Source organism: Enterococcus sp. DIV0170 (genome assembly GCF_051710765.1).
Classification (GTDB): domain Bacteria; phylum Bacillota; class Bacilli; order Lactobacillales; family Enterococcaceae; genus Enterococcus_A; species Enterococcus_A raffinosus.
Genome location: NZ_JBIOLG010000001.1, coordinates 115,343 through 173,013 on the forward strand (window position 1 = coordinate 115,343; position 57,671 = coordinate 173,013).

General features: G+C 41.3%; 55 protein-coding genes and 1 other annotated feature (2 of these 56 running past the window's edge). Of the genes, 45 read left to right on the plus strand and 10 right to left on the minus strand.

Annotated elements, in window-relative coordinates; genetic code table 11:
- Together IGI50_RS00570 and IGI50_RS00575 are read left to right on the plus strand one after the other, a co-directional pair.
- A protein-coding gene (locus IGI50_RS00570) for a zinc ribbon domain-containing protein (RefSeq protein ID WP_438775737.1) crosses the window boundary here: on the plus strand, positions 1–206 show its end. 1,339 nt of this gene lie to the left of the window's left edge; only the last 206 of its 1,545 coding nucleotides appear in the window; the start codon falls outside the window, past its left edge; the stop codon is at positions 204–206.
- A 141-nt stretch (positions 207–347) separates the two neighbouring features.
- Positions 348–2,012 (plus strand): SWIM zinc finger family protein, encoded by a 1,665-nt coding sequence (locus IGI50_RS00575; protein WP_438775739.1) that lies wholly within the window; start codon positions 348–350, stop codon positions 2,010–2,012.
- Positions 2,013–2,095: 83 nt separating this feature from the next.
- Here the strand turns inward: IGI50_RS00575 and IGI50_RS00580 are convergent, their stop codons facing one another.
- Positions 2,096–3,103, minus strand: a complete 1,008-nt coding sequence (locus IGI50_RS00580; protein WP_218256333.1) for a thermonuclease family protein — start codon at positions 3,101–3,103, stop codon at positions 2,096–2,098.
- A 307-nt stretch (positions 3,104–3,410) separates the two neighbouring features.
- Here IGI50_RS00580 and IGI50_RS00585 point away from each other — a divergent pair, with 307 nt between their 5' ends.
- From IGI50_RS00585 to IGI50_RS00605, 5 genes are all read left to right on the plus strand, one after another.
- Positions 3,411–4,496 (plus strand): glycosyltransferase family 1 protein, encoded by a 1,086-nt coding sequence (locus tag IGI50_RS00585; RefSeq protein WP_438775740.1) that lies wholly within the window; start codon positions 3,411–3,413, stop codon positions 4,494–4,496.
- A 671-nt stretch (positions 4,497–5,167) separates the two neighbouring features.
- Positions 5,168–5,413, plus strand: a complete 246-nt coding sequence (locus IGI50_RS00590; protein ID WP_438775741.1) for a hypothetical protein — start codon at positions 5,168–5,170, stop codon at positions 5,411–5,413.
- A complete protein-coding gene (locus IGI50_RS00595; RefSeq protein WP_438775742.1) occupies positions 5,382–5,648 on the plus strand; it encodes a hypothetical protein in 267 nt (88 codons plus the stop codon). Before IGI50_RS00590 ends, IGI50_RS00595 begins: the two co-directional genes overlap by 32 nt.
- Before the next feature lie 10 nt (positions 5,649–5,658).
- Positions 5,659–6,483, plus strand: coding sequence for an SWIM zinc finger family protein (locus IGI50_RS00600; protein WP_438775743.1), 825 nt, complete (start codon positions 5,659–5,661; stop codon positions 6,481–6,483).
- Between the two features lie 495 nt (positions 6,484–6,978).
- Complete coding sequence (locus tag IGI50_RS00605; RefSeq protein ID WP_010747292.1) at positions 6,979–7,362, plus strand: MmcQ/YjbR family DNA-binding protein; 384 nt, start codon at positions 6,979–6,981, stop codon at positions 7,360–7,362.
- Positions 7,363–7,380: 18 nt separating this feature from the next.
- Here IGI50_RS00605 and IGI50_RS00610 read toward each other — a convergent pair whose 3' ends face one another.
- Positions 7,381–7,674 (minus strand): hypothetical protein, encoded by a 294-nt coding sequence (locus IGI50_RS00610; RefSeq protein WP_010747291.1) that lies wholly within the window; start codon positions 7,672–7,674, stop codon positions 7,381–7,383.
- Positions 7,675–7,865: 191 nt separating this feature from the next.
- Between IGI50_RS00610 and IGI50_RS00615 the strand changes: the two genes are divergently transcribed.
- Together IGI50_RS00615 and IGI50_RS00620 are read left to right on the plus strand one after the other, a co-directional pair.
- Positions 7,866–8,705, plus strand: a complete 840-nt coding sequence (locus IGI50_RS00615) for an aldo/keto reductase (protein ID WP_218257299.1) — start codon at positions 7,866–7,868, stop codon at positions 8,703–8,705.
- Between the two features lie 160 nt (positions 8,706–8,865).
- Positions 8,866–9,183, plus strand: a complete 318-nt coding sequence (locus tag IGI50_RS00620; protein ID WP_438775744.1) for a hypothetical protein — start codon at positions 8,866–8,868, stop codon at positions 9,181–9,183.
- A gap of 47 nt (positions 9,184–9,230) precedes the next feature.
- Here IGI50_RS00620 and IGI50_RS00625 read toward each other — a convergent pair whose 3' ends face one another.
- Genes IGI50_RS00625 through IGI50_RS00635 form a run of 3 tightly spaced genes read right to left on the minus strand, consistent with a single transcriptional unit; the run spans position 9,231 to position 11,075 of the window.
- Positions 9,231–9,875 carry an ABC-2 transporter permease gene (locus tag IGI50_RS00625; RefSeq protein WP_438775746.1) on the minus strand — a complete coding sequence of 215 codons (645 nt, stop codon included), beginning with the start codon at positions 9,873–9,875 and terminating at the stop codon, positions 9,231–9,233.
- Entirely contained in the window at positions 9,865–10,614 is a 750-nt protein-coding gene (locus IGI50_RS00630; protein ID WP_438777556.1) for an ABC transporter ATP-binding protein, read from the minus strand. The genes IGI50_RS00625 and IGI50_RS00630 overlap by 11 nt, the downstream gene beginning before the upstream one ends.
- On the minus strand, positions 10,611–11,075 hold the full coding sequence (locus IGI50_RS00635) for a helix-turn-helix domain-containing protein (RefSeq protein ID WP_218256343.1): 465 nt from the start codon (positions 11,073–11,075) through the stop codon (positions 10,611–10,613). The genes IGI50_RS00630 and IGI50_RS00635 overlap by 4 nt, the downstream gene beginning before the upstream one ends.
- A 183-nt stretch (positions 11,076–11,258) precedes the next feature.
- On the opposite strand from IGI50_RS00635, the gene IGI50_RS00640 reads away from it, so the two are divergent.
- The 3 genes from IGI50_RS00640 (at position 11,259) to IGI50_RS00650 (ending at position 14,561) form a co-directional block, all read left to right on the plus strand.
- Entirely contained in the window at positions 11,259–11,771 is a 513-nt protein-coding gene (locus IGI50_RS00640) for a hypothetical protein (protein ID WP_218256344.1), read from the plus strand.
- Positions 11,761–13,065: a glycosyltransferase family 2 protein gene (locus IGI50_RS00645; RefSeq protein WP_438775748.1), complete on the plus strand. Its 1,305-nt coding sequence runs from the start codon at positions 11,761–11,763 to the stop codon at positions 13,063–13,065. Before IGI50_RS00640 ends, IGI50_RS00645 begins: the two co-directional genes overlap by 11 nt.
- 173 nt (positions 13,066–13,238) lie before the next feature.
- Positions 13,239–14,561, plus strand: coding sequence for a C39 family peptidase (locus IGI50_RS00650; RefSeq protein ID WP_438775749.1), 1,323 nt, complete (start codon positions 13,239–13,241; stop codon positions 14,559–14,561).
- A 41-nt stretch (positions 14,562–14,602) separates the two neighbouring features.
- Here the strand turns inward: IGI50_RS00650 and IGI50_RS00655 are convergent, their stop codons facing one another.
- The gene (locus tag IGI50_RS00655; protein ID WP_010747282.1) at positions 14,603–14,818 is read right to left on the minus strand and encodes a zinc ribbon domain-containing protein; all 216 of its coding nucleotides are present in this window, start codon (positions 14,816–14,818) and stop codon (positions 14,603–14,605) included.
- Between the two features lie 201 nt (positions 14,819–15,019).
- Between IGI50_RS00655 and IGI50_RS00660 the strand changes: the two genes are divergently transcribed.
- The 15 genes from IGI50_RS00660 to IGI50_RS00730 all read left to right on the plus strand — a co-directional run bounded on the left by IGI50_RS00660 (position 15,020) and on the right by IGI50_RS00730 (position 30,680).
- Positions 15,020–16,315: a putative DNA modification/repair radical SAM protein gene (locus IGI50_RS00660; protein ID WP_218256347.1), complete on the plus strand. Its 1,296-nt coding sequence runs from the start codon at positions 15,020–15,022 to the stop codon at positions 16,313–16,315.
- 5 nt (positions 16,316–16,320) lie between these two features.
- Positions 16,321–17,067 carry a TIGR03915 family putative DNA repair protein gene (locus IGI50_RS00665; RefSeq protein WP_218256348.1) on the plus strand — a complete coding sequence of 249 codons (747 nt, stop codon included), beginning with the start codon at positions 16,321–16,323 and terminating at the stop codon, positions 17,065–17,067.
- Between the two features lie 123 nt (positions 17,068–17,190).
- Positions 17,191–18,147, plus strand: a complete 957-nt coding sequence (locus tag IGI50_RS00670) for a cation diffusion facilitator family transporter (RefSeq protein WP_010747279.1) — start codon at positions 17,191–17,193, stop codon at positions 18,145–18,147.
- 575 nt (positions 18,148–18,722) lie between these two features.
- Positions 18,723–20,522: a glycerophosphoryl diester phosphodiesterase membrane domain-containing protein gene (locus IGI50_RS00675; protein WP_438775751.1), complete on the plus strand. Its 1,800-nt coding sequence runs from the start codon at positions 18,723–18,725 to the stop codon at positions 20,520–20,522.
- Between the two features lie 190 nt (positions 20,523–20,712).
- Positions 20,713–21,219: a dUTP diphosphatase gene (locus tag IGI50_RS00680; RefSeq protein WP_218256351.1), complete on the plus strand. Its 507-nt coding sequence runs from the start codon at positions 20,713–20,715 to the stop codon at positions 21,217–21,219.
- Positions 21,220–21,249: 30 nt separating this feature from the next.
- Positions 21,250–22,623: a DNA repair protein RadA gene (gene radA / locus IGI50_RS00685; protein WP_010747276.1), complete on the plus strand. Its 1,374-nt coding sequence runs from the start codon at positions 21,250–21,252 to the stop codon at positions 22,621–22,623.
- 77 nt (positions 22,624–22,700) lie between these two features.
- Positions 22,701–23,855 carry a PIN/TRAM domain-containing protein gene (locus tag IGI50_RS00690; RefSeq protein ID WP_438775752.1) on the plus strand — a complete coding sequence of 385 codons (1,155 nt, stop codon included), beginning with the start codon at positions 22,701–22,703 and terminating at the stop codon, positions 23,853–23,855.
- A 97-nt stretch (positions 23,856–23,952) separates the two neighbouring features.
- Positions 23,953–25,410: a glutamate--tRNA ligase gene (gene gltX, locus IGI50_RS00695; RefSeq protein WP_438775753.1), complete on the plus strand. Its 1,458-nt coding sequence runs from the start codon at positions 23,953–23,955 to the stop codon at positions 25,408–25,410.
- Positions 25,407–25,604, plus strand: a binding site (T-box leader). (Overlaps the previous gene by 4 nt.)
- Before the next feature lie 405 nt (positions 25,605–26,009).
- Entirely contained in the window at positions 26,010–26,543 is a 534-nt protein-coding gene (epsC, locus tag IGI50_RS00700; RefSeq protein ID WP_010747273.1) for a serine O-acetyltransferase EpsC, read from the plus strand.
- Positions 26,536–27,945: a cysteine--tRNA ligase gene (gene cysS, locus IGI50_RS00705; RefSeq protein ID WP_438775755.1), complete on the plus strand. Its 1,410-nt coding sequence runs from the start codon at positions 26,536–26,538 to the stop codon at positions 27,943–27,945. The genes epsC and cysS overlap by 8 nt, the downstream gene beginning before the upstream one ends.
- Entirely contained in the window at positions 27,945–28,343 is a 399-nt protein-coding gene (locus tag IGI50_RS00710) for a Mini-ribonuclease 3 (RefSeq protein WP_010747271.1), read from the plus strand. The genes cysS and IGI50_RS00710 overlap by 1 nt, the downstream gene beginning before the upstream one ends.
- On the plus strand, positions 28,333–29,166 hold the full coding sequence (gene rlmB / locus IGI50_RS00715; protein ID WP_438775756.1) for a 23S rRNA (guanosine(2251)-2'-O)-methyltransferase RlmB: 834 nt from the start codon (positions 28,333–28,335) through the stop codon (positions 29,164–29,166). The genes IGI50_RS00710 and rlmB overlap by 11 nt, the downstream gene beginning before the upstream one ends.
- The gene (locus IGI50_RS00720; RefSeq protein WP_010747269.1) at positions 29,166–29,693 is read left to right on the plus strand and encodes an NYN domain-containing protein; all 528 of its coding nucleotides are present in this window, start codon (positions 29,166–29,168) and stop codon (positions 29,691–29,693) included. The genes rlmB and IGI50_RS00720 overlap by 1 nt, the downstream gene beginning before the upstream one ends.
- Positions 29,694–29,765: 72 nt before the next feature.
- Positions 29,766–30,323, plus strand: coding sequence for a sigma-70 family RNA polymerase sigma factor (locus IGI50_RS00725; protein WP_010747268.1), 558 nt, complete (start codon positions 29,766–29,768; stop codon positions 30,321–30,323).
- 111 nt (positions 30,324–30,434) lie between these two features.
- Positions 30,435–30,680, plus strand: a complete 246-nt coding sequence (locus IGI50_RS00730) for a Veg family protein (protein WP_010742697.1) — start codon at positions 30,435–30,437, stop codon at positions 30,678–30,680.
- A 28-nt stretch (positions 30,681–30,708) separates the two neighbouring features.
- Here the strand turns inward: IGI50_RS00730 and mscL are convergent, their stop codons facing one another.
- The gene (gene mscL / locus IGI50_RS00735; RefSeq protein ID WP_218256356.1) at positions 30,709–31,149 is read right to left on the minus strand and encodes a large conductance mechanosensitive channel protein MscL; all 441 of its coding nucleotides are present in this window, start codon (positions 31,147–31,149) and stop codon (positions 30,709–30,711) included.
- Between the two features lie 301 nt (positions 31,150–31,450).
- On the opposite strand from mscL, the gene yfmF reads away from it, so the two are divergent.
- The 9 genes from yfmF to mprF all read left to right on the plus strand — a co-directional run bounded on the left by yfmF (position 31,451) and on the right by mprF (position 43,756).
- Positions 31,451–32,713, plus strand: coding sequence for an EF-P 5-aminopentanol modification-associated protein YfmF (gene yfmF / locus IGI50_RS00740; protein WP_438775758.1), 1,263 nt, complete (start codon positions 31,451–31,453; stop codon positions 32,711–32,713).
- Positions 32,706–33,998, plus strand: coding sequence for an EF-P 5-aminopentanol modification-associated protein YfmH (gene yfmH, locus IGI50_RS00745; RefSeq protein WP_438775760.1), 1,293 nt, complete (start codon positions 32,706–32,708; stop codon positions 33,996–33,998). The genes yfmF and yfmH overlap by 8 nt, the downstream gene beginning before the upstream one ends.
- 1 nt (position 33,999) lies before the next feature.
- Positions 34,000–34,725: an elongation factor P 5-aminopentanone reductase gene (ymfI, locus tag IGI50_RS00750; RefSeq protein WP_010747264.1), complete on the plus strand. Its 726-nt coding sequence runs from the start codon at positions 34,000–34,002 to the stop codon at positions 34,723–34,725.
- A 428-nt stretch (positions 34,726–35,153) separates the two neighbouring features.
- Entirely contained in the window at positions 35,154–36,020 is an 867-nt protein-coding gene (locus IGI50_RS00755; protein WP_218256360.1) for a RodZ domain-containing protein, read from the plus strand.
- 34 nt (positions 36,021–36,054) lie between these two features.
- The gene (gene pgsA / locus IGI50_RS00760; RefSeq protein WP_010747262.1) at positions 36,055–36,636 is read left to right on the plus strand and encodes a CDP-diacylglycerol--glycerol-3-phosphate 3-phosphatidyltransferase; all 582 of its coding nucleotides are present in this window, start codon (positions 36,055–36,057) and stop codon (positions 36,634–36,636) included.
- Positions 36,637–36,816: 180 nt separating this feature from the next.
- Complete coding sequence (locus IGI50_RS00765) at positions 36,817–38,064, plus strand: competence/damage-inducible protein A (RefSeq protein ID WP_438775762.1); 1,248 nt, start codon at positions 36,817–36,819, stop codon at positions 38,062–38,064.
- Between the two features lie 123 nt (positions 38,065–38,187).
- On the plus strand, positions 38,188–39,237 hold the full coding sequence (recA, locus tag IGI50_RS00770; RefSeq protein WP_218256362.1) for a recombinase RecA: 1,050 nt from the start codon (positions 38,188–38,190) through the stop codon (positions 39,235–39,237).
- A gap of 243 nt (positions 39,238–39,480) precedes the next feature.
- A complete protein-coding gene (gene rny / locus IGI50_RS00775) occupies positions 39,481–41,037 on the plus strand; it encodes a ribonuclease Y (RefSeq protein ID WP_010747259.1) in 1,557 nt (518 codons plus the stop codon).
- A gap of 157 nt (positions 41,038–41,194) precedes the next feature.
- Positions 41,195–43,756: a bifunctional lysylphosphatidylglycerol flippase/synthetase MprF gene (gene mprF, locus IGI50_RS00780; protein ID WP_010747258.1), complete on the plus strand. Its 2,562-nt coding sequence runs from the start codon at positions 41,195–41,197 to the stop codon at positions 43,754–43,756.
- Between the two features lie 140 nt (positions 43,757–43,896).
- Here mprF and IGI50_RS00785 read toward each other — a convergent pair whose 3' ends face one another.
- A complete protein-coding gene (locus IGI50_RS00785) occupies positions 43,897–45,213 on the minus strand; it encodes an ISL3 family transposase (protein WP_438775764.1) in 1,317 nt (438 codons plus the stop codon).
- A gap of 137 nt (positions 45,214–45,350) precedes the next feature.
- Entirely contained in the window at positions 45,351–45,755 is a 405-nt protein-coding gene (locus tag IGI50_RS00790; protein WP_010747257.1) for an Hsp20/alpha crystallin family protein, read from the minus strand.
- Between the two features lie 199 nt (positions 45,756–45,954).
- Between IGI50_RS00790 and ispE the strand changes: the two genes are divergently transcribed.
- The 9 genes from ispE to IGI50_RS00835 all read left to right on the plus strand — a co-directional run bounded on the left by ispE (position 45,955) and on the right by IGI50_RS00835 (position 56,774).
- On the plus strand, positions 45,955–46,806 hold the full coding sequence (ispE, locus tag IGI50_RS00795; RefSeq protein ID WP_438775766.1) for a 4-(cytidine 5'-diphospho)-2-C-methyl-D-erythritol kinase: 852 nt from the start codon (positions 45,955–45,957) through the stop codon (positions 46,804–46,806).
- A gap of 243 nt (positions 46,807–47,049) precedes the next feature.
- Complete coding sequence (locus IGI50_RS00800; RefSeq protein ID WP_438775767.1) at positions 47,050–48,018, plus strand: metal ABC transporter substrate-binding protein; 969 nt, start codon at positions 47,050–47,052, stop codon at positions 48,016–48,018.
- A gap of 31 nt (positions 48,019–48,049) precedes the next feature.
- Positions 48,050–48,730 carry a metal ABC transporter ATP-binding protein gene (locus tag IGI50_RS00805; protein ID WP_010747254.1) on the plus strand — a complete coding sequence of 227 codons (681 nt, stop codon included), beginning with the start codon at positions 48,050–48,052 and terminating at the stop codon, positions 48,728–48,730.
- Positions 48,703–49,533, plus strand: coding sequence for a metal ABC transporter permease (locus IGI50_RS00810; RefSeq protein ID WP_222226248.1), 831 nt, complete (start codon positions 48,703–48,705; stop codon positions 49,531–49,533). Before IGI50_RS00805 ends, IGI50_RS00810 begins: the two co-directional genes overlap by 28 nt.
- 241 nt (positions 49,534–49,774) lie before the next feature.
- A complete protein-coding gene (gene purR / locus IGI50_RS00815) occupies positions 49,775–50,593 on the plus strand; it encodes a pur operon repressor (protein WP_010747252.1) in 819 nt (272 codons plus the stop codon).
- A gap of 443 nt (positions 50,594–51,036) precedes the next feature.
- Complete coding sequence (glmU, locus tag IGI50_RS00820) at positions 51,037–52,404, plus strand: bifunctional UDP-N-acetylglucosamine diphosphorylase/glucosamine-1-phosphate N-acetyltransferase GlmU (RefSeq protein WP_218256423.1); 1,368 nt, start codon at positions 51,037–51,039, stop codon at positions 52,402–52,404.
- 97 nt (positions 52,405–52,501) lie between these two features.
- The gene (locus IGI50_RS00825) at positions 52,502–53,476 is read left to right on the plus strand and encodes a ribose-phosphate diphosphokinase (protein ID WP_438775769.1); all 975 of its coding nucleotides are present in this window, start codon (positions 52,502–52,504) and stop codon (positions 53,474–53,476) included.
- Positions 53,477–53,621: 145 nt separating this feature from the next.
- Positions 53,622–56,048, plus strand: coding sequence for a hypothetical protein (locus IGI50_RS00830; RefSeq protein ID WP_438775771.1), 2,427 nt, complete (start codon positions 53,622–53,624; stop codon positions 56,046–56,048).
- 6 nt (positions 56,049–56,054) lie between these two features.
- A complete protein-coding gene (locus tag IGI50_RS00835) occupies positions 56,055–56,774 on the plus strand; it encodes an ABC transporter ATP-binding protein (RefSeq protein WP_438775772.1) in 720 nt (239 codons plus the stop codon).
- A 786-nt stretch (positions 56,775–57,560) separates the two neighbouring features.
- Here IGI50_RS00835 and IGI50_RS00840 read toward each other — a convergent pair.
- Positions 57,561–57,671, minus strand: partial view of a helix-turn-helix domain-containing protein gene (locus IGI50_RS00840; RefSeq protein ID WP_438775774.1) — the 3' end only. It continues 1,392 nt past the right edge of the window; 111 of the gene's 1,503 nt are visible here — the last part of the coding sequence; its start codon lies beyond the right edge, outside the window — the gene reads right to left on this strand; the stop codon is at positions 57,561–57,563.

The window sequence follows — 57,671 nt, forward strand, 5'->3', positions numbered from 1 at the left end:
CGGTCAGTCTGACAGGCAAAGACGTCTATACGGTCCGATACCTGATCTATTATGACACGGTTTACACCGACGACACGGAGGACGTGAGTCAGGTTTTCCGCTATAAAAAGGCCACCTTACGTTATAACGAAGACGATGCAACCTTTCAAATCGATAATCTTGGAGGCGCGGAGAACTTCGAGACAGTGGACAGTGGCGATGCTTAAGCTTTTTCAATGTCAATACACGAAAAAGAGGCTTTCAATTTAAGAAGCCTCTTTTTTCGTGCTAGAGGAAAATAGCATCAAAAGTATTCGTGCTTTTTATTCAGATTTATTTTAGACTGATGGTAAAGGAGTGTGAGCTAAATGATGTGGCAAGATCTTTTCCCTGTGCGCATCCTTGAACGGGGATATGAGTATTTTATGGCGGGAGCAGTCGATGATTTTGAGGTTCGTGAAGCAATAGTCAATGCGGTCGTTGAAGGTTCAGAGCATTACGTAGTAACGATAGAATATACAGAAGATCAAATCACTGAACTGCATTGCGATTGTCCCTATGCGGCTGAGGGAAATAATTGTAAACATATGGTGGCTGTTTTGTTCATGTGTGAGGAACGAAATGTTTTTCATGGGCAGAATTCAGCTCAACGTTCAGATACAGCAGAGGAATTAGAAAAAATTGTGATGACGGCAGATGAAACAATGATTCGCTCTTTTTTATTGTCCGCAATCGTTAACGATGAAAAATTAGCCCATCAATTTGCTCGAGAATTTTTGTCTAATTATTCAGCGGAAAGTGTCCGCTATATTATAAATCAAATCGCTGATATTTTTGATACCTATGAAGACTATAGTGGGTTTATTGATTATCATAACGCTTTTACCTTTGGCGGGGATATTTTAGGGCTCTTAACAGATGAAGTCGATCCGCTGATTGAAGCGAACGACTATTCAGCTGCTTTTGAGGTTCTCGGCTATTTGGTTAATCGAGTCGACACTGTTGAAATGGATGATTCTGGTGGAGAGATCACCATGATCCTGTCAGAATGCTTTGAAAGATGGCAAACGATTTTAGCAGAGGTGAAACTAAACAAAAAGAAACGGATGTTTGATTGGTTCACTAAGAAACTAGCGGTTTCTGATGATGAGTACTCAAAGGAATATGTTGAGGAAATTATTCGCGTTGGGTTTCCTGAAGCTAGCTTTGTAGAGGTTAAGCTGCGGTTCGCTAAAAAAATGATTGAAGAAGCAGAGGCGATGGAAGGCTGGCGAAGGGAGTTTCAGTTATCTGAGTGGGCTGTTTTCCTTATAGAAATGATGGAACAAGAGGGAAAATCTGAAGTAGAGGTAAGGAAACAGTATACTCGCTACTGGGCGTTTAGCGAAGTTCGTAAAAAATATATCGCAAACGCACTCGCTCGAAAGGACTATTCAACGGCCATCAAGACATTGGAAGAAAGCATTAAGTTGGATAATTCTTATCCAGGGTTAGTCAGTGAATATAGCCATGTGCTGAAAGCAATCTATAATACCTTAGGCGATAAGGATCGCTATCTTGACCAATTGTGGCAGCTTTTGCTAACCGATGACCCAGGGAATATCGAAATTTTCCGTGAATTAAAGGCAAATTATACAAAAGAAGAATGGCCAGCTGCTAGGCAACGAATTTATTCAGCGTTAGAAGGAAAAGACTTTATGGATCGTCTCTATTTAGAAGAAAAAGATTATGAGCGATTAATGACGTATGTTGAAGATTCCTTTGAATTGTATAAGGCACGCGAGCATTTTGACTTATTGAAAGACAGATTTCCTGAAAGAATGCTAGATAAATATGAGAAAGAATTACGGCAATTAGCAGCCCCTGTATCGAATCGTCAAAAGTATCGTGCGATCGCTAATCTAATGAAGGGGATGACGAAGATTTCTGGCGGAAATCTTCGAGGAAAGCGGCTGATGCAGGAATTCAAGACGAATTATCCGAGAAGAAAAGCGATGCTGGATGAACTAAGTAAGCTAAAATCTCTGTATTAATCAGAAAAAAGGAGAAACGGCCAAATCCGATGGAGTCTATCGGATTTGGCCGTTTATTAATGTTTTTTATTAATAGATCGCTTTTAATAACACTTGGCACAAGGCGTTAACCCGCGGGCTTGTGCTTCTTCTAGTGTGGCAGGCGAGTAAGTGCCATTGCCGCATTTATGGGTGTGGTATTTACTACCGGTTGGAGTGACATAGACGGTCTGCCCCTGTGCGGCTTCCGCCGCTTGTGCTTGCTGCTGGGCTTGCGCTTCTGCCTCTGCTTGCGCCTGTGCGGCTGCTTGTTGAGCAGCTGCCTCTTGGGCAAGACGTTCCTCCTCGGCTTTCTTGGCTGCTTCGGCTTCCTCAGCGAGTCGTTTCTGTTCCGCTTTTCTAGCCGCTTCCGCTTGTTCTGCGGCTTGCTTTTCCGCCGCTTCTTTTGCAGCCTGTTCCTTTTGCAGCCGTTCTTCTTCCGCTTTTTTTGCCGCTAACGCTTCTGACTGAGCCTTTTTATACTCATCTGCCGCGGCTTGACTGTACCCTTTATCACCTTGAGCATAATTTTCGATGCTCCAGATGTTTCGTTTTTGATCTTTTGCCTGTTTTTCGGCCTTTTTAATTTTATCGAGGTATTTCGTATTCTTGCCTTTGGTGCTCGTCATCATTGCCAAACCTTCGCTTGCCAACGTTTCCTGCACTAATTCTCCATCAGCCCAAACATAAACCAACTCACGTTTTTTACTATCGCGTTTCGCACCTTTGTCGTATTCAATCTGAATTTTTTCGGCATTTTTCAACAATTCTTTGGTGCGTTCCTTCGCCTCTTGTGCATAAGGATTTTCCTTTTTCAGCTCAGGTGCCGTGATCAATAAATATTTTGCTGTGACCGTCTTGCCATTTTTCAATTTAAAACGTGTTCGATCCCCATCAATATACTTCTTCACTTTTACCGTTACTTTTTTGTTTGCTGTTCGTTTAATGCTCGCTTTCTTCTCGGTCTTTGTTTTCGCAGCTTCTACCTGATATTGTTGCGTTGGTGAAGCGAACAGAAAGCTAAACAAGACAGCGAATGTAATACCTAGCTTTACCCCAATCTTCTTTTTCACTAAAATCCCTCCAATTCCCTATTGTTTGAAAATAATGATTAATAAATATGTGTGTACTTAAATAATACTATATATCTAAAAATAAATTAAATAAATAACTAAAATAGTTGTTTTGTTATTCTGGAAAACAAACGGTTTTTCGTGTGGAAGTAAAACGTAAAACGGAACTCAAAAAACTCTTTTCCTATTGAAAAAATAAAAATGTTGGCAACTTTTTAAGATTGTTCCTGTTATATAATATAGAGGTGAAGTTAAAAGGAAACAAAAAAGAGTATGTATAAATTAGAAGTAGAAGGAGAGAAAATCGATGTTAACAAAGCCATTATCACAAATAACTATCTATACTATGGGAAGAGAAAATCTTGAAAAACGAATTTCAAAATTTTATGCAGATTCATCTGATTCAGATACTGTTATTCAATACTTGGTCGCGGTGCTGATCCGGCATTCTTTGTGCATCAGTGATTTTTCTGATTTCTGCAGTGATTTAGTCAGAGAACTTCTGCTATTTGCGGAGCCAACAGATGTTCTGCGCAAATGTGGTCCGTTGTTCCAGAATTACTTTAAAGAGGAGAAAGAGTGGGCACAGGTCAAAAACCGTTTATACAAAAATAAAAATGAATACCATCGTTTTAACAATCGCTTGAGCGACTGCAAAAAATACTTATTCACCCCAACAACACCTGTGGAGGAAACCGATGGTCAGCAATACAAAATTCTTTCCACATTTGAAGATGCAGTTGGCAAGCTTCATACATGGAGCTTACGGGATGCGGACTCAAATTCTTCTGGGATGAAAATTGATGCCGTCTTAGAGTTAATGAGTTCGTTAACTATTTTTGAGAAAGAAGGCATTCGCCGTTTTGTTAAGCTAGAAAATTCTGATATTCAAAACTGCACCCGTCATCCAAAAATCAGAAAAGGCAAAGTCGTGGAGGAGTCTGTACTTGAGACCGTTCACTCAAAAGAGGAAGCGCTAACAGAGTTTGACTTTAGCCATATGACAGAAGATGAAAAATTGAGCTTAGTAAAGGCATTATTGCCAGAAGGAATTGTATTGACCGATACTCGGATGGAAGAACTTAAAAAGGATGAAGCAAAAGAAGACTCTACTGAAATTCCTGCTGAGACAACGCAAAAAGCCGAACCAATCAGCGAATCAGCAACTGCCACAGTAAAAGAACCACCCAAGACAAAATCCCAGAAATCCTCTACACCAAGACCCATGGCACTTTCAGCTACAAAGAAGCTCCCTTATGAGAGCTACAAGAAGCCGAAAAGCGAGAAGCAAAAAGAACTCGAATATAAGGACGGGCTGATCAGGAAAGCCAAAAAAGGGACGAAGAAAGCAAAAGAAGATAAAAAGAAAAGTAGGAAACGTAAACGAAAATAAATTGTTTACAATCATCTAGAGACACTCTCTTCAAACTGCAAAATTAAAAAAATCCCCTTTTGAAGGTTTATTTGTCATGGAATGAAATAACTAAACAGCCATCCGTTTTTTTAAACAATGCGGATGGCTATTTCACATTCAATTGAAGCCGAATCAGTGCAAGCTTGAGTGGTAGTAGAAAAAATCTGTCAACCTGAAAAAGACAGAAATGGCCATAGTTACGACAGCAGCACAAAATGATTGAAAAAGAGGAGATTGTATCGAAAGTCATTGTTATGATTGCTCGGTGATCAGGGTGTAACCCTGTGATCGACAGAAAAGTGCTTCTAAGACCAAGTGGCAACAGGTATAATTTAGGGTGGGGTTAAATCTAAAAGAGTGGAATGTAAATTTGTAAATCGTTCAGAATTTTCGGTGTGATAATCAAAGTTCAAATCTAAAAATAGTGGGATGTAAAGAGTCTAATAGGTTTTCTAGTTTCGGTTGCCATAAACGTTCAAATCTAAAAAAGTGGAAACGATTTTTTGTGGCTAGAGCAGTTTTAAATGTAAATCTTATATCTAAAATAATAAGATGATTTCCATAAATACTTTTTTAATGCGAAAACTGTTTTAAGAAGTAATTGAATAGTAAAAACGAACGGAATTATTGAATTTAAGAGGGTGAGAGAGATGAAAATCTATACGATTCAACGGAGAGATTTTCTGACATATACTGATTTACAAGGATTTATAATTCCTAAAAGAGATCCAGAATACTCTATCTTTACGGATGACGAAGAAGGGGAAAATTGTCTGTGGGCATTAGAATGGATGAAAAGGCAATTTATAAAACGGATGAACATACCTTTAGATCGTGATTTAATCTGGGTTTGGCCGGATATCTATGCGTATCTTTCAGAAAAAAAGTGGCATTGATTTTTCGAGACATGCTCTTTTCACCTTTGAAGTCCCTGCAGCTTACTACAAAAAAATGATTTTATGGTCCAATTTTATTAGTTGGCATGAGGTCTTGAACCGATTATGGGAAGGAGTCGCAGATGAGGACGAACGACATGAAGAGATTTTTCAACTGAAAAAGCATGAAAAACCGGGAACGGTACAGGGCATTACGACAAGGCTGCATAAGGATTGGATAAAAAGAATCACATAGGGAGAAAATTATGGAAAATTGGGAAAGTTTGTTTAAAACACATATTCTAGATCGAGGATACGAATATTTTTTAGAAGAACGTGTTGTTGATATTCAGGTACAAGACGATTTGATTCAGGCAGCTGTTGCCGGAACGGATGATTACGAAGTTGTGATTGAAGGTATCAAATATGATTTTCCGAGGCTTTATTGTGATTGTCCTTATGCAGGTGTAGATAAGTATTGCAAACATATGGCAGCGGTTTTATACGAGTATGAAGATGGAAAAAACGAAGATCAATGGCAAGATATACGAGTTGCTTCGAAAAAAATCGAACAATTAGTATCGAATGCAGAAGAGCAAGTGGTTCGTGATTTTCTAATTGACCTTTTAAAAAAAGATAAAAATTTAGTTCAACGTTTTACTCGACTTACTTCTTCAGAAATCACAGAAAAGGACGTGCAGCAATTAAAGCACCGAATTGACAAAATTGTTCTTCGGCATGCGGGGGATGAAAATTATATTGAATACGACAAAATCGAAAAATTTGTCAATGATTTAATTAGTTTTATTGACGATGAAATCGTATCGTTAGTAGAGAAAAAGGCACATCTTGCTGCTTTTCACTTAACAAACTATATTCTTCTCGAAGTTGAGCAGGTAGATATGGATGATTTAGAAGGAGAGTTGTATGAAGTGTCTGCAGAATGTCGCTACGTTTGGGAAGCGATTCTTGAGAAAGCGACCATACAAGAAAAAGCGACAATGTTTACTTGGTTTAAAAGTCAGCTTAAACATTCTAACTATGGGTTAAGTTATAGTGAAATTGAACAAATTTGTGAGGAATATTTTTAAGAGTTAAAGTTTATGAAGTGAATAATCATGGAGCATTTCAAGTAAGAATACAGGGGTACAAGTGCCCTCAACTTATTTAAATTGGTGTTATCTTTTTGGATGATCTGTCAACCTCAAAACTAGAAATTTCAGTAGTTATAAAAGTATTCCTGGTCTGTATTATCAAAAAACTAAAATATTTTTTTAATAAGATACTTGCTCATCTGCCTTTTCTAATTCGAACAAGATAAATTTCCAAAAACTCTATAAAATTTACTACAAAAACACGATTTAGAACTGGAAGGAGGCTCTTTGTCTCTGGATTTTCAAGTTTTTAAACCTTTATTCAAAGCGTGCATGATTTTTACTAAAGGCAAAATTCTTTTGTCGAAGTACGTCCTTCTATTTTTAAAAGAAGGGCTGCTTTTTTGTATTTGATTGTCCCTTCGTTGCATGATACCTTAATTAGTAAAGTGATCTGTTCCTGAGTTAGAGGGGCGTGACAGAGGAGGAGCTATGGAAAATTCAGTGATGCAGCAGCGTATCAACGGGTTTAAAACGTTTGGGGAAACGCTAAAGGGAGCAAAAGTTTATTTTCGCGAAGATTGGGAAGTGCTTTATTTTGATTTGCAGGGCAAGATGTTCGGGATGATGAGTGATCAGGCGAGTGAGGATGCGATTATTACCTTGAAAAACTTGCCGGAAAAAAATGAAGAGCTGCGGGAGATTTATTCCGGGACAGTGATTCCGGGATACTACACGAACAAAAATCATTGGAACTCTATCAAGCTGGCCAGCGACGAGTTGTCGGATGACGCGATTCAGCAACTGATAGAAACCTCGTATCAGCTAGTCTATCAGAAGCTGACGAAGAAACAAAAAGCGGAAATTGAAGCATAAAAAAATGGCGCTGCTGAATTAGGCAGCGTCATTTTCATTTTTATTTTCTGACCAATGCAGGGCAAGGTAGTAGCCGGTAATGCCCATACCAATTAAAAAGCAGGCGGCATCAAAACTATTCACATCTGGTTTGAAAAGTGCGTAAAGGATGACGACGACCAGCCAATTTGCTATTCCCCATAGGACATTTGTGGAGGCAGAAGCTGGTTTTTTCCAAGGAACATCCCATCTTTCAGCGGTGATCCCTTTGACAAAGTGGGGAACACCATTTGCAAACAGCATACCCAAAACGATACAAATAATTGAATCCATTGTGATCTTCTCCCTCTAAAGTGTTCAATCAGTAGTATACATCTTTTCCGCATTTTTTTCTGCCTTATCTGAAAAGTATTTCTTTTAAAGTGAGCAGAGGATTTAACAGATAGAAGAAGTTGATGGTAAGGTAGAAATTGAAACGTGCTCCATGATTGATGGAGCCGCTAAATAAAAGGAGGATTTTGATGATGAAAGCACCATTGATTACGATGAATGACGGGCATCAGATACCAGCGATTGGTTTAGGCACCTACCAGATTCGTGGAGGCGCAGGGCTTGATCAAGTTTTAACGGCGATCCAGGATGGCTACCGTCTGTTAGACACCTCCACGAATTATGATAGTGAAGGAATTGTTGGAGAAGCGATTCGTCGTTCCGGCATTCCTCGTTCAGAATTTTTTGTAACAACAAAGCTGCCAGGAAAGTACCATCACTATGAAGACGCGTTGATGATGATCCAAGAGTCACTCTTTCGGATGGGACTGGACTATTTTGATTTGTATTTGATTCACTGGCCTTTACCAAAACGAGGACTTTACGTCGAAGCTTGGCAGGCGCTAGTGACTGCGCAAAAATTAGGACTGATCCGTTCGATCGGGGTTTCTAACTTTGAACCGGAGCATTTAGATAAGATCATTGAAGAAACCGGTGTGACACCGGCGGTTAATCAAATCGAGATTCATCCTTATTGGGTGCAAGAACGAATGGTCGCAGCAAATCAGGAACGCGGGATTATAACCGAAGCGTGGAGTCCTTTGGGACGCGGCAGCGATGCCTTGAAGGAATCAGTGATTACTGAGCTAGCCGAAAAATACGAAAAAACACCGGCACAAATCATTTTACGCTGGCATACGCAACGGGGAATTCTTCCTATTCCTAAATCCCGGAATTTGGTACATCAGCGGGAAAATCTGGCTATTTACGATTTTGAATTGTCTCAAACAGAAATTGAGAGAATCAATCTTTTAGAAAAGGCGGATGGCCGCATTGAGGGTCAAGATCCGAATGAATACGAAGAGTTTGAGTAAAACAAGCTGATTTTCATTTTATTTTTTTCTGGAAAATAAGGCATCTTCATATATTTCTTTCAAAAATAAAGGAATATTCGCTAAACAATTAATTTTTCATTCAAAAACGTTTTCAACTGTGGCATACTAAAAGTAAGAAGATGCTTCAGGGGAGGACGTAATGAAGAAAGTAGTGGCACTGGTTGGTGTACTGGGTGCAGCATTTTTATTCTTTTGGTTTACTCAAAGGAAGGATGTTGCTGTTGAGGAGCAGGAAACGCCTGATTTCTCGCAGACAGAACAGGTTGCGCCTAGTGAAGATTTTTTCACGAATCGCGACTTGAATGAGCTAGAACAGGTGACATACTCGCGTCATAAAGAGCTGATGGAGGACCTGACCGGTGAGGGGAAATTGGTCAGAAAAGCCACTCAGAAAGAGTTTGTCGGAGGGAAAGTAAACGATGATGGACTTTCTTGGACGGGGTATTTCGAGAAGTAAAAAACGTTTTGATCGGCAAACGATCAAAACGTTTTTTTTCGTAGAGCTTATAAATTCACTTGACTAAATCGACGAACAGAAACTTTATAGGTTCTCCACATGGCAACAAGATAAATCAGCAGGCCTATTGCCAAAATCGGCAGCTGTTTGATTTGTCCGTCAAAAGTGACTGAATCCAACCAAGCCAGCTGTGGAAAATGGACAAGAACTTCAACGATGATCGCGATAAAAGTCGCTGGAGCTAACGCTTTTAAAAAGGATGCGCCGACTTTGTAGCCTGTTTGAAAATAACTTGTTAGAAAGATGAAATTAAAGCAGCTGAAGATGATCAGACCAAAGCCATAAAGCGCCACATTCGCTTCGATTCCCACAGGGTTTGGCATGGATAGAAGCCTAAGTCGTAAAAAGGCAAAAGGAATAGAAATTACAATCGTTAATAGCTGAGAGATCAATAAAACCAGCCATTTTCCTAAAACAACCTCCGAACGCTTCAATGGAAGCAAAGCAGAATAATAGATATCGTTGTTTTCTCGTGTATACATTAGATTAATGAAATTCCCAATCAAACTGAAAAGAAAAACCATTGTATAAGGATATCCAGGTATTAAAATGAGTGGTCCCATCAGTGTAAAGACAATCAAATTAGGATGAAGGGCCAAACGAAACTCTTTATATAGTAAGTTAGAAATCATAGTGTTTTCTCTCCATTCGTACCATAATATCTTCTAAGCTCAGCGCCTCTGTTTCCTCAGGGCGTTTCAGCTTTTGGAAATAATCAATGAATTCTTGTTTCGGCGCTGCTTTAACCAGTTCCCCTGCCTGGATATAAACGATGCCATCCGCGCATTTTTCCAGATCGGAGGTAATATGCGTGGAGAAAAGAATACTTTTTTCACCATTTTTAACGATTTGAAGAAAGATCTCGATCAGCTCATCCCGTGAAACTGGATCAAGACCACTAGTAGGCTCATCAAAAATGAATAGTTTTGCTTTGTGAGACAGTGCCAGGGCGATCAAATATTTCACCCGCATCCCAGCGGAAAGTTCCTTGACTTTTTTATTGGGGTCCAAGGAAAAAAGCGTTAAGAAGTTTTGATATGCTGCTTCATCCCAATCTTCGTAAAATCGTTTCGTCACTTTCGTAATGTCTTTGATCTTCTTCTCTTTATAAAAATCGATGCCGCCTAGAACAACCCCAGTCTGCTCCTTGCAGGCCAGTTCATTTTCCAAAAAGAGTTTTTCAAACATCGTAACCTTTCCATGATCAATAGGAATCAGGTTCAATAAAGCCTTCAGAATAGTAGTTTTACCGGCGCCATTGATACCGATCAATCCGATGATTTTGCCTTTGGGTACTTGAAAGCTGACATTTTTTAAGGAAAATGTCGGATAATTTTTAGTCAGTTCTGTGACTTCCATCAGGTTCATCAGGATTCCTCCTTTCGATTAAAAAGCGGTTCAAGACTATTTCCTGTTAGTTGTATGAAACTTTGGCTGTCGATCAAAGCGATGCCGGGAAAAGTTGGGTTCGTGTCGCCAAGAACCACTAAGGTATCACCCGTTTCAATGTTGAAAAGATCACGAGCTTTCTTGGGTAAGACAATCTGTCCCCGTGCCCCCACAGGAACGATTCCAAAAATGTGTTTGCCGGCTGGTCCAATCGGCACCCCTTCTTCTTCTTGATTGTGTCTGATGAGATCCGTTAATGTAACCTCGTATAAATTCGCTAGTGCGTCACATTTCAATACGTCTGGCAAAGACTCGCCGCTTTCCCATTTAGCAACGGCTTGACGTGATACCTCTAACTTTTCTGCGACATATTCTAATGACCAATTGTTTCGATTTCTTAATGATCGCAGATTGTTCGCGATCGGATTTTTCTGATTATTCATATTTTTCATCTCCCTTGATTACACTTTAACTTATTTGTCTATAAAAGAGTATCAACCTCAGATAACAAAATTGGTAAGCTTTGGTTGCATAACAGAAAAAATTAAAAACTGCTAATGAATGAGAACGAATAATTTGTATTTTTGGAAACCGAAGCCATAATGATGAAAGAAGAAGGGATAGATATGAAAAACCAAAGAAAAGATCACAATGCGGAAAAGCGTTTTGTAAAGGATCACTTTTTTGAGAAGGGACATTGGGGGAATAAATTCTATATTGGTATACTAACGATTATCGGCTGGATTGCTGTAGGTATTCCAGTTTATTGGACACTTTCATCGACACTTTTGAAGAATAATTCACAAGTCTATCATGTGTGGAAGGATCGTACAGGAGAGGCGGTTTATTATCACACTGGCTTTCAGTTTTTAGTTTCTCTTGGGATTCTCTCAATCGGTCTCTTTTTTTTGGTGCTGCGAAATAATCATCGTATCAAATACCACGAGCGGGTAGAAAAGCTTTACGATGACGAAGGTCTGCGCATCAGAAAAATGGCGTTGAATACTTTCTATTCGGAACGCTTTGGCTCAGAAGAGACCCGTCATGAGAGCCGTTACTATTCTGTGCCGGAGGAGAAGAATCTAGCGGATGCAACGATTCGCGAGCTTTATAAGGAGGCAGAGCGGCATGGCAGTTGAATTGAGTTATTCGATTTTGAATGGGATAGTGAAAACTTTACTGTTTGTCTTGGTTAGTTATCCAGTGCTTGGTGCGTTTATTTGGTTAATTGAGGTTGTTTTTTATCGTTTCTTTTATCGCTATAAACGAACGACCTTTAGAAAGATTCCTATTTCAGATGAGCCTTTCGTGACGATCATGGTGCCGGCACATAATGAAGAAATCGTGCTCGAAGATACACTGACCTATTTGTTAAATGAACTGAATTACCACAATTATGAGGTGCTTGTTACCGACGATGGCTCAACCGATCAAACACCTGAAATTTTAGCTCGTTTACAGAGCCGCTATCCTCGATTACGTGTGCTGCGAATCGAAAAGAATAAAGGAAAAGCTCATGCCTTTAATATTGGCGTGGGTTTTGCCAAGGGTGAGTACATATTAAGTAATGATGCAGATACTATTCCTGAAGCTGACGCGCTTTGGAAATATATGAATTACTTCATGAAGGATGCCGATCAAAATGTGGCGGCTGTGACAGGGAATATGGATGTTCAAAATCGGTCGAAGATCATTGAAAAGGCGCAAACCGTCGAATTTTCAAGTATTGTCGGAGTGATCAAACGGGGACAGGTAGGGACTCTTGGGACGATGTATGCTTACAGTGGTGCCAATACAATGTATCGCAAGGATGCCCTGATTGATGTCGGCTTGTTCCGCCAAGATCGGGCAACTGAGGACATCAGTATCGCGTGGGACCAACAACTGCAGGGATGGATTCCGACCTTTGCGCCGGATATTATGTTTTTCATGGGTGTTCCCAACACGTTAAAGATGCTGTATCGTCAGCGAAAACGTTGGTCAAAAGGCGGAACGGAAGTGTGGCTGACCAATATGGAGAGGGTTCCGCTACACCCGATTAAGTATTTTGAACAGTTTTTGTTGTTTTTAGATCAAAGCTTCAGTATTTTGTGGAGCCTTTATTATTGGCTGTTTTCAGTGCCGTTTGTTGGAATGATGATCTATTCACTAATTTTGGGCGAATACCATCGAGTCTTCCATATGCTGACCTTGTCCTTCATCTTCATAAATTTTGAAATGTTAGCTGGTTTTCTGCAGGTCGCGGCCGCACTCATTATTGATGATGGCGGTCGGAAGCTCAAATATCTGATTTTTGCACCTTTTTACATGTTGATCTATTGGATGATGAATACATTGACAGTAGCAACAACCTTTATTCCGGCAATCAAAACAATTTTAGGCTTCGGGACAGGCACCTGGGTGAGTCCGACGCGTGTATCCATCAGTAAATAAAATAATTATCCGCTGAGAATATTCTTAGCGGATTTTTTATTGTTAAAGCAAGCGGAAAGAAAGACTAAATCAAATGAAAAAAGTATAATATAGTAATTAATGCAAGTTAAGTATGTGATTTCGCTGTATAAATGCTTGTTTTATTATTTATAATTTTAGAAAGGAATGTTTAAATGAAAAAAAGTGTACTGTTTGTTTGTGTGGTAACTCTTGCAGCGTTTGCAGCGCCAGCAGTTACTCAAGCAGAGACTGCTGGCCAAAGTTCTACGGAAACAGCAAGTAGTTCAGTGATAGAAAGTCAAAGTTCTGAAAGCGTTCTTTCGTCGGAGACGTCTAGCTCAGAACCACCACAGGATGCTGCTCAAGCTTCGGCCCCTGCTGAAGAACCGCAAACAGCGGTCGTAAATGGCGAGGTTGTCCAGCTGGAGCCGCCTCACAAAGAAGGGCAAACCGAAGCCAATGAAACACAAGCACCAAAAGAAGAATTGATCCAAGGCAATGCTCGCTCCTTTAGAGCTGCTGCGGCATCGGTTCCGATGTACCGCTTATACAATCCCAACAGCGGAGAGCATTTCTATACAAAAACGATCAGTGAGCGGGATCATCTACGTTCTGTCGGTTGGCGTTATGAGGGGTTCGGCTGGCAAGCCCCAGCCAGTGGAAATCCTGTTTATCGTCTGTATAATCCAAACGCTGGGGACCATCATTACACGTTAAATGCGGGTGAACGGGATCATTTGAAAAAAGTTGGCTGGCGTTACGAAGGAATCTCTTGGTATTCACCAAGCTCAGGTACGCCGCTTTATCGTCTATACAATCCGAATGCGAAGGCGGGAGCCCATCACTACACCCCGATTACTTCTGAGCGCGATCAGCTGAAAAAGCTTGGCTGGCGTTATGAAGGGATCGCTTGGTATGCGGTTGGCGGTGGTGAGCAGAGTCACGAAGATTATCGCCTGCTTGGAGTGAAGAATTACAACCAATATGCATTAGGCGCACCAAGCGGCTGCGAAGGCGCTTCTTTACTTCAAGCCTTGCAGTATAAAGGCAAGCTGACAAATTGGAGTCTGCGTTCGTTCTTAAATACAATTCCGAAATCCTCAAATGGTAATCCTAACAGCGGCTTTGTTGGTTCGCCATTTGTTGAAAATTCCTATACCTATTCCGCGATTTATCCAGCACCATTGACCAGCTGGGGACAAAAATACGGGAATGTTCAAAATATTTCCGGCAGCTCGATGAACACCTTGATCAACGAAGTGAAAAACGGCAATCCGGTCGTGGCGTGGGTGACCATCAATTTCCAACCGATTCGCTGGGGGAATTGGAACTTTGGGGTTGCCGCCAACAACAATCATGCGGTCACTTTGGATGGCTTCAATAAAGCCGGCAATCAAGTCCATGTCTCTGATCCGATCAGCGGTTCTTATTGGTTGAGTCGTACGACTTTTGAAAACATCTACAATGCAAGAAAATATGCGGTAGTCGTTCGATAATCGAAGGCAAAATAAAAAAGCGGCGATCGCCGCCTTTTTATTTACCCGCCGCCCATTAGGAAGTCGAGGATATTCCAGCCGTCAGAGGTTTCTCCGCGGTAAAGCTCCGTATACCCACAGCGCTTACAACTGATGGTCGTAAATTTTTTGTTTTGAACATCAAAAATCTTCGCAAAGTTTCCGCCAGTTGCTTGAAACTGGTCAGACGTATAGTGCTGCGACCCGCACTTATCACAAACATATTGTTTCCTTTCCATTATTCCCACTCCTTTTATTATGTCCTACTGGATGCTTTAAATTATAGCAAATTCTGCGCCTTCTTCATCCGTCTTTAGGAGTATCTCTCAAATTCTTTTTTGACAATTCGTCCTTTTTTTGGTTAAATAAGAACATACGTTCGTATAAAATGCTTTTTTTTTGATAATGATGGCATTCGTATGTATAAGGAGTGATTTTCGATGGAACTGGAAAGAAAAATAGAAATTTTAGCGGAATCAGCGAAATACGATGTTTCCTGTTCCAGCAGCGGTGTCGAAAATAATACACGGACAGGAACGGTAGGCAGCACACAGGTTTCGGGAATTTGTCATTCCTTCACCCCAGATGGCAGATGTGTCTCGTTATTGAAGCTGCTGTTTACCAATGCGTGTATTTTTGATTGCCACTATTGTATTAACCGTAAATCTAACGGGATTCCACGAGCAACCTTCACGCCGCAAGAAGTGGCGGATTTAACCATGGATTTCTACATGCGCAATTACATTGAAGGCTTATTCCTGAGTTCGGCGATTATTAAAAATCCGGACTACACTTGCGAGCTCTTGATTAAGACCTTGAAAATTTTGCGTGAAGAAAAGGGCTTTCGCGGGTATATCCACGTCAAGGCGATTCCCGGCGCGGATGAAAAATTGATTGAGGAGTTAGGCTTTCTGGCGGATCGAATGAGCGTCAATGTCGAACTTCCTTCCCGCGAAAGTCTGAAATTACTGGCTCCGGACAAAGATCCGTTTGACTTATATAAGCCAATGAAGCAAATTACGACGGTAAAGAAAGAACAGGAATTTTTACCAGCGGTCCGCCGTGGTCCGAGCTTCGTGCCTGCCGGACAGTCAACACAGATGATTATCGGAGCCAGTCCTGAGAGTGACCGGTCGATCGTGAAGATTTCCGAGAATTTGTATCAAAAATATCAGTTGAAGCGGGTGTATTATTCGGCCTATATCCCAGTCAATCAGGACAATTTATTGCCAGCGGTAACGACAGAACCGCCACTCCTGCGGGAACATCGCCTGTATCAAGCGGATTGGCTGCTGCGGTTTTACAAGTTTACAGCGGATGAGATTTTATCTGAGGACAAGCCAAATTTCAACCTTTATCTTGATCCTAAAGCGAATTGGGCAGTCCAAAACTATCAACGCTTCCCCGTAGATGTCCAGACTGCGACGTATGATCAGCTGCTGCGCGTTCCGGGAATCGGTCCAAAAAGCGCGCAAAATATTGTCAAGGCGCGTAAATATTATCGGCTCCATTTGACCGACTTAAAGAAATTAGGCATCGTGATCAAACGGGCACAATATTTTATTGCCTGCAATCATGAAACACCTGCCGGCTTAATCAAAGACCCTGAGTGGATCATTACTTCTTTGATTTCCTCAAAGCAATATGAAGTATTGAAAAAGCACAACACACAATCAGTCAGTGAACAGTTATCATTATTTGATGTCGAACGATTTGAACATGCGAAGAGTAGGTGATTAGGATGCAAGAATCTGCGGAACATTGGGAATATGACGGCAGTTTTCTTGGCTTTATGACGGTGGTGGATCGCAGCTTTCGTGAGAAAAAGTTTCCAACCCTGATTTTGTCGCCGGAAACCGCGGTTGAAAGCTTGTTTTTGGCAGAATGGGTCGCAACCGATCCAGTACGAGGCGAGAAAATCTATCGCCGATTGCGGCAACGTCTGCGCCCAGAAAATTTTTTGTTTATTCAAAATGGTTTTTACGCCACGCTTGAAGGCAAAGAGCGCTATTTGCTGGACGCCATCGAGATCGCGCTGCAGACAAAAGATTTGCTGGAAAATCATTTAGGACACCCTTCGATTTTAGCCCTGAGAAAAAGTATCCGCACGCTGTTGGGAGAAAATCATTTGTTGACGGGCTTTGTTCGTTTTGAGTATGTCGGCGATGTGCTCTTCAGCAAAATTAATCCCAAACACTATGTAATGCCCTATCTTTGTCCCCACTTTGCGGAAAGATATCCTCAGGAAAAAATCATGATCTATGATGAGACCCACGAGCTATTGGGGATCATCGATCATGGAAATATCCATTTAATGGAAAACACCAGCTGCCCAGAATTTGCCGAAGCCAGTAATGAACAGGATATCCGTCAACAATGGAAAACCTTCTTGCGGGCAGTTACAATCGATGAACGCGCCAATTATGTGGCGCAGCGCAATCATTTACCGTTGCGTTTTCGCGGGAATATGACGGAGTTCAAGACGTAAAGTAAAGGATGTCTACTTGCTTATTAAAAGAATCATGAAAACAATAGCGGACTTGAAGGGCTTTGCTTTCATGATTTTTCGCTTCTGCTTTATAATAGAGGCATTAGGAAGCGAGTGAATCAAATGGAAGAGAAAAAGACGCAGGGATCGATGGCGGTACTGGCGGCCTTATTGGCCAATGTGTTAGTGGCTGTTAGTAAATTTGTCGGTTACATGCTTAGTGGCAGTGCCGCGATGATGAATGAAAGTATCCACAGTGTGGTGGATTGCAGCAATCAAATTTTATTATTATTTGGTGATCGTCGTGCTGCTCGCGGTCAAAGTGAGCTGCATCAGTTTGGTGAAGGCCGCGCCAAATATTTTTTCAGCACGATTGTTGCCACCATGTTGTTCTTTGGTGGTGGGGCGTTAGGGATCTGGGAAGCAGTGGAAAAATTATTCCATCCCAGCCATGAGGTTGCCAATCCTCTAATCGTATTAGCGATTTTAGTCTTTGGTATCTTAGTAGAAGGAAGCTCGTTGCGAATAGCGATCAAGGAGATCCATGAACTGAACACAGAGAAGCTGCCGTTATTCAAGTTTCTACATGAAAGCCGCCACAGTGAAATTCTGATTATTTTCACAGAGGATTTTTGTGCGGTGATTGGTTTAGTGTTGGCGATTATCGGAACCGTATTGACGATGGTTACTGGAAACCCGATGTTCGATGCCTTGAGCGGATTGTTGATCGGGATGATGCTGATGTTTGCTTCGATCTTTTTAGCACGAGAATTTTACAGTCTAATCATTGGCGAGAGCGTCTCAAAGAACGATCTGATAAAAATTCAAGATGCGTTTAAACGAGATGAAGTCAAAAAAGTCATCGATATCAAAACCGTTCATTTAGGTCCAACGGAAGTCATGATCGCTGCGAAAATTGACATTGCGGATTCCTATGAAGGCGTCAGCTACGATGTGGTTAACCAAATCGAACGCGTCATTCGCAGGGCATTACCGGATAAAAAGGCCTATATTTATATCGAAACCGACGAGTTTGATCCAGAATACGATCAAAAACGCCAACAACAATCGGACACATAAACCCGTGTGCCCGATTTTTTGCCAGTTCCACTTTTCACAGTTTATTTAGAGAGAAAACAAACTATTAAGTTAGAACAAATTATTGCTCATGGAACCTAGTAGAATGGTATGCGTACGAAAATAGCAAACATTTTTCTGGGTTGTAGAAAAATGATTTCCTCAAACCGAGCTAGCTGCCAGTTCCACTTTTCGCAGTTTATTTAGAGAGAAAACAAACTATTAAGTTAGAACAAATTGTTGCTCATGGAACCTAGTGGAATGGTATGCGTGCGAAAATAGAACATTTTTCTGTTTGTAGAAAAATGATTTCCTCAAACCGAGTTAGCTGCCAGTTCCACTTTTCGCAGTTATTTAAAAGTTGATAACAGAAACAATTGTTAGAGTGAGCTATAGTGGCGAGCTTTTTAGTGGAATGGTATGCGTACGAAAATAAAACCATTTTTCTAATTTGTAGAAAAATGATTTCCTCAAACCGAGTTAGCTGCCAATTCGTTTTTCGCCTTTGCATCATTTTTGGCAATTCACCGTCCTATAGAAATTTACCTGCATTATTTATTTGAAAGAAGGGGTATCAAATGTCATCGCTGCGTTTTTTCTTTACCTACTCAAGAGAATTTTTGCGTCATTGGGGCAGTTACATTCTTTTGATTGTTGGCACCAATATCGTATTAGAAATGTTGGTGATTCCGTGTGTTCAATTTTCAATTGCCTTCATTTTAAAACAAGGAAATATACCTTATGTATCTAGCACTAATATTTTAACGATTTTAACGAAACATCCGGGAGTTTTAGCCGGTTTACTAGTTTTGCTAGCCATCGTGCTAACCTTGGTTTTTCTACAATTTACGTTTCAGCTATTCAGTATCAAAAGTATTCAAACAAAGGAAGACCGTTCTCTGTGGACGCTTTTTAAGCAATCGGTGTATCATATGCGTCATTTACGGCCGGCCACTTTCTTTTTCTTTCTCTTTTATTTTGTACTGATCCTGCCTTTTGCTAACGCCATTTTCCGAACTCCTCTATTAAGCAAAGTGACGATACCAGTATTTATTTTAGATTATTTAAGTGAGAACCTATTATTTCTTCTATTATTGATTCTTGCCTCCATTGTTGTATCGTATATCGGAATCCGCTTGCTGTTTGTCCTGCCCTTAATGATTTTTTCTGATGAGCCGCCAAAACAAGCGGTTGAAAAGAGTCTAGCGTTGACCCATCACCGATACTGGCATTATGCTTGGCGTATATTTATTTTGACCGTATTTTTAACCATTGTTTCGTACCTCGGCTACGGTCTGAGCTATGGTCTACAGGTCGTTTTGGACTTGTTGCCTAAACCATTTCCTGCAATCGGTGCGATGATCACACTCACAAGTATCCAGCTTTTCAGTCAATTGATGCTAGCCTGGGCGACGGTGCTTTATTTTAGTGTCTTGGTTCAAAAGTTTTATCCACTGGTGATTAGCGGCGAGCGTCCGTTACGTTTGATCCGTCCAAGCTTGTGGACACGTATCGCAGCCGCCATTTTGTTTGTCTTTTTAGGTGGGACAACGTTGCTTAGCAATGTGTTGTATCTGACAGGGTTGGCAGATTCTATTCCTTTAACGATCTCTCATCGGGGAGTAGACAACGGCAACGGAGTACAGAATACCATTCCGGCAATGGCCGCGACCATTAAAGAAAAACCCGATTATATCGAGATGGACGTTCAAGAAACCAAAGATCATCAATTTGTCGTCTTTCATGATAAAAACTTCCGGAAATTAACTGGGCGTGACAAAACCACCCATGACCTGACATTGAGTGAGGCTCAAGACCTGCAAGCTGTGGAAAATGGTCATGTTGCTTCTATTGCCAGCTTTGATGAGTACTTAGCCTTTGCCAATGAACATCAGCAAAAACTATTGATTGAGATCAAAACCAATTCGTCAGATTCTAAAGAGATGGTGGAAAACTTTATTGAAAAGTATCAACAGAATATTTTAACCCATCATCACCGGATTCATTCGTTGGATTATGACGTGGTGACTGAATTGAAGGAAAAGGCACCAAAGTTGTATGTCAGTTATGTCTTGCCTTATAATTTAGTATTCCCCCAGACACCAGCAAATGCTTATACAATGGAAGAAACAACCTTGACAGGGGATTTTGTTCAACGGGCGCATCAAGAAGATAAGGATGTTTATGCTTGGACAGTCAATGATGCCGATTCGATGGATCGAATGATCTCACTAAATGTGAATGGCATTGTGACAGATGATCTTAAAACGCTGCAGAAACAGATTAAAACGTATGAGGAGAGTCCTTCTTATGCAAAACGAATTGAGATGTATATCAACCGTTTGCCAGCTTTAGATGAACGAATCAGCGAGAATTAAAATAAAGCGAAAAAAATTCATTAAATTTCCATAGAGTTTTCGTAAAAGATTTTCGAACAGAAGCGTGCTCTATGGTAGAATAGCTATATATTTCACAAAGGATGTCCGCTTCTTTTTCCGTACGTTTCTTGCGAAATAAGCAACTGGACAGACGAGCCAAATAAGGCACAAAGAACTAAAGGAGATTACAATGAAAAAACGTGGTTTTGAAGTAACAGCAGCTTACCAGGATAAACAAATCAACTTGCCAAAACGGGCGACAAAAAATGCGGCAGGCTATGATTTTGAGGCTGCAGAGGATATCGTGATTCCAGCGATTTGGAAACAAGTCATTCAGCATTTTACAAAAGGATCTGAGGTATCTGAAAAAATTGTTAAACCCGTATTGGTTCCTACAGGGATCAAAGCCTATATGGGACAAGATGAATACTTACAGCTGGCAAACCGTTCCAGCAATCCATTGAAGCGTTTCTTGACGCTAAGCAATGGGGTTGGAGTGATTGACAGCGATTATTATAATAACCCGGACAACGAAGGGCATATTATGTTCCAGTTTTCAAATTTCGGTTTGACAGACGTACAAATCAAAAAAGGCGAACGGATCGGTCAAGGGATCTTCCTGCCGTTTCTAAAAGCCGATAATGATGTGGCCGAAGCGGAACGAACAGGCGGCTTTGGTTCATCCGATCAGAAATAACGAATCAATTAAATGAGTGAGGCGAAGGGTTTGGCAAAAAAATCCAAGACACAATTTATCTGCCAAGAATGTGGTTATGTTTCGCCTAAGTATTTAGGGCGTTGTCCTAACTGCGGAAATTGGAACACAATGGTAGAGGAGATTGAGCAAAATCATCCTGAAGATCGACGCAACCGTGTCAGTTTAACCGGAGAGCGTGCGACACCTACCAAATTAAAGGATGTCGTCTTCAAAAAGGAAACGCGCGTTCAGACAGAATTAGCTGAATTGAATCGCGTTCTTGGCGGCGGAGTGGTTCCAGGTTCATTGGTATTAATCGGTGGGGACCCCGGTATTGGGAAATCCACCTTACTATTGCAAGTATCCCATCAATTAGCGGCAACCGGCGGCACAGTTTTGTATGTTTCTGGAGAAGAAAGTGCGCAGCAGATAAAATTGCGGGCGGAGCGCCTAGGATCAAGTGAGACAGATTTTTATTTATATGCGGAAACAGACATGGGAGAAATCAGCCGAACGATTGAAAATCTGAAGCCGGATTATGTGATCATCGACTCGATCCAAACCATGACACAACCAGATATCACTAGTGTGGCGGGCTCGGTCAGCCAGGTTCGGGAGACCACCGCAGAGCTGTTGAAGCTAGCGAAGACGAACGGTATTGCGATTTTTATCGTAGGTCATGTGACCAAAGAGGGAAATATCGCAGGTCCGCGAATGTTGGAGCATATGGTGGATACTGTTTTATACTTTGAGGGTGAGAAGCATCACAGCTTTCGAATCTTACGCGCGGTAAAAAATCGTTTCGGTTCCACTAATGAAATCGGAATTTTCGAGATGAGAGAACGGGGTCTGGTCGAAGTGGCCAATCCTTCACAGGTTTTCCTAGAGGAACGTCTAGAAGGAGCAACCGGCTCAGCAATCGTGGTTGCCATGGAAGGCAGCCGTCCGATACTGGTTGAGGTGCAGGCATTGGTAACCCCCACTGTTTTCGGCAACGCGAAGCGAACAACGACCGGCTTAGATTTCAACCGCGTTTCTTTGATCATGGCTGTTTTGGAAAAACGCGCCGGGTTGCTGCTGCAAAATCAAGATGCCTACTTAAAAGCGGCAGGCGGGGTAAAATTAAATGAACCGGCCATTGATTTAGCGGTGGCTGTGGCGATTGCCTCCAGCTACAAAGAAAACGGCACGGAAGCCACCGAATGCTTTATCGGTGAAATTGGTTTGACGGGTGAAATTCGTCGGGTCAATAGCATTGAACAGCGGGTGAAAGAAGCCAGCAAATTGGGCTTCAAAAAAATCTATCTGCCTAAGAACAATATGGGCGATTGGAAACCGCCAAAAGGAATCGAATTGGTTCCTGTGGCAACCTTAGGGGAAACCTTAAGAAAAGTATTTCGTTAATAAGCGGCAGTGCCGGAGAGATTTTCCGGCACGCCCTTTATTCAAAAAAATAACTATTAGAATTTAGGAGGGATGGCATGCAGAAACGTGTGTTGACAGTAATCGTTTTACTCGTTGGGATTAGTTTAGGAATTACTTTCCTGCCCGTAGCGTGGACAGCGGTTGGTTATGCAGACAATATGTGGTTGAATAATTCACTAACGAATGGCCTGATCGGTGCAATTATTTTTTATATTATTTCTTTGGCTATCGTGGAACCAATCACAGTTGGTGTAAAAAGAATTGAAAAACAATTAAATGAATTGAGCTTAACGTATATCTTATTTGGAGTGGTAGGTGCGATCCTTGGATTGACCCTTGGATTGATCGGGACGACTCCTTTGTACCAGATTCCGATCCCGTTCATTAACAGCGGCTTGCCGATTTTGATCATGCTGTTATTGGGTTATCTAGGCTTTCGGATGGGAACGACGCGGATCGATGAATTGAAAAAATTCTTCAGCGGCCGAAGCAAGAAATCTGAAACAAATGAAGGCGAAGTCTTAGAACGCAAAGCAGATGATCATTTCCATAAATATAAAATTTTGGATACAAGTGTCATCATTGACGGAAGAATTTATGATATTGCGAAAACCGGCTTTTTAGAAGGCGTTTTGATGATCCCGAATTTTGTCCTCTATGAATTGCAATACATTGCCGATTCTGGTGACAGCTTGAAGCGTGTACGGGGACGCCGCGGGTTGGACATTTTAAACTCACTGCAAAAAGAAGAAGGCATCGCTGTTGAAATGTATGATGGAGATTTCGAAGATATCAGCGAAGTCGACAGTAAATTGATCAAATTGGCTAAGTTGCTGGATGGCGTGATCGTAACAAATGACTACAACTTGAACAAAGTGTCTGAATTCCAAAACGTTGCAGTCTTAAATATCAATGCTTTGGCAAATGCCGTGAAGCCTGTAGTGATCCCAGGTGAGAACATGAATGTTTTGGTTGTGAAGGCTGGAACGGAACGTCAGCAAGGGGTCGCGTATCTGGATGATGGAACAATGGTCGTTGTTGAAGATGGACAGCATTATATGAATGAACACATAGAAGTCGTTGTAACAAGTGCACTGCAAACGGCGGCTGGACGGATGATCTTTGCGAAGCCCGCACATTCAAGCCGTAACATCAAGGACGATTCACCAGAGAAAAAGTTAGATTACACTCATGATAAGGGTGGAAAATAAGAGTGCAGCTTTACTAAACAATGGATTGATTGTACAATTTGTGTTGAGTAGCAAATGTTTTTCATTTGTTAAATAAGCGGGAAAGAGGAACTACTATATGTCGAAAATTCGTGTGCGCTACGCACCAAGTCCAACAGGACACTTACACATCGGAAACGCCCGAACAGCATTGTTCAATTATCTATTTGCTCGCCACAATGATGGAGAATTCATCATTCGAATCGAGGACACCGATTTAAAAAGAAATATCGAAGGCGGCGAAAAAAGCCAGCTGGAAAACTTAGCTTGGCTTGGAATCGACTGGGACGAATCACCAGAAAATCCTGGGAAATACGGCCCTTACCGTCAATCTGAACGACGCGATGTTTATCAACCGTTAATTGATCAATTATTAATGAGTAACTTAGCCTACAAATGCTACTGCACATCTGAGGAATTGGAAGCAGAGCGTGAAGCGCAGCGTGCTCGCGGCGAGATGCCTCATTATTCAGGTAAATGTGCCAACTTAACACCTGAAGAGCAAGCAGAAAAAGAAGCACAAGGGCTAGAGCCAGTGATTCGTTTCCGCGTTCCTCGCAATACGAGCTTCACGTTTGACGATATGGTCAAAGGAGAAATCAGCTTTGAATCTGACAATGTCGGCGGCGATTTCATCATTCAAAAACGTGACGGTATGCCGACGTATAATTTTGCGGTTGCAGTAGATGATCACCTGATGAAGATCACGCATGTTTTACGCGGAGATGATCATATCGCCAATACACCGAAACAATTGATGATCTATGATGCCTTTGGTTGGCCTCGTCCAACATTCGGTCATATGACGTTGATCATTAATACAGAAACAGGCAAGAAATTAAGTAAACGGGATGAAAGCATTCTGCAATTTATCGAACAATACCGTGAATTAGGCTATCTGCCAGAAGCGATGTTCAACTTTATCGCGTTACTTGGCTGGTCACCAGTGGGCGAAGACGAAATCTTCCCGCAGGATGAATTGATCAAGATTTTCGATACGGAACGCTTGAGTAAATCGCCCGCAGCCTTTGATCAAAAGAAACTAGAATGGGTCAATAACCATTACATCAAAGCGATGGATTTGGATAAATTAACAGACTTGTGCTTGCCTTATTTAATCAAGGCTGGTAAAGTCGAAGAAAATCTAACACCAGAACACAAAGCTTGGGTGAAACGCGTAGTCAGCTTGTATCAACCACAAATGAGCTATGCGGCGGAAATCACAGAGGTTTCTAGCTTATTCTTCCAAGACCATTTAGAGCTTGAGGCTGCTGCGAAAGAAGTTTTAGCAGGCGAAGGCGTACCAACTGTATTAGCGGCCTTCAAGGAACAGCTAGAAGGATTAGAAACGGTCGATGCTGCAAGTGTTTTAGCTGCAATCAAGGCGGTCCAAAAAGAAACGGGTATCAAAGGGAAAAATCTATGGATGCCAATCCGGGTCGCAGTCAGCGGCATGGTCCATGGTCCAGAATTACCAGAAACCGTTGAATTATTAGGCAAAGAAAAAGCCTTAGCACATTTAGATCAAGTAATGTAAACACATAGAAGAGAAGAAGTAGCAAGCGGCGATTTTTCAGAGAGACTGCGGGAGGTGGAAGCAGTCAAATCAACACTTGCGAAATGCATCTCCGAGTGGTCTTGGCGATACGTAGCCAAGGACGGTTCACAGACGTTACCTGTTTCAAGGCATCATTGCAAACAAAAGTGGGACCACGTAGAAGCGTCTTTTGAGGAAACTCAAAAGACGCTTTTTTGCGAGTTACGCTTTTCGCAGTTCTATAGTGTACAAGAAATTAAATAAGATTTCTTGACTAATCTGAGAATGAGATGTTTAGCGGAATCGTATGCGAAGCAACGATAAAATCCTTTTTCTGTTTTTTGGAAAAAGGATGTCATCAAAAAGGTGCTAGCTGCCAGTTCCACTTCTTGCTTTAGCAAGTTAGTGGAATGGTATGCGTAATGAAAATCAAACGAACTTTTTCGCATTTTGAAAAAGTTGATACTTATACGTTTTTCGCAGTATAGGCAGCTAACTAATGAAAGCGAAGAAAGTCAGTAAACTTGAACAAAATGAAAAAGTTGTCAGAGTACGATAGTATGGATTCTGACAATAGGAAAATAAAGGAGTTGAGGTAAATGGGATGGTGGCAAGAAGCAATCGCAGCGGCGAAACGCAATGATCCGGCAGTCAGAACTGGCGCAGAAGTAGTCCTTACATATCCAGGTGTTCACGCATTATTCTTTCATAAGTTCTCGCATTTTCTTTATCGGCACCGTTGGTTTTTATTAGCACGGATTCATTCGCAGTTTTGGCGATTTTTAACAGGAATCGAGATTCATCCTGGTGCCAAAATCGCTCCCGGAGTCTTCATTGATCATGGAATGGGTGTAGTGATCGGTGAAACAGCGGAGGTTGAACGTGACGTCGTATTATTTCATGGGGTAACATTAGGAGGAACTGGAAAAGATACAGGGAAACGACATCCGACGGTACGTCAGGGAGCGTTTATTTCGGCGAACGCACAGATATTAGGTCCTATAGAGATTGGCGAGCGTGTGAAGATCGGCGCAGGAGCGGTCGTTTTAAAGGATATACCCGCGGACTCGACCGCGGTAGGTGTTCCAGCAAGAGTAGTTAGAGTAAAAGGGGAGAAGGTTCAACATGATTAAAATACACAATACATTGACACGGGAGAAAGAGATTTTTCAACCAATAGAAGAAAATAAAGTTCGCATGTATGTTTGCGGACCAACAGTATATAACTATATCCATATTGGAAATGCCCGTAGTTCCATCGCCTTTGATGTGATTCGTCGCTATTTTGAGTATCGCGGCTACGAGGTAAACTATGTATCGAATTTTACAGACGTAGATGACAAAATCATCAAAGCGGCGAAAGAATTATCAATCACTGCGCCAGAAGTAGCGGATCGTTTCATTGAGGCCTTCAAAGAAGATACTGCTGCGCTAAATGTGAAGCCAGCGACTCTTCATCCGCGCGTCATCAACCATATTCCGGATATTTTGGCGTTCATCGAAGCGCTGATTGAAAAAGGCTATGCTTACGAAGCTGAAGGCGATGTTTATTATCGAACACGTAAGTTTGAACACTATGGGGAATTAAGCGATCAATCTATTGATGAGCTGGAGGTTGGCGCGAGTCAACGAACTGGCGCAGAGCAAGCGATCAAAGAGGATCCCTTGGACTTTGCTTTATGGAAGAGTGCGAAGCCAGATGAGATTTCTTGGCATTCTCCTTGGGGTGAAGGCCGTCCAGGTTGGCATATCGAGTGCTCGGTAATGGCGACCAAGCATCTAGGTGATACGATTGATATTCATGGCGGTGGTCAGGATTTGGAATTTCCCCATCATGAAAATGAAATTGCTCAAAGTGAAGCGAAAACTGGACAGCGTTTCGCCAATTATTGGATGCACAATGGGTATGTAACGATTGGAGAAGACGATGCGAAGATGAGCAAGTCTTTAGGAAACTTTGTGACAGTGCATGATTTGGTGAAAGAAATTGATCCGCAAATTTTGCGTTTCTTCATGGCAACGACACAATACCGTCGCCCGATTCGTTATAGCGAAGCAACCATGAAGGATGCTCAAGCGAACTTGCAAAAATTACGGACAGCGTTTGAAAATGCGACGTTCCGACAAGAATCAGCAGTCGCGGAATTGGCTGACGATCCGACGAGAATCGCTGAGCTGCAAGGACTAAAAGATCGATTCATTGAAGAAATGGATGACGACTTCAATGCGGCTAATGGAATCACCGTCGTTTATGAAGTGGCGAAATGGTTGAATCATTATAGCGAGCAGGAGCAGGTTTCAGCAGTAGTTCTAACGACAGCATTGGAGGAATTTACGAAGATGTTGGGCGTTTTCGGCATTGTCTTCCAAACGGCAGGTCTATTGGACGAAGAGGTTGATCAATTGATTGAAGAACGAAACCAAGCCCGCAAAGACAAAAACTTTGCCCGCAGTGATGAAATTCGTGATCAATTAAAAGAGCAAGGAATTATTTTAGAAGACACCCCACAAGGCGTCCGTTGGAGACGAGTATAATGACTGATTATAAACAATTAAACGCACTGGCACTGGCGTATGTTGGCGATGCTATCTATGAAACCTATGTGCGGGACCATTTAGTACGAGAAGGTCAAACACGCCCGAATAAACTGCATCACATGGCAACACATTATGTTTCGGCGAAAGCCCAAGCAATGTTGATCCAAAAAATGATCGAAGATGGTATGCTGACAGAAGAAGAGCAGGGGATTTATCGACGTGGACGCAATGCTAAAAGCTATACCTCTGCTAAAAATACAGATATCATGACCTATCGAATGTCCACAGGTTTTGAGGCCTTGATGGGCTATCTGCATCTGTTGGAGCAAAAAGAACGACTGGAAGAATTGATCAAGTGGTGTTTAGAGAAAGCGGGCGAAGCAAATGAAGGGTAAAAAACAACGACGTGGAAATGATCGGCACAATCAGCGAAAAAATGATCGTCCGAAAGACCGTCGCAAAGAATCGATTGATGTGACTGAGTCGGAAGAAAATAACTTTGTTTTCGGTCATCATGCGAGTGTAGAAGCATTACAAGCAGGCCGAGGGAATAAATTATTCTTACAAGAGGATGCACATGGCGAGAAGATCGATCAATTAAAAAGGTTAGCAAAGGAACAAGCAGTTCCGGTGAAGTGGGTGCCCAAGCAAAAATTAGATACGTTAAGTGATGGCGGCGTCCACCAAGGGATCGTTCTAGGCATAACGCCCTATGAATATTTGACGTTAGAGGAGCTGTTGGCAAAAACGTCCGCTGAAGAAGCGCCCTTCTTACTGATTTTAGATAGTTTGGAGGACCCGCATAATTTTGGATCGATTCTGCGAACGGCAGATGCCAGCGGGGTATCTGGTGTGATCATTCCGAAGCATCGCTCAGTCGGTATCACCCCTGTAGTGACAAAGGCTTCGACAGGCGCGGTGGAATATGTACCGATCGCTCGAGTAACGAACTTAGCCCAAAGCATCAAACAGCTGAAGGATGCGGGCTACTGGATCTTTGGGACAGATATGGCTGGAACAGACTATCGTCAGTGGAAGGTTTCTGGACCGATTGCCTTGATTATCGGCAACGAAGGAAAAGGCATGAGTGCTGGTCTGAAGAAGGAAGTCGATGAAATGCTGACGATTCCTATGACTGGGCATGTTCAAAGTTTGAACGCGGGCGTAGCTGCCGGATTACTGATGTATGAGGTCTTCCGAAAGCGAAGTGAGCTGTAATGAAGAAACAATTATTGATCGTTGATGGGTATAACATGATCGGCGCCTGGCCAGAATTAACAGCCTTGAAAAATCAAGATCGATTAGAAGAAGCGCGGGAAGCCTTGTTGTTTCGTCTATCGAACTTTGCAAAATATCAAGGACTTGAGACGATTGTAGTGTTCGATGCTCAGTTTGTACCTGGTATCACTCAAAGCTATAAAAAATATCAGCTAACGGTTGTCTTTACTAAAGAGGACGAAACGGCCGACAGCTACATTGAGCGAATCGCCGGCGAATTAAATGATCGGTTAACACAGGTAACGGTAGCGACCAGTGATTTAGCAGAGCAATGGACGATTTTTTCTCAGGGAGCTTTGCGGACTTCTGCGCGTGAGCTGTACAAGACCGTTCAGGAGACAGAAGCTTTGATAACTGGTGATACTAAAGATACGCATTTTAAAAATTTTCGTCGAAATTCTCCTTGGAATAATGAACAATTGCAAAAATTGTCGCAAAAACTGGACGAATTAAGTCGAAAAAAATAAATATCCTTTTAACACTCCTCTCATTTTTAGACAAAGTGTATGCTTTTACTTGTGAGAGGGGTGTTTTTTGGAATGGAAGAACTAAAAAAATCAGAACCATTTGATAGTGTTGCCTTTGAAGAAATGTTTAATCAATATATTCCCGTTGTGTACAGTATGCAGAATCGTTACAAGATACGCGATTTTGATTTCGATGATTGGTTGCAAGAAGGACGAATTGCGTTAAATGATGCCATACAGAGCTACCGCAAAAATCGTGGAACGACATTCGGTTTGTACTACAAAATGATTTTTGAAAATCGAGTCCGTTCCCTTTTACGCCGTCAACAGGCCAAAAAGCGTCTGGCACAGCAGCAGGCTGTATCGATTGAGAAGGTTGGACCGGAGACCTTTAGTGAGCGTTTTTATTATCACGAGTTTTTAGAGGAGACGATGTTTATCAGTGAGATGATCCTGACGGGTGAAGTTGTCCTTTCTCCTTTAGAGCTACGGGTGCTGCATTCTTACCTGAAAGGCGAAGAAACCAAAAACATCGCGCAGCAGTTAAATGAAACAGAAAAAGCGATTCATAACGCACTGAATCGGACGAAGAATAAGATCAAGAAAAAAATATATGAATTAGATGAATAACGCAACAGGAATCCTTCCTATTAAATAAATAAGAATTTGCAAATTTTTTTATCTTATGATAACATTGAAAAGTTTTATATTTGTGCTATAATATATGTTGAGGTGAACTGTATGCCAACAACTTTAGCGACTATCAAGAAAAACTTGGAAGATCGTATTGGTGCTCCGATTATGCTTGTAGCTCAGACGGGACGCAAGCGTCAAACACAACGAAAAGGAATCCTAACAGAGACTTATCCTTCCGTTTTTGTAGTTGATTTGGACCCAGAAGAAAATTCTTTCGAACGTGTTTCATACAGCTATTCCGATGTATTGACTCGCACAGTAGAGATCGAATTTTTAACAGAAGCAATTTAAAAACCATGGAGCGCTTGCTCCATGGTTTTTATTTGTCTTCGAAATCTTCTCGAGTCGCCTTTTTTTGTTCGACTAATAGATCACGAATATCTGCCAAGTAGTCTTCAGCTGTAGGAACCGTTTCTTCAGGTTCAGCAGCTTCTTCTTTGCTGGCTGCATCTTTTGCTTTGTTGGCAGCTTTAACGATTAAAAATAGCACAAAACCAGTGATAATGAATGTGATCAATGCGCTGACAACATCGCCAAAGGCAAAGGTAACTCCCTTAACAGGTGTCCAATCTAAAACAGACATGGCTTCGTTCAAATCTTTTCCTTTCGTAAATAAGGAAACAATTAATCCCACTAGGGGCGTGATCAATCCGTTGACGACATTTGTCACAATCGCGGTAAAGGCAGTACCAATAACTACACCAACTGCAAGATCGATGACATTGCCCCGCATCAAGAACTCTTTAAATTCTTTAAACATCGTGTCACTCCTCTCTTCGTCCTTATTTTCAGTATAGCGAAAGAAGAAAAAAATTAGAAATAAAAGGGACTAGGAGCTATGTCCGAATTCAGTTCTTATACTGTTCCTGTGCTATAATTATCTTTAATGATAATAGTGGAGATTCGTCTCTTTTTTACTTTCGTGATATGCTCGAAACCATACGAGAATAAATTGAATTTTTTTAAATTAGCCTGAAATAGGCAAACCTCTGGTTGAATATTCTGTCACAGGAATATCAGCCTTAATTTTCTGCAAAAAATAAGAAATAAGGAGCTTTGTGATGATTGAACTAAAAAAAGGCGTGCGTCTGCACGTCATTCCAACAAAAAAATACAAAACCATTCAATTATATGGACGATTAACGACTCGTTTAACAAAGGACATCATGACTAAACGTGCCTTGTTAGCTAATCTATTAGAAACCAGTTCTTTGCGTTACCCTGATCAGACGAAACTAAGCGGACAGTTGGCTGAGCTGTATGGGGCCAGTTTTGGCTTGAATGTTGGACGCAAAGGAAATCTTCACTGGCTGGACATCGGCTTAGGCATTGTAAACGGGAAGTATGTAGATGATCCGAAGCTGTTACCAGCTGCCATGGATTTTCTGCAGGAGGTTTTATTCCATCCAAATATCCACGATGGGAAATTTGATGAACAGACCTTTCAGCTTGAAAAGGAAAATCTGCGAAGCTATATTGAAACGTTACAGGAAGACAAGCAAACAATGGCTTCGTTGAAAATCAAAGAGACCTATTTTACAGATGAGGCACAAAAAATCCCAAGTTTTGGGACGGTTACGGATTTAGAAAAAGAGACAAATGAAGGCTTAGCAGCTTATTATTATGAAATGATCACTGAAGATCAGGTGGATCTGTTTGTGATCGGTGATGTGGAAGAAGCAGAGATGGTAGCTTTGTTTAAGCAACTACCGTTTGTAGATCGGGAGGAGAGCTTCCCAGCAATTTATTACTATCAAACAAATGATAATGTTATCCGTGAGCAACAGATCCAAGAAACCGTCACACAAGGTAAATTGAACTTGGCCTATGGGACAGATATTTATTATGAGGATACAGATCGATTTGCATTGTTGGTCTTTAACGGCCTGTTCGGCGGCTTTCCACACTCCAAGCTCTTTATGAATGTGCGGGAAAAAGCCAGCTTAGCCTATTATGCCTCTAGTTCGTTTGATACCTTCCGCGGTTATTTACAAGTACAAACGGGGATTAATAGCAACAATCGTGAAAAAGTTTTACGGTTGATCGATGAACAGTTGATTGAGCTGCAGGCTGGTAACTTTACCGAGCTGGCTTTTCAACAAACCAAAGCTATGCTGAAAAATCATTATCTGCTGGGCTTAGACAGTATGCAAAACACGATTGAGACAACTTACTTGGCACAATGGCTGCCGCAAAGTAAGCTGACAGACGAAGAATGGCTGAGACGTTTGGCGGCAGTGACACCAAAAGATGTTCAGAACGTCGCGAAAAAAATTCGTCTTCAAGCGATCTTCTTTTTAGATGGAGGACGTCAAAATGGATAAAGTAGCGTATCAAAAAATCAATGAGACACTATATAAAGAAGTTTTACCGAATGGTTTGACGGTATATTTGCTGCCGAAAGCTGGGTATCACAAAACATATGGGCTGTTCAGTACCAATTATGGCTCAATCGACAATGAATTTGTGCCCCGTGGCGGAACAGAGTATGTTAAAGTTCCTGACGGTATCGCTCATTTTTTAGAGCATAAGATGTTTGAAAAAGAAGACGGTGATGTGTTCCAAAAATTTGGGGAACAAGGAGCATCGGCGAATGCTTTTACCAGTTTTACTCGAACCAGCTATTTATTTTCAACGACGGATCAATTGGAGTTGAACCTAGAAACACTATTAGACTTTGTTCAAGAGCCGTATTTTACTGAAGAATCGGTACAAAAGGAACAAGGGATCATTGGTCAAGAAATTCAAATGTATCAGGATGATCCAAGCTGGCAGCAGTTTTTCGCTATTTTAAAAAACATGTATCCAAAGCATCCGCTGCACATTGACATCGCTGGAACAGTCGCATCTATTGCAGAAATTACAGCAGAGGATTTGTACACTTGCTACAATACGTTTTATCATCCTAGCAATATGACGCTATTTGTTGTTGGAAATCTGGATCCAGAGTCCTTGATGGCCTTTATTCGTGACAATCAAGCGAAAAAGACCTTTGAGGCGCCAGAGTCTATTCAACGTCGCTTCCCACAAGAAACGCCGGAGGAAATCATCAAGCTTAGTGAAGAAAAAATGCCGATTACAATGCCCAAGGCAATCGTGGGTGTGAAAGGGCTGGCAGAGTTGCCTACAGATGACAAGCAGCGTTTGATCTTTAAAATAGCGATGGATTTGCTATTCCAAATGTTAGTTGGAACGACTTCTCAAAATTATTTGCGCTTGTACAATGAGGGCTTGTTAGATGACAGCTTTGGGTATGAATTTTCAATGGACCGTAGTTTTTACTTTGCGGATTTTGGCGGAGATAGTGAAGAACCACAAAAATTAGCCGATCGTTTAACTGAAATTTTGTTGCACTTTGCGACTGATCCAGAGATCAACGAAGAGAATTTAGCGTTACTGAAGAAAAAAATGTTGGGAAAATATTTCCAATCCTTAAATTCTTTAGAGTATGTTGCTAACCAATTTACTCAGTCGTTGTTTGGTGAATGGACCTTGTTTGATATGCCGGAAATTATTCAGGAAATCGAATTAGCGGATGTTTTAGCGGCCGGCGAGTTGTTTATTCAGGAAGAGGCCTTTACGCGCTTTTATATGGAGAAGGAGGCTTAAGATGCCTTATGCATTAGTGATGGGCGCAAGCGGCGATATCGGGCAAGCCGTTTGCGAAAAACTGGCGGGGCAAGGCTGGTCCCTCTACTGCCACTACAATCAGCAAAAAGAAAAAGTTTTAAATTTCGTTTCAGACTTACAGAAACGTTATCCTCAGCAAGATTTTTTTATGGTATCCTTAGACATGTTGAGGGAAGCGGAAATCCCCAATTTTTTACAGCAATTATTTCAAGTGGATGGGATTGTTTTTGCTTCGGGCTTTACCTTTTATGAATTGCTGCCTGAAACCAAAGCAGACCAAATGGAGGCTTTGTGGCAGGTTCATTTAAAAACCCCTCTGCTTTTGCTGCAGAGCTTGCAGAGTAAGCTTGCGGCTAATAAAAATGGTCGAGTCGTCTTCATCGGCTCCGTATATGGACACCGCGGCAGCAGCATGGAGACTGTCTATAGTGCTGTTAAAGGTGCACAAGAAGCCTTTGCGAAGGCTTACGCCAAGGAAGTGGCAACATTAGGCATTACTGTAAACGTGGTGGCACCGGGAGCTGTGCAAACGAAAATGAACGATCATTGGGATCCACAAGAGCTGTCTGAGTTGAAAGCAGAAATTCCTTTAGGTCGTTTAGCCGATCCTGAAGAAATAGCAGCGGCCTGTAATTATCTCTTTTCCAAAGAAGCCAGCTATACAACAGGAATCATTTTACCTGTCGCCGGCGGCTGGATGGAATAGCAGCAAGAAATCAGTTTATCAGAAGTTAACCCCCAAAATGTTTAGCTGGCTGATATACGTGATGAAAAACAAACTCATTTTTTGTAAAAAAATGAATACCTTACTATGAATTAGGATGTCAGTCCAACTTTTGCCAGTCAACAAAAAGCAGAAGAAAATCATGTGTAAACTCAAAATAAAGTCAGAACAGTTTAGTTGGATGACATACGTGATGAAAAACAAACTCATTTTTTGTAAAAAAATGAATACCTTACTATGAATTAGGATGTCAGTCCAACTTTTGCCAGTCAACAAAAAGCAGAAGAAAATTATGTGTGAACTCAAAATAAAGTCAGAACAGTTTAGTTGGCTGATATACGTGATGAAAAACAAACTCATTTTTTGTAAAAAAATGAATACCTTACTATGAATTAGGAGTAGAGAATCAAGTGGCTAGTATTAATATTGGAGAAACGCTACGCAAAGCCCGTATCGATAAAAAAATCAGTTTAGATGAACTGCAACAGCGCACGAAAATCCAAAAACGTTATTTGCTGGCAATTGAAGAAAATGACTTTCAAGAACTGCCAAGCGATTATTATTTGCGGACGTTTATTCGACAATATGCTGACGAGGTAAAGCTTGACGGCAATCATTTGATCGATGTTCTGGATGGCAAAGATCGACCGTTGCCCAGCTATCCGGAATTGGAAACCGTGGATGAGCTTAGAAAAAATAAGCACGCTGAAAATCCTACCCGCGCTCGATTTAGAGCAACAATGCCGATGGTCGTTTTAGGACTTGTGGCGTTAGCGATTATTGCTGTGGTAGGCTACATAACTTGGTTGGACCATCAAGAAACCGCAATTATTCCAGAAAACAGTTCTGTACAAGTTGAACGTTCGGATGTTTCATCCTCTTCGGCAGAAAAGGTTTCGTCATCAAAACCGGAACCAACGACGGAATCGTCAAAAAAACCGGAGAAGCCTAAGATGGCATTTGCAATGGAGAACAATGCAACGAATGCGGCAACGATGAAGGTGGACAATGCGGAAAAACCTTTAAAACTCACTTTTACCGGAAAGGAACGTGTCTGGGTTGGTGTGCAGATCAACGGCGCTTTGACGTATCAATATACGTTACAACCAGGAGAATCACAAACCACCGAATTACCCGCCGATGCTGCTCAAGCAGTCATTACGGTCGGTATGGCGAAATATGCTGAAATCAAAGTGAATGATCAAAGCCTTGATTTTCAACCAGGAGATTCGTTACAGCAAAAGAACGTAACTCTGAATATAGCCTACGCATCTTAAAGGGATGCGTAAATAGAATTAGGAGGAAACAACAATGAATTTACCCAATAAATTGACTGTCATTCGAATCTTTATGATTCCAGTGTTCATGATCGTTGTTCTAGCCCCATGGGACTGGGGAACATTACAAATCGGAAATACGAGTTTAGCGGTGACCCAGTTAGTCGGAGCGATAATTTTCGCGGTAGCTAGCTACACGGATCATCTAGATGGTAAAATTGCCAGAGCACGCGGCTTAGTCACGAACTTTGGAAAGTTCGCGGATCCGTTAGCGGATAAAATGCTCGTGATGACAGCCTTCATTATTTTAGTAGAGCAAGGCAAAGCCCCTTCATGGGTGATTGCTATCATCGTTTGTCGTGAATTAGCGGTAACAGGTCTGCGTTTATTGATCGTAGAGCAGGGCGGTGGTGTTATGGCTGCAGCCATGCCTGGAAAAATTAAGACAGCGACACAAATGGTAGGGATCGTATTGCTTTATCTAAATAATGTTCCCTTCAATTTTATTGGTATTCCAATGGATCAGATTATGTTGTATATCTGCCTATTCTTTACAATCTATTCAGGTTACGATTACTTTGCTAAAAACACATCGATCTTCAAAGGTTCGATGTAATAAGAAATGGAACGATGCTTTCGGTGTCGTTCTTTTTTTTGCGTATGTTTGAAGAAAACATCGAGATAAAAGCGCCTTTGTCGGGTGTAACAGTAAATAAATTTGCCAATCACTCCTTAAATTTAGCGTTTTCTGTTATAGTTGAGGAAAAATGGCGTATGTTAAGAAAGAAGAGAGAAAATGAGAGCAGAAATTATTGCCGTGGGCACGGAACTTTTATTAGGACAGGTCGTAAATACGAATGCGACATTCTTATCAGAGAAATTAGCGGATAGGGGGATCGAGGTTTATTTCCACACAGTCGTAGGGGATAACCCTCAACGATTGGAGGAGTTGCTTCAATTAGCAGATACTCGCAGTGAATTGATCATTTTATGTGGTGGTTTGGGACCGACAGATGATGATTTAACCAAAAATGTATTGGCGGATCATGTAGGGGTACCACTGGTTCAAAATACAGAAGGGCTAGAAGCATTAAATGCGTTCTTTGCGCAACGTCAAAGCACTATGACGCCGAATAACTTAAGGCAAATCGAAACTCTCCAAGATGGTATTCCTTTACCGAATCGGACAGGATTAGCAATCGGCTGCTTATATAAAGGGGAGAAAAACAATTACATTCTACTACCAGGGCCACCTAGTGAATTGAAGCCGATGTTTTTGGAGCAAGCACGTCCATTACTAGAAAAAGAATTTCCAACAACGGAAAAATTAACTTCACGTGTGTTACGTTTCTTCGGAATCGGAGAATCAAAACTAGTGACAGATTTGGCAGAAATGATCGAACAGCAATCAAATCCAACGATTGCACCTTATGCGAAGCCGAACGAAGTCACGTTGCGGATCACTGCGAAGACAGAGGATGAGCTGTCAGCCAATGCTCTATTGGATCAGACAGAGGCTGAAATCATGGCTAAAGTCGGCGAATTCTTTTACGGCTATGGAGAAGAAAATAGCTTAGTTGAAGTCGTCGTTGATCTACTAAAGGAAAACAATTTAAGTATCACGGCGGCAGAAAGTTTAACTGCTGGGGAGTTCCAAGCAACGCTGGGGACAATTCCAGGTGTTTCTGAAGTCTTTCCTGGAGGCTTTGTCACCTATTCCAAGGAAACAAAAGTAAGCTTCTTAGGGCTCGATTCTACGCTGCTAGACCGTGTTGGTGTAGTTAGTGAAGAATGTGCAAAAGAGATGGCAGAAGCCGCGCTGCGTCTTGCTGGAACCGATTATGCATTGTCCTTTACAGGTGTGGCTGGTCCTGATGAGTTAGAAGGAAAGCCGAAGGGAACAGTCTATATCGGATTGGCACAAAAAGAGGGTGAGACCCTGATTACAGAAAATCATTTTACCCGTGACCGTTCGTATGTTCGCCATAGTTCAGTCATGAAGGGCTTAGATATGCTGCGAAGAGCAATTCTAAACAAAAATTAAAAATGCGAATGTTTGTTCGTTTTTTGCTTGCTTTTTTGATTTCAAACCGATAAACTAGGGATATTGAAAAAGCAATAATGGTGTGGAAAGCATATTTATTATAGGAAATAGGAGGATCAGCTATTGGCAAATGATCGCAAGGCAGCCTTAGATGCTGCAATGAAGAAGATTGAAAAGAATTATGGTAAAGGTTCGATCATGAAGTTAGGTGAGAAGGTCGATCAACAAATTTCAACGATTCCGAGTGGCTCTTTGGCATTGGACGTTGCGTTAGGTGTTGGCGGGTACCCTCGCGGACGAATCATTGAAGTATACGGACCAGAAAGTTCTGGTAAAACAACGGTGGCATTACATGCCATCGCGGAAGTCCAAAAGCATGGTGGTACCGCAGCCTTTATCGATGCTGAACATGCGTTGGATCCTCAATACGCACAGCGTTTAGGTGTAAATATCGATGAGCTGCTGCTTTCACAGCCAGATACTGGGGAACAGGGTCTAGAGATCGCTGATGCGTTAGTTTCCAGTGGCGCTGTTGATATCATCGTTATCGACTCAGTGGCGGCTTTAGTACCGCGTGCCGAGATCGATGGAGAGATGGGAGACGCTCACGTTGGTTTGCAAGCACGTTTGATGTCTCAAGCGTTACGTAAGTTGTCTGGTTCTATTAACAAAACCAAAACAATCGCGGTCTTCATCAACCAAATTCGTGAAAAAGTCGGCGTAATGTTTGGGAACCCAGAAACAACTCCTGGTGGACGTGCGTTGAAATTCTACGCAACAGTTCGTTTAGAAGTACGTCGTGCAGAGCAATTGAAGAACGGGACTGACATTGTCGGTAACCGCACGAAGATCAAAGTTGTTAAGAACAAGGTAGCGCCGCCATTCAAGGTAGCCGAAGTCGACATTATGTACGGACTTGGGATTTCACAAGAGGGCGAATTGCTGGATATGGCTGTTGAACAAGACATCATTGATAAGAGTGGTGCTTGGTATGGCTATAAAGAAGATCGTATTGGTCAAGGGCGTGAGAACGCGAAGAAATATTTGGCTGATCATCCAGAAATGATGGCCGAAGTTGCTACTCGTGTCAGAGCTGCGTACGGTATTGGCGACGATACGGCAGCAGCAGATGCTGAAGAAGCAGGACAAGAAGAATTGCCTTTAGATGAATAAAAAACGAAAAACGCTAATGACAAAATGAGTCATTAGTGTTTTTTTGCGCAGTATTTTGAAATAAATCAAAGCGCTTTATTTGTGGATTTAGCAAAAGAGAAATAAAGTTGACACGCTATCAGACAAACATTAGAATAAAGTTGTGTGACTCTCACACATATGCAAGTAGGCATATTGATAATTTGACATTCGTTTATCAAAAAACTACAGATAGGTAAATAAGATAGTACGGAGGTGGATTTAATGTTAGTTCCTATTCTCCTCGCTATCATCGGTTTAATTGTCGGTCTTGGTTTGGGTTTCATGGTAGCAAAATCACGTCATGAAAAAGAAATTGATGGGGCACAAAACACAGCTAGAGGGATCATCACGCATGCAAATAAAGAAGCGGAAACCTTGAAGAAAGAAGCTTTGTTGGAAGCCAAGGAAGAAAACCAGCAGTATCGCGCACAAGTTGAAAGTGAGTTGAAAGAAAGCAGACAAGAATTAAAATCGCAAGAAAATCGCTTGCTTCAAAGAGAACAGACTTTAGATCGTAAAGACGACTCTCTCGAGAAGCGTGAGCACTCACTGGAAGAAAAAGAAACAAAAATCAGTGCTAGACAGCAATTAATTGACGAGCGAGAAAAAGATGTAGAACAACTGATTGAAGAACAACAAACAAAATTGGAACAAGTTGCTTCTTTAACGAAAGATGAAGCAAAAGAAGTAATTATGAAGAAGACGGAAGAGGAATTGAACCATGAGTTAACAGTAATGGTCAAGGAATCTGAGCAACGTGCGAAGGAAGAAGCCGATCGCAAAGCCAAAAATCTTTTGGCAATGGCTATCCAACGTTGCGGCGCTGATGCTGTCTCTGAAACGACTGTTTCGGTTGTTACACTGCCAAACGATGAGATGAAAGGTCGCATCATTGGACGTGAAGGTCGGAATATTCGCACATTGGAAACATTGACGGGCATTGATTTAATCATCGATGATACGCCAGAAGCAGTCGTTCTATCCGGATTTGATCCAATCAGACGGGAAATTGCCCGTATGACGTTGGAAAAATTGATTCAAGACGGTCGGATTCATCCGGCACGGATCGAAGAAATGGTTGAAAAATCTCGCAAGGAAATGGATGAACGTATTCGTGAATATGGGGAACAGGCAGCCTTTGAAGTAGGCGCTCATACCTTGCATCCAGATTTAATCAAGATTTTAGGTCGTTTGCATTTCCGGACCAGCTATGGTCAAAATGTGTTGAATCACTCGATCGAAGTTGCCAAGTTGACCGGCGTTTTAGCTGCAGAGTTAGGTGAAAACGTTCAGTTAGCGCAACGGGCAGGCTTGCTGCATGATATCGGTAAGGCGCTGGATCATGAGATCGAAGGATCTCACGTTGAGATCGGTGCAGAACTTGCTGCCAAATATCGTGAAAATCCTGTTGTGATTAATGCGATTGCCTCTCACCACGGGGATACTGAAGCAACATCAGTCATCTCTGTTTTAGTAGCTGCTGCCGATGCAGTTTCCGCTGCTAGACCAGGCGCTCGTAGTGAATCATTAGAAAACTATATCCGTCGTTTAGAAAACTTAGAAAATATTTCGAATAGTTTTGACGGAGTAGACTCAAGCTTCGCTGTTCAAGCAGGACGTGAAGTTCGTGTAATGGTTAAACCAGAGGAAATCTCTGATTTAGATGCAACTCGTTTGGTTCGCGATATTCGTCGCAGAATCGAAGATGAACTGGATTATCCAGGGCACATAAAAGTAGTGGTTATTCGAGAAACACGAGCAACCGATTATGCAAAATAGTAAAAAGCCTCCTATTGAGGCTTTTTCTTTTTGCCAGATGCAATCTATAAAAAATAACGAATTAATTTTTAAGGGAATCCTAAATTTAAAAGGATAGCTTCAAAGTAAGAATTCATTTAAAATAGAATACAAGAAAAGAAAGAATGGGAGTAGAAGGATGACGACTATCAGTCGCTGGTTCAAACGCTATGCCACCTTGCTGAAGATCATTTTCTTCGGGATTGTTTTGTTTTTCGTCGCAAATCAGGTGAAAAATATCGCCCACGGCATGAGCTGGCAAACCGTTTGGCAAACGATCAAACAACAGGATCAAAGGACATTATTAAGTATGTTTGGGATCGGCCTTTGCGGCGTTCTCCCCATGCTTTTATATGATCATGTGGCTATCACGACGCTGGAAGCAGCGGGCAGGCCGCATATGAATCGAAGAGAATGGCTAGTTTCAGCCTGGACCACAAATACCATTAATAATCTGGCCGGTTTTGGCGGAGTCGTTGGGGTAAGTCTGCGATCAAGCTTTTACGGGAAAGGAATGGAGAAGAAGAAGGTATTAGCTGTGATTTCGAAGATCGCTATTTTCATGTTGGCGGGTCTTTCGATTATGGCCTTCATCACGTCTTTAGATTTGATCTTCTTTCGAACGCAAAATCCCTTTGTTCGTTACCGGTTTTGGTTATTAGCTGGCGGATTCTTTGCGCCGATTTTATTTGTTTTTGTTTACGGACGCCGCCGCACGATTTTTAAAGAGTTTCGCTTAAAGCAAATCCTTGAGTTGTACTTAGCATCTTTAGGTCAATGGCTAGGTGCTTTAGCTGTCTTTTTAATTGTAGGGTATCTCATGGGCGTGAAGTTAAACATTGGAGAAGTTTATCCGATGTTCGTAATTGCTACAGGCTTGGGAATGCTGACAATGGTTCCCGGAGGTGCAGGAACCTTTGATGTCATGATGATTTTAGGATTAGGGCATCTCGGATTGAATCAAAGTACCGCAGTTGTTTGGATCTTATTTTATCGAATCTTTTATTATTTGCTGCCCTTTATAACGGGGATCGTCATTTTCTTGACCAACACAAGTGTCAAAATGAATCGTTACTTTGATAATTTGCCGCGGCTGTTATCACAAAAAGTGGCGCATGTCTTTATGGTAAGTGCCGTTTATTTTGCGGGTATCATGATGATTTTGTTGTCAACGTTGACCAATTTATCGAACATTAGCCGGCTATTTCAAGTTTTATTGCCCTTTTCGTTTGATTTCTTGGATCAGACACTAAATCTCTTGATCGGCTTCTTGCTGCTGGGGTTTGCTCGAGGCATTTCGCAAAAGGTGAAGCGGGCATTCTGGCCGACGATTCTGCTACTGATTTTTGGGATCGTCAATACCGTGGCGCGAACAGCATCGGTTCGCTTAATCGTGGTTTATCTAGTGATCCTGCTGATTGTTTGGATGTCTCGGAAGGAATTTTATCGGGAACGTTTTGTTTATTCTTGGGGAGCGTTGGCTTTCGACGGAATTCTGTTCGGCTTGCTCTTTATATTTTATGCAGTGGCAGGCTATCACAGTGGACAAATTTGGAGCACAGAACGCTTGTCGATGAAATATTTCGCCTTTCCATCAGAAGAGATTTGGTTCTCTGGGCTGATTGGCTTGATTTTATCTATTCTGTGTTTATCGATTCTTTATCAGTATTTGACGCAAAGCGAAACGAAGCTTGGAGCGCCTTGGGATGAAAAACGGTTCAATTATTTGATTAGTCGCTATGGCGGAACACCAGCTAGTCATTATCTGCGGGTGTCCGGGTATCAGTATTTCTATTATCAAGAAAACGGCAATGATCAAATTCTTTTTGGCTTTCAAACGCGGGCCAATAAGTGTTTTGTTTTAGGAGACCCCGTAGGAAATCCGAAGAAATGGCAGGCGGCTACGTTTGCGTTTATGGAGCATGCCGATCGCTTGGGCTATCAGTTAGCCTTTTATAAAATCTCTGAAGACTATGTGCTGCTGTTACATGATCTTGGTTTCCATTTTGATAAGATTGGAGAAACTGGGGTGACAGATTTCACGGAACATAAGCTGGATGTTTTCTCAGATCGCTTTGAATTTAAGCGATTAACGAATGAAGGCTATCAATTCATCTATTTTGAAAGGCTTCCTGAAGAGGTATTTGATGAGTTGGAGGAGATATCGGATGAATGGTTGAATGGAGAAAAGGAAAAATGTTTCTCTGTTGGACGTTTTGACCGTTCTTATATTGAGACCAGCAATGTCGGGATTGCTCGAGATCCGCAAAATCAAATTGTCGGTTTTATCACGGAGCAGCCCATCAACCAGGAAAAAGCCTCCTTTGATCTCCTGCGTTTTCGAAACGATGTTCCCAATGAATTACCGACGTTTTTAAAGCTTCATTTAATGGATGAGCTGAAAAAGCAAGGCTATGGGGAAGTTTATCAGGGGATGGCACCGCTAGCCAAGGTTGGAGAGACCTCTTTTGCCTTCTTAGGCGAACGAATCATGAACCTGATCTATAAATATGGTCATTCCATCTATGCCTTTCAACAAGTGGCGGAAGAAAAAACCATTTATGTCGATCAGTGGCGGCCGAGATATTTTGCTTATAGGAGAGACAGCAGCTTCCTGTTTTCTGCACTGCAATTATTGTTGCTGATCGGTCGCGGAAAAAACAAAGGTGTAACCATTTCAGAGGAAATGATCGAGCTGTAAAAAGACGAGCCAAGTCTGAAGTCCATGCAGAAGTGAACACTTTTGCATGACAGCTTCAGCTAGCTCGTTTTTTTGGCTCTTTGTCAAATAGGACTGATAGAGTGAGATAAGAACATCTAAGGTAGAATTCCTTTTCTACTTTAGATGTTTTTTGATTCATAGGTAATCAGATTATTTAGTAAGAAAATTCTGGTCTTCATTTTCCGAAAGCTTCGAAAGCCATAAGCGACTCGTTTCAATGCTTTGATGTGGGTATGCAGATTTTCTATTTTGGCATTTGAATAAGGCAATTCGAGGGCTAAACGAATGCCGGATTCATAGTTTATAAAAGCTTTTTTTATAGAATGCAGTTCTTTTGGAACGGAATTGGGCATCGTTCTTACAAGTTTAAAGAAAGTGTCCGCCTCTTTGTCGTGAAACGCTTGAAGAATTTCTTGATAGTAAAAATAGGCGATTCGTAATTCGTCAGAGATCGAAAGCAGACGATCCACCACTTCACTTTCGGTGAGATACGCCCAACCAAAATTGCGCCATTTGGTCCATTTGTCATAAACAAGCTTGTCCTGTCGTTTGATCAGAAGTCGAGACAACGCCTTTAATTGTCGATAATGTTTGGCTTGTGTTGGATCGTTTCGATCCAAGCTTTTCATGATTCGTACGCGTATATCCTCAAATTTGCGAATGAGATGTTTGACAATGTGAAAACGATCCACAACGAGTTTTGCCTTTGGAAAACATTCCTTTATCAGAGAGGCATAAGAAGCATTCATGTCCGTCACGATGACCTTTACCTTCAATCGTGCGCGTCGTTCAAATTGCATAAAATAAGAAACGAGGGCTTTTTTCTTCCGTGAAGGAAGAATATCCAGTAATTTTCCAGTATCGCCATCCATACAAGAAAAGGAATAGGGACCGACTTGATTTTTCAGTGAACGAAATTCATCCATTAATAAACAACGCGGTAACCAATTTCTTTTTACTTTTGTCATGGGGATCAGAGAAGCGAGTGTCCGAGAAACGGTCGACCAAGAAACGGTCGACCAAGAAACGCCGCAATGCTTAGCGATTGTCGTCATTGCTTGTTTTTCCGTTAGCTCTTCTAAAATTTTATAGCGCACTTGTTTAGCGATAAAGCAGTTTCTATCGACAATGTAGGTATTCGCCGTAAAATAGGTGTGGCAGCCACGACAGTGGTAGCGTTGTTTCGCTAAAGCAAGATAAGTCAGTTGGTTCGCACATTTATTAAGTTGAATGAGCGATTTTTTCTTTCCGTTCTTGACGATCATGCCTTCATGATTCATCTGTTTACACAAAGGACAGCGGTAAATTTCTTTACTCAATGTCGCAGAAACAACAAGACTCTTAATCTTTTTAATCCTCTTCGATTCTACATTTGTGATGAGAATGTTTTTATCTTTGATTCCAAGTAGTAGTTTGATATGATGAAGATCAGGCATACAGAACGCTCCTTTGATTGTGTTGTGGTGATTCAATTCTAACGGAGCTTCTGTATGTTTTGTTTTTTCATGCTCAAAAAGGACCGATAGAATGATTTTCTATCAGTCCTAGAAATTATAGAGCCGTTTTTTTTTAATCAATCAATCGTAATCGCTTTGCCTTTTCGTTCTTCGTATTCTGCTTTTGGCAGTATTAAGGTAAGAACCCCATTTTCGAATTTCGCATTGATTTTTTCTTCAATAATATCTTTTACAGCAAATTGACGATGGTAGGCACTACTGGATCGCTCTCTGCGAACGAATCGACCATCGTCTTTAACTTCGTTTTCAGCCGTGTGTTCTGCATCAATTGAAAGGATATCGTTGTTGTAATGAACGGAAATTTCTGATTTATCAAAGCCTGGCAGATCCGCTTTGACTTCGTAATGATCATCTAAATCGCGGATATCTACGCTCATTTTTCGATCATCCCAAAACGTATTCATCAGCTTTCCAACCAAATCTTCTCCATCTAACCAATCATTTTTCGGTAGTAGATTCATACAGCTTCCTCCTAATTCGTAATGAATAACCTTCTGACAACACATAAATACATTACAGACCGATTCTTCTAACTTCATGGTAAAGCCTTAGGAGGAATTATTCAACTAATTTAGGGTGGCTATGCTAGAATGAATTATCTATACATTTAGGATAGGCTATGATAGAATCGTCTAGTGAAAAATTTGAACGGGTGAGAAAATGGAAATTATGGAGAAAGCCCCTGCGAAAATCAATTTGGGCCTCGACATTTTAGGCAAACGACCGGATGGGTTGCATGAGCTGGCGATGGTCATGGCGAGCATCGACCTAGCGGATCGTTTATATTTGGAAGAAATTCCTGAAGATAAAATCATTATTGAGACCAACAAGGCTTTTTTACCCACGGATAAAAAGAATCATGTTTATGAAGCGTTGGAACTGGTTAAGGAACGCTTTGAGATAAAAAAAGGCCTGCGGGTCAAAATCCACAAAGAAATTCCGGTGGCAGCTGGATTAGGCGGCGGCTCAACGGATTCGGCTGCGGCTTTGCGTGCAGTGAATCGTCTGTGGGACTTGGGGTTGTCCATTGAAGAAATAGCTAGCTTAGGTGCCGAAGTCGGTTCGGATGTTCCTTATTGTGTCTACGGGCAAACATCCTTGGTTGAAGGCTTCGGAGAGAAGGTCACGCCGATTGCACCGATGCCCCAATGCTGGGTTGTAGTAGTGAAACCACGAATGAGTGTTTCAACACGAACGATCTTTGCGCAAATCGTCATGGAAGATTTGTATCATCCGGATATTGCGGCGCTTGTATCTGCGATTGAAGCAAATGATTATCAGAAAATGACGGAAAACTTAGGCAATTCTATGGAGGTCGTAACGATCAGAAAGCATCCAGTTATTCAGCAACTGAAGGATCGGATGCTGAAATATGGTGCTGATGCTGCAATGATGAGCGGCAGTGGTCCGACCGTTTATGCCTTGTGCCACAAATACTCACGAGCGAAGCATGTATTTAATGCATTGAAGGGCTTTTGTGAGGAAGTCTATCTTGTTCGCACGTTAAAATAGATCCCGCGGGGTCTATTTTTTGTGGAATGAAAAGGAATTGAAGCTCCTTATAAAATAACAATGTAATAAAAATGAACCGGATACAGGTTTTGCTCTTCATATGAATGGTATGTCATCTATATTACGATTTAACAGCATTATTTTGAGTTAAATCGTAATTTTTACGTTTTAAGTTGACGGATAGAAAAACATTTGTTAAATTAATTCTTGTCTTTAAAAAGAGAAGAGAAGGTGCGTATATAAATGAAGATGCAAAAAGGACTGCTTTTAATCGGAACTGTGTTACTATCAGTTTTGCTGACTGCTTGCGGCGGTCAAGAGAAGAAAGAAGTCTCATCTAATGATAAAATCCAAGTGATGACAACATTTTACCCAATGTATGAATTCACTAAGCAGGTAGTAGGAAATAAGGGGGACGTGGAATTGTTGATTCCCGCTGGAACAGAGCCTCACGATTTCGAACCTTCTGCTAAAGACTTAGCAAAAATTTCTGATTCAGATGTGTTTGTTTATAATAGTCCAGAGTTGGAAACATGGACAGACAACCTGACGGACACGATTGATACGAAGAAGACAGCGATTATCCAAGCCTCTAAAGAGATTACTTTAATGGATGGTGCCGAGCACGATCACGAAGAAGCCCATGAGGATCATGATGCAGAGGAACATGAAGAACACGGACACGACCATGAGTTAGATCCCCATGTTTGGCTGGATCCTGTTCTAGCGATCAAAGAAGTTGAAACGATTCAGGACCAATTAAGCAAAAAATATCCAGATGACAAAGCGGATTTTGAAAAAAATGCTGCGAACTATATCGAAGAACTAAAAACGTTGGACAAAGAATATCAAGTGGCGTTTAAAGATGCGAAGAACAAAACATTTGTGACACAGCATGCGGCCTTCGGGTATTTAGCGAAGCAATACGGGTTAACGCAAGAAGCAATTGCTGGTATTTCCCCAGATCAGGAGCCGTCTCCAAGTCGCTTAAGCGAGTTGAAGCATTATGTGGACGATCATCAAGTGAAAGTAATCTATTTTGAGGAAAATGCTTCTTCAAAAGTTGCCGAGACATTATCGAAAGAGACTGGTGTGAAATTAGAAGTGTTGAATCCGTTGGAAAGCTTAACGAACAAACAAATCAAAGACGGTGAAGATTACGTTTCTGTTATGCGGGAGAATTTGAACGCCTTGAAAGAAAGTATCCAATAACAGCAAAACAATGATTAAAGGAGAGACGAACATGTCGTATATCGAGGTGGAAGACCTTTCATTCTATTATGATAACGAACCGGTTTTGGAAAATGTTTCCTACCATGTGGATCCGGGGGAGTTCGTCATTTTGACTGGAGAAAATGGTGCCGCAAAATCGACATTGATCAAAGCGACATTAGGCTTATTAAAGCCTAGCAGTGGAAAAGTGACGATTGCGAAAAAAAATGCCCAAGGAACAAAATTGAGTATCGGCTATATTCCTCAGCAGGTAGCATCCTTCAATGCCGGATTTCCCAGCACAGTGCTGGAGCTAGTATCTTCCGGACGCTACCCACAAGGGAAATGGTTCAAAAAATTATCCCCCCGAGATCATGAGCATGTACAAAAGGCATTAGAGTCAGTAGATATGTGGAACATGCGCCATAAAAAGGTCGGCGAGCTATCCGGGGGTCAAAAACAACGGATCAGCTTGGCGCGTTTATTTGCGAAAGATCCTGATCTGTTGATTTTGGATGAGCCGACAACAGGGATGGATGAAAAATCTCGGAACGATTTTTATGAATTGTTGCGACACAGCGCTCATGCCCATGGAAAGAGCATTTTAATGATCACTCATGACCATGAGGATACGAAAAAATATATTGATCGGCATATTCGATTGGTACGAAAGGAGAATTCTAAATGGCGTTGCTTTCATATGAGTTCATGAGACGTGCCTTTCTAGCTGCAATCTTTATAGCAGGAATCGCGCCTATGCTAGGTGTCTTTCTTGTCATTCGTCGTCAATCTTTGATGGCTGATACGCTATCCCACGTTTCATTGGCGGGAGTCGCGCTGGGCTTCTTCTTAAACTTGAACCCAACAGGTACAACACTATTAGTCGTTGTGATTGCTGCGATTATCATGGAATACCTGCAGAATATGTACAGTTCCTATTCGGAAATATCCATCGCCATTTTGATGGCGGCGGGTTTAGCAGTTGCACTAGTACTGATGAGTTTAGCGCCTGGCAGTTCGGCGGTCAGCATTCAGTCTTATCTGTTTGGTTCGATCGTGACGATCACTTGGCAGCAGGTAGTATTTTTAGGCATCTTGTTTGTTCTGGTAGGTATTTTGTTCTTGCTATTCAAACGACCAATGTATGTTTTGACCTTTGATGAAGATATTGCCGCCGTTGATGGGTTGCCCGTTCGCATGATGTCGATGATTTTTAATGTTGTCACTGGTGTGGCGATCGCTATTATGATTCCTATCGCAGGAGCTCTGCTGATCTCAGCGATTATGGTATTGCCTGCGGCGATCGGAATGCGCGTTGGCAAAAGCTTCAATATTGTCATCTTCGTTAGTGTGCTGGTTGGTTTTGTTGGCATGATCGGCGGACTGACGGGTTCGTATTATTTAGATACGCCGCCAGGAGCGACGATTACGCTTGGCTTCATTTTATTGTTTCTGATTCTTAATGGGATTCGTCAATTACGAATCCTGATTCAACGAAAACAAGTTCAAAAATAGAGGAAAGCGAAAGCTTTTCCTCTTTTTTTGTGTAATAATTAATAAATTCCGAACTTTTCGACTTTAAAACGAGAAAATGCTCGAATTTTATTGGCTAAACCCTTATAATGGGAAACGATAAATCAGAATCGGGGTCATGCGCGCTTCTTTTAAAGAAACGGTGCAAAAATCCGCGTTGAGAATCAAAATTATTTTTCCAAGTAAAAATGATTATACTAAATACGAAATAGGAGTGAATTACGTGAAAGTGCGTCGAAGCGAACGATTAATCGACATGACACAATATTTGTTGGATCATCCACATGACTTGATCCCATTGACTTTTTTTGCGGCCAGATACGGTTCAGCCAAATCTTCTATCAGTGAAGATTTAGCCATTGTGAAGAAGACCTTCAAAGAACGAGGAACAGGCTTCTTAGAGACGATTCCTGGAGCAGCAGGTGGAGTTGTCTTTACGCCGAGTATCACGGATGAAGAGGCGCAAGAATATATCGGTTCTTTGGCAGAACGTTTGTCAGAAGAAGATCGGTTGCTGCCTGGCGGCTACGTGTATTTATCAGATATGTTAGGCCAACCCGACTTGTTACGCAAGGTTGGTCGAATTATTGCGGCTCAATACTTAGATAAAAAGGTTGATGCAGTCATGACTGTGGCCACAAAAGGAGTGCCGATCGCCCAAGCGGTCTCTTATTATTTGAACGCACCTTTTGTGATCGTTCGTCGGGATTCAAAAATTACCGAAGGGTCAACGGTCAGCGTCAATTATGTGTCAGGTTCTTCTGAACGCATTGAAAAAATGGAATTATCAAAACGCAGTTTAAAACGCGGCTCGAAAGTTCTGATCGTAGATGACTTTATGAAAGGCGGCGGAACCGTCAATGGCATGAAGAGTCTGATCGAAGAATTTGAGGCGGAGCTTGTAGGGATTACAGTCTTTGCGGAATCTAAATTTAAAGGTGAACGCGCGATCGACGACTATAATTCATTATTATTTGTACAGGATGTCGATACAAGTACAAAAACCATTTCGGTCGTACCTGGCAACTGCTTCGATAAATAGATGAAAGAAATGCTACGCTGTTTGGACTCTCCCGAATTTTTAATGGAGAGTCTAACGGGCTAGCCTTTTTTGCGTCTGGCTAGTAAAATGGGATAAGCGTTTAAAATAGCAAGAACTTCATAAATGAAAATCCATTCTACAATCCAGTAGAATGATATACGGAATGAACATCAGAGATAATTTTTTTTAGAAAAATTATTTCATTAATATGAATGAGGATGTCAGTTCTACTTTGTGCTTTCAGCTCATTAGTAGAATGATATACGTGTTGAGAATCAGACTCATTTTTCTTTTGAGAAAAATGAATACATTAAAACGAAATAGGATGTCAGTTCTACTATGTATTTTTAGTTCATTAGTAGAATGATATACGTGTTGAGAATCAGACTCATTTTTCATCTGAGAAAAATGAATACATTAAAACGAAATAGGAGTGACTTCTTTTGGAAAATCGTTATGCGATTATTTTAGCGGCGGGTAAGGGAACTCGCATGAAATCAAAATTATACAAAGTGCTGCACCCAGTGGCGGGAAAACCAATGGTGGAACACATTATCGAACGAGTGGTTGAGACACAGCCGACAGATATCGTGACTATCGTAGGGCATGGTGCAGAAATGGTCAAAGAGCAGCTAGGCGAACGCAGTCAATATGCGCTGCAGGCAGAGCAATTAGGAACGGGCCATGCTGTTATGCAAGCGGCAGAATTTTTGAAGGGAAAAAAAGGAACAACATTAGTCATCAGTGGAGACACCCCTTTACTTACGACGCAAACATTAAACAACCTGTTTGATTACCACCAGGGTAAAAAGGCCAGTGCGACGATCCTAACTGCTCATGCAGAAGACCCAACAGGCTATGGCCGTATTTTACGTGACCATGTTGGTATCGTAGAAAAGATCGTAGAACAAAAAGACGCGACACCAGAAGAAGCGCGTACGCAAGAAATCAATACTGGAACCTATTGCTTTGACAACGAACAATTATTTGCAGCATTGGAAAAAATCGGTACGAATAATGCACAAGGTGAATACTACTTAACTGACATCGTTGAGATTTTAAAAAATGATGGACAAACAGTGGCGGCCTATCAAACAGAGGATTTTGAAGAATCCTTAGGGGTAAATGATCGGATCGCTTTAGCGAATGCGAATGAAATCATGCGTCGCCGGATCAACCGTCAGCATATGGTTAACGGTGTAACCTTTATTGATCCTGCAACCACTTATATAGATGCGGGTGTCAAAATCGGTTCTGATACCATCGTTGAACCTGGTGTGCAGATCCAAGGAAATACCGTGATCGGTTCCGATTGTATTATCGGTGCTCACTCAAAAATCGTTGATAGTACAATTGAAGACAATGTGGAGATCACCGCTTCTGTATTAGAAGAATGTATTGTTCGTAAAAACGCGGATGTTGGCCCGAATGCACATTTACGTCCACAAGCGGATATTGGTGAAAATGCTCATATTGGTAACTACGTGGAAATCAAAAAAGCTTCTATTGGTGAAAACACTAAAGTGGGTCATTTGACCTATGTGGGTGATGCGACGCTTGGAAAAGATATCAACGTTGGCTGCGGGGTAGTTTTTGTCAATTATGACGGCAAAAACAAGCACCATACCAATGTCGGAGATCATGTCTTTATTGGTTCTAGCACGAATATTATCGCACCAGTCAACATTGCCGATAACAGTGTAACAGCAGCAGGCTCAACAATTACTGATGATGTCGCTGAAGGTGATATGGCTATTGCTCGCGCTCGTCAAGTCAACAAAGAAGGTTATGCTAATCATCTGCCTTTTTAAGGGAATTCTCTTGATTTCTTAAATGGAAATGACTAGTATTTTATTTGAAATGGTATATAATCGGTAACGTATGCTTAAAAAGAAAGTGGAGGTCCCCATGTCGAAACATTATTTTGATCCAAGATTGAAAATTTTTGCTTTGAACTCAAATCGTCCCCTAGCTGAGAAAATCGCTGAAGAAGTTGGTGTTGAATTAGGAAAAAGTTCAGTTACCCAATTTAGTGATGGTGAAATTCAAGTAAACATTGAAGAAAGTATTCGCGGTTGTCATGTCTATGTCGTTCAGTCAACAAGCAGTCCAGTAAATGATAATCTGATGGAACTTTTGATTATGATCGATGCTTTGAAACGTGCGAGTGCAAAAACAATCAACGTCGTAATGCCTTATTACGGGTATGCCCGTCAGGACCGTAAAGCACGTGCACGGGAACCAATCACTGCTAAACTTGTTGCTAACATGATTGAAAAAGCTGGCGCGACTCGTCTATTGACGCTAGATCTACACGCTTCACAAATTCAAGGATTCTTTGATATCCCTGTCGATCATTTGATGGGTGCTCCATTGATTGCCGATTATTTCTTAGAAAATGAAATTTGCGGAGATGACGTTGTGGTGGTATCACCTGACCATGGTGGGGTAACACGCGCTCGTAAATTAGCTGAATTCTTAAAGGCGCCGATTGCGATCATTGATAAACGCCGTCCAAAAGCGAATGTTGCTGAAGTAATGAATATTATTGGGAAAGTCGATGGCAAAACATGTGTGATTATCGATGACATGATCGATACTGCCGGTACGATTACGTTAGCTGCCAACGCTTTAAAAGAAGCTGGTGCGAAACAAGTCTACGCTTCATGTACCCACCCTGTCTTATCTGGACCAGCAATGCAACGAATCCAAGATTCAGCCATTGAACATTTAGTTGTAACGGATTCAATCTACTTATCAGATGAACGAAAAATCGATAAGATTGATGAAATCAGTGTGGGTGAATTAATGGGGGATGCGATCAAACGTATCCACGAAAATAAACCAGTCAGCCCATTATTCGAAACACATAAAAATAATTGATTGATTCACTAGGTACTCTCCGTAGGGTACCTAGTTTTTTTATGCTAGATTCATTTTTTGGCAATGAATTATTTTCTAACAAACGCTTTCAGCGTGTTCCTATTCTGCTATGATAATAGATAGAAGAACAGTGCAGGAGGGCATTATGCAAAAGCGAATGAATGGGATTTCCATGGTAGCCGGCTACGGGATGTTAGTGATCGCGCTATTTTTTAAAATACTCGGCGGCGAACAGCAGCGATTCAGTTTAATAGGAGCTTGGTTTCGCAGCTTGATCAGCGGAGATTTTCTACATTTTTGGCAGACAGGCTTTTCTTCTGGAATGGGTGTTTTAGTAGGGACAGCAATGTTTTTATTACTAGCCATCCTTTATATTGCCGATGCTGTTTTAATCACCTGTCAGCGAAAGCTGTCTTTTTTGGACGCTGTTAAATCAGCGTGGCTCTATTTTACGATGTTTTTTTATTTTATCTTTATTCAATTTTACACAAGTAGTATGTGGTTGGTTTTATTCTTGATTGTCGGTGCGATGGAGTTCCTGTTGAATCGATATTTAGAGGATAAAATCGCGCGTGACCAGAAGTATGCGGCGTCACAAAAAGTTGAGAAAGCCTACAATGAGGATCGTAAGCGGCGTTTAGCCTTTCCTGGTAAGTATCCGCCAGAGTTTCACCAAATAATTCGAAAAAATTTTCGTTTTTATCATAAGAATTACGTGCTGCTGATTTTTGCTAACGCGCTGGTATTTTTTTCACTGATCATTCTTTTCTTTACGTATCGTGATTTTAGTGGGATGCATACACAGGAATCTATCTTTGATAAGACGGGACTGCTACGTATTTTTATCGAATCAGGCGGTGTTCTTTTATTATTGTTATTGCTATTTCTAACATTCATGGACGGATTATACGTTGATTTTAAGGCAAAACATATGGAATTGTTTATCCAGCTGGGCATTCGTAAGCGAACCTTTTTGATGATGCTTTTGGAAGAATTCGGCTTCTGCGCCTTAACGGGAATTTTGCTTGGTGGCACCATTGGGTTTGTACTTACTAGAGAGTTTGCAAGCTTTGGTTGGGCTCTGCCGCTTTATGCAGGTTTGGTCATTTTGGCGATGGCGTTCCATCAAGAAAAAATCCTTCGTTTAATTCAGTTTAGACCACGGGAACAAGCCAAACCGGATCAGCCCAATCAACGCTGGAGTCCGCTGTTTTTATTGGCGGGTCTGATCATGTTAACCATTACTTTTTTGTGGTTCCATCGGCGGAAATCGGCAGAAACATTATTAGTAATTGCAACACTGATCGCTGCCCTATGGGGACTATTCCTTGGCGGCGGTGGGCTTTATGTGAAACAGAGGCGGGGAAAGACCGACCTATTACTTTCTCGTAATGATTTATTTTATCGATTCCATAAGAGTATCAATGTTTTAACATTAGCGACCCTGTTGAATGTTTTAATAGTCGGCTTCTTTTTACCGCGGCTAGTGACATTTCAACAAACGACTGTGGAAAATTTATTTCCTTACGAGGTGGTTGCAAAGGTGAAGCAGCCAGAAGTTCAGCAAGTGGAAGGAATATTGACTCGAGAGAAGGCATTGTGGAAAAAGTACCCATTTTTTCCAGTCACTTCTATAGATGGTGATCCAGAATGGGAAACTTTCGGTACCAGTCGCCCGGTGATGTTTATTCAAGGACAGCATATCGGTATTTCTGAGACCACTTATCAACAGTTGCGACAGGCCAACGAGTTAGAAAATCATCCACTAGATTTAAAAATGGGGCAATGGCATGTGGTTTATCAACAGGCCATCAGTATCCGCGCACAGCCGATCGATTGGGATCCGCAAAGTGTGCGGCCGCGTTTGCGAATCGGAACCCCATTAGAAAGCTATAATACAAACAATGTCGACCTGATTTTTCCTATGCGAACTATCAAGAGTCAAGAACGCTTGATACTGACCGGAATGTTTCAACGGGGGTTACAGGAAAATATTCTTGTTTTTTCAAATGATGAATTTGAAAAATTGGCAAAAAAAGAAAAACCGCATCAATTATTCTTGATTAATGGGGATAAAAGCATCCTTCAATCATTGACTTTCTTGAAGGATACTTATCTTGAGGATAAGCGTTGGGATGCCACGATTGAGCCGATATATGAGCGAACACAGCGAAGAGACAATGTGGTTACTGAAAATTATCTGCAGGTCTTACTTTTGATCTTCACGTTAGCTGTCTGTATCTTCATGAATGTAGGAATACTCGTCGCAAAATTTGAGAGTGAACAAGAGCTGCTGATTTCTCGAAGAAGACTATTGGATCAATTAGGGATGAGAGGAAAAGAACAGCGAAGGGTTCTGAAAAAACAGGTAAGCTTCTTTATTGTGCTGCCAATAGTTGCTGGATTACTGGTGAGTGTTGTTTTTATTAGCATTATGGGCATGCTACGCTTCTTTTCAGTTGGAGAATGGCTGGAATTTGGTCGATTATTCTTAATGGATTACAGTATTTACTTAATAAGCTGGGGAATCATTGGGGCATTGATTTATCGCAGAATTGAAAAGTGGAGGTAACGAGACATGGAGCCTATTATCAAAGCTTCTGACATTACTAAAAATTATGGCCGACAAGAAGTGCTCAAGGGGATCAATTTATCCATCAATTATGGGGATTTTACGTGTATCATGGGGCGTTCCGGCTGTGGTAAGACGACATTATTAAAAATCTTAGGACTGATGCATCCGCCAACTACAGGGGCGGTCATGTTTGAAAAGCGGGCGATCCATGAACTATTTCCTGATGAAATTTCTGATATCCGCAGACGGCAAATCGGTTTTGTTTTTCAAGATTTTAACTTAATGGAAAGTATCACTGTTAAAGAAAATATTCTTTTGCCGGCAATTTTGGATAAGCAGGATACGAAAAAGGCAGAGGAGCGGATGAGTCCGTTTTTCAAAATTTTGCGAATTGAACATTTATTAGCGAAACTTCCACATGAATTATCTGTCGGTGAGAAACAGCGAGCCGCCATTTGTCGCGCCCTTATGAATGAACCACAAATAATTCTAGCGGATGAGCCAACAGGAAACCTAGATAGTAACGCAGGAGCAGAGGTCATTAAAATTTTTCAACGAATCAATCAAGAGCTAGGGATTACGATCGTTATGATTACTCATGATAGTAAGGTCGCTCAGGCGGCGAATGAGGTCATTTTTTTAAAGGATGGACAAATCTATGATCGATTCAGCAATAGGGTCGGCTCAGAGAGTCAGATCGCAGAAAAAATGCTGGAAGTCTAATCGAAGAAAAAGAAGCGTTCCTGAAAAAAGGAACGCTTCTTTGTTGTGTTCATGACAAAAAAAGAGCTCATCGGTGGGTGGCCGATGAGCAAAGGAGTTAAAAAATGAAAAAGTGTTAGGGTTGTTTGTTGGTATGCTTATATAATAGCAACTAGTTGTGAATTATTTGTGAACGAAGCTTGGCAGAAAAATAAAAAAAGTAGGTCAAAAAAAAGATGACTGGACTTTATTTTTTATAAAAAAAAGGAGCTCATCGGTGGGTGGCCGATGAGCAAAGGAGTTAAAAAATGAAAAAGTGTTAGGGTTGTTTGTTGGTATACATATATAATAGCAACTAGTTGTGAAAAAAGTGTGAACGATGATTGTTCGAAAATTAAAAAATCTATAAAAAAATTGAACAATAATTAACGGAATAATTTATTCGTCTTTATTTTTATAAAAAAAGGAGCTCATCGGTGGGTGGCCGATGAGCAAAGGAGTTAAAAAATGAAAAAGTGTTAGGGTTGTTTGTTGGTATGCTTATATAATAGCAACTAGTTATGAATAAAATATGATGAAAGACTAGCGAAACCATTAATTTTATAAAAAATAAAGCTCACTTATATACATGTATAAGGATAATTAACGCTGTGATTAAAAAAAATTGAATGAATCAACGATAAACAATAAAAATGAAAGTTGTTTCTATTCGATTTTTATAGATAATTGGATGCAGAGTCTTTATTGTTGAAAAGCTAGGACGGATTCTACAATAAAGAAGCAGGAGCGCATCACTCCTGCTTCTTCCTATTCATACACTCGATTTTTCTTGTCGTAAATATTTCGAAGTTCCAAATAAAGTGGGACCAACTCATTTTTCGTATAAGGGAAATCAAGCTGATACAGCTGAATGTTTGG

Coding starts and splice junctions, on each gene's coding strand:
- IGI50_RS00800 (WP_438775767.1), top strand. CDS start 47,050: ATGAAGATGCAAAAAGGACTGCTTTTAATCGGAACTGTGTTACTATCA.
- IGI50_RS00670 (WP_010747279.1), top strand. CDS start 17,191: ATGGAAGAGAAAAAGACGCAGGGATCGATGGCGGTACTGGCGGCCTTA.
- IGI50_RS00805 (WP_010747254.1), top strand. CDS start 48,050: ATGTCGTATATCGAGGTGGAAGACCTTTCATTCTATTATGATAACGAA.
- IGI50_RS00835 (WP_438775772.1), top strand. CDS start 56,055: ATGGAGCCTATTATCAAAGCTTCTGACATTACTAAAAATTATGGCCGA.
- IGI50_RS00655 (WP_010747282.1), bottom strand. CDS start 14,818: ATGGAAAGGAAACAATATGTTTGTGATAAGTGCGGGTCGCAGCACTAT.
- IGI50_RS00650 (WP_438775749.1), top strand. CDS start 13,239: ATGAAAAAAAGTGTACTGTTTGTTTGTGTGGTAACTCTTGCAGCGTTT.
- pgsA (WP_010747262.1), top strand. CDS start 36,055: ATGAATTTACCCAATAAATTGACTGTCATTCGAATCTTTATGATTCCA.
- mscL (WP_218256356.1), bottom strand. CDS start 31,149: ATGTTTAAAGAATTTAAAGAGTTCTTGATGCGGGGCAATGTCATCGAT.
- IGI50_RS00600 (WP_438775743.1), top strand. CDS start 5,659: ATGGAAAATTGGGAAAGTTTGTTTAAAACACATATTCTAGATCGAGGA.
- IGI50_RS00635 (WP_218256343.1), bottom strand. CDS start 11,075: ATGAATAATCAGAAAAATCCGATCGCGAACAATCTGCGATCATTAAGA.
- epsC (WP_010747273.1), top strand. CDS start 26,010: ATGGGATGGTGGCAAGAAGCAATCGCAGCGGCGAAACGCAATGATCCG.
- mprF (WP_010747258.1), top strand. CDS start 41,195: ATGACGACTATCAGTCGCTGGTTCAAACGCTATGCCACCTTGCTGAAG.
- IGI50_RS00680 (WP_218256351.1), top strand. CDS start 20,713: ATGAAAAAACGTGGTTTTGAAGTAACAGCAGCTTACCAGGATAAACAA.
- IGI50_RS00595 (WP_438775742.1), top strand. CDS start 5,382: ATGCGTATCTTTCAGAAAAAAAGTGGCATTGATTTTTCGAGACATGCT.
- IGI50_RS00765 (WP_438775762.1), top strand. CDS start 36,817: ATGAGAGCAGAAATTATTGCCGTGGGCACGGAACTTTTATTAGGACAG.
- IGI50_RS00790 (WP_010747257.1), bottom strand. CDS start 45,755: ATGAATCTACTACCGAAAAATGATTGGTTAGATGGAGAAGATTTGGTT.
- ymfI (WP_010747264.1), top strand. CDS start 34,000: ATGCCTTATGCATTAGTGATGGGCGCAAGCGGCGATATCGGGCAAGCC.
- IGI50_RS00810 (WP_222226248.1), top strand. CDS start 48,703: ATGGCGTTGCTTTCATATGAGTTCATGAGACGTGCCTTTCTAGCTGCA.
- IGI50_RS00725 (WP_010747268.1), top strand. CDS start 29,766: ATGGAAGAACTAAAAAAATCAGAACCATTTGATAGTGTTGCCTTTGAA.
- IGI50_RS00590 (WP_438775741.1), top strand. CDS start 5,168: ATGAAAATCTATACGATTCAACGGAGAGATTTTCTGACATATACTGAT.
- IGI50_RS00690 (WP_438775752.1), top strand. CDS start 22,701: ATGCAGAAACGTGTGTTGACAGTAATCGTTTTACTCGTTGGGATTAGT.
- IGI50_RS00665 (WP_218256348.1), top strand. CDS start 16,321: ATGCAAGAATCTGCGGAACATTGGGAATATGACGGCAGTTTTCTTGGC.
- IGI50_RS00610 (WP_010747291.1), bottom strand. CDS start 7,674: ATGGATTCAATTATTTGTATCGTTTTGGGTATGCTGTTTGCAAATGGT.
- rny (WP_010747259.1), top strand. CDS start 39,481: ATGTTAGTTCCTATTCTCCTCGCTATCATCGGTTTAATTGTCGGTCTT.
- IGI50_RS00585 (WP_438775740.1), top strand. CDS start 3,411: ATGTTAACAAAGCCATTATCACAAATAACTATCTATACTATGGGAAGA.
- IGI50_RS00620 (WP_438775744.1), top strand. CDS start 8,866: ATGAAGAAAGTAGTGGCACTGGTTGGTGTACTGGGTGCAGCATTTTTA.
- IGI50_RS00825 (WP_438775769.1), top strand. CDS start 52,502: ATGTCGAAACATTATTTTGATCCAAGATTGAAAATTTTTGCTTTGAAC.
- IGI50_RS00615 (WP_218257299.1), top strand. CDS start 7,866: ATGAAAGCACCATTGATTACGATGAATGACGGGCATCAGATACCAGCG.
- IGI50_RS00645 (WP_438775748.1), top strand. CDS start 11,761: ATGGCAGTTGAATTGAGTTATTCGATTTTGAATGGGATAGTGAAAACT.
- IGI50_RS00675 (WP_438775751.1), top strand. CDS start 18,723: ATGTCATCGCTGCGTTTTTTCTTTACCTACTCAAGAGAATTTTTGCGT.
- IGI50_RS00640 (WP_218256344.1), top strand. CDS start 11,259: ATGAAAAACCAAAGAAAAGATCACAATGCGGAAAAGCGTTTTGTAAAG.
- IGI50_RS00730 (WP_010742697.1), top strand. CDS start 30,435: ATGCCAACAACTTTAGCGACTATCAAGAAAAACTTGGAAGATCGTATT.
- cysS (WP_438775755.1), top strand. CDS start 26,536: ATGATTAAAATACACAATACATTGACACGGGAGAAAGAGATTTTTCAA.
- IGI50_RS00785 (WP_438775764.1), bottom strand. CDS start 45,213: ATGCCTGATCTTCATCATATCAAACTACTACTTGGAATCAAAGATAAA.
- yfmF (WP_438775758.1), top strand. CDS start 31,451: ATGATTGAACTAAAAAAAGGCGTGCGTCTGCACGTCATTCCAACAAAA.
- IGI50_RS00830 (WP_438775771.1), top strand. CDS start 53,622: ATGCAAAAGCGAATGAATGGGATTTCCATGGTAGCCGGCTACGGGATG.
- rlmB (WP_438775756.1), top strand. CDS start 28,333: ATGAAGGGTAAAAAACAACGACGTGGAAATGATCGGCACAATCAGCGA.
- IGI50_RS00710 (WP_010747271.1), top strand. CDS start 27,945: ATGACTGATTATAAACAATTAAACGCACTGGCACTGGCGTATGTTGGC.
- gltX (WP_438775753.1), top strand. CDS start 23,953: ATGTCGAAAATTCGTGTGCGCTACGCACCAAGTCCAACAGGACACTTA.
- IGI50_RS00605 (WP_010747292.1), top strand. CDS start 6,979: ATGGAAAATTCAGTGATGCAGCAGCGTATCAACGGGTTTAAAACGTTT.
- yfmH (WP_438775760.1), top strand. CDS start 32,706: ATGGATAAAGTAGCGTATCAAAAAATCAATGAGACACTATATAAAGAA.
- ispE (WP_438775766.1), top strand. CDS start 45,955: ATGGAAATTATGGAGAAAGCCCCTGCGAAAATCAATTTGGGCCTCGAC.
- IGI50_RS00625 (WP_438775746.1), bottom strand. CDS start 9,875: ATGATTTCTAACTTACTATATAAAGAGTTTCGTTTGGCCCTTCATCCT.
- IGI50_RS00720 (WP_010747269.1), top strand. CDS start 29,166: ATGAAGAAACAATTATTGATCGTTGATGGGTATAACATGATCGGCGCC.
- IGI50_RS00660 (WP_218256347.1), top strand. CDS start 15,020: ATGGAACTGGAAAGAAAAATAGAAATTTTAGCGGAATCAGCGAAATAC.
- IGI50_RS00575 (WP_438775739.1), top strand. CDS start 348: ATGATGTGGCAAGATCTTTTCCCTGTGCGCATCCTTGAACGGGGATAT.